Genomic DNA, 54933 nt, shown 5'->3' on the forward strand with positions numbered 1-54933 from the left:
CGGCGTTGCCGACCAGCTCGGAGATGATCAGCGTCCCGTCGTCGATGAGGTGACCGAGGTCCCAGGTGTGGAGCGCTGCACGGACGAGTCGGCGAGCGCGGCTCGCTGACGTCGGTTCGCACGGCATCGTTTCGCTGTAGCCCGGCGCGCCGATGGCGTTGGGTCTCGTCGTGGTCATGGACGGGATCTTTCTTCCGGGGCGGGGTACCGCCAGCCCGGCGGCTCTGTCGTCTGGCCGGTGGCTGGTGCCTCGCCATCACGACCGCATCTTGTCGTGGCTCACGCCAGTTCTTGATGCTGACAACGTCAAGGAAACCGCTCCGAGCAGGTGCGCTCCACGGCGTCCATGCGGCAGAGGTGACGCAGAAGCGTGCAGGGTGTGCACACGTCGAGTGGCGGTCCGCGGAGCGGGGAAGGGGAGCCCCATGGGGTTAGCTGAGCGGCGCAAAGCACTGGGGTACAGCCAGGAGGGGCTCGCTCACGTCGTCGGTGTGGACCGCACAACGATCAGCCGCTGGGAGAGCGGGAAAACTGAGATCCAGCCCCAGTTGCGTCCACAGTACGCAGCAGCGCTGCAACTCGACCTTGCCGAACTGGACGCCTGGGTCACCAAACCCCAAGCCACGTTCCAGGAGCCCGTAGTGTCGTGTTCAGTCGACCACTACGGCTCGGGGGATACCGACGACATGATTCGACGCGAGTTCCTACGCGTACTTGCCGTTGCCGGGGCACTGGCCGGTCTGCCGGCCGAGGAGTCGGAGGCGCTCGCGGAAGGAGTGCACCGCCGAGCGTCCGGCGACTTCATCCGGATGAACAACCACCTGTGGCAGGTATATCAACTCGCCCGTGCCAAAGGGGCTGTGCATCCCATCGTCTCCGCACAGCTCGCTGCCCTCACCCAAGCCCTGGACGGACGCTCCGGCAAGGACGGGCAAGCTCTGTGCGGCGCCGCGGCGGACCTCTTCCAGCTTGCCGGTGAGCTGGCTTTCGACGGCAACCGGTATACCGACGCGGCGGCTTCGTACACGCTTGCCGCGTCGGCCGGTAAGGAAGCAGGGTCGTTCGATCTATGGGCTTGTGCTCTCATTCGGCATGCGTACGTCGACGTGTACGAGCGTCGCTACCGGGAGGCCGCGGACATCTTGTCGGTCGCTGAGCGCATTGCTCGCCGAGGGGACAGTTGCCTGTCGACACGACACTGGGTCGCTGCGGTACGGGCTGAGGCGTTCGCGGGACTGGGAGTTCTGACCGCGTGCGAAAGTGCACTCGAGCAGGCCGAGAAGGTCGCGGACATGAACGGATCGGCACAGAACGGCGGGTGGCTCCGCTTCGATGGCTCCCGGCTCGCGGAGGAGCGCGGCGCTCGGTACGTCCAGTTGGGTCGGCTCGACCTCGCTGAGCAGGTGCTTCAGAGCGCCCTTCAGCAAGGTGCCCTGGCAGAGGGCCAGTCCTTTCGGCGCCGAGGTGCCGTGCTCGCGAATCTGGCCGCCATCGGCGTCAAGCGCAAGGACCCGGAGCAGGTTGTCGTCTACGCCCGCAAGGCGATTCATCTGGCGCGAGAATCATCCTCCGGTTACGTCGCTCGTAGACTCCAGGCCCTGCGTACGGACTTCGGGTCCCTCGCTCGCGATGTGCGGGTTGCCGAGTTGGATGCCGAGATCAAGGCATTGAGTGTGAACTGACGAAAGGGGCAGGGATGTCACGGACCGAGGGTGCCCGGCTGTTCCGGGAGGCGTGGATCGCGGGGGTGCGGCGGCACTTTCCCGGGGAGCCCAAGCCGGGTTATGTGACCCCCTGGGAGGAGACCCCGGAGTGGGAGCGGGCGGCTGCCGGGGCGGTGTACGAGCAGGTGAGGCAGTTCCTGGAGGTGAGCGAGGGGCACGCCGGGCGGCTTACGCGGGAGCAGAAGGGGCGCTTCGTCGCTACGTGCTGGACCGCGCAGATGTACCGGCACTTCGAGGACCCGAAGCCCGGGTACGTCGCCGACTGGCCGGATCTTCCCGGCTGGCAGCAGGAGACGGACGCGGACATCTTCGAGGCGATCGAGAAGGACGTCAGCTGACGCGTCTTCTCGCTTCGGCTTGTTCTTGTCGTACAGCCAGCCTGTGAAGACTTGCTCAGGTCCTGGCCGGACAGGGCTGTGAACTGCGTTGGGTCACGGCCGGGTGGCCGCCAATGATGCGGAGGGGCGGGTCACAGGCCCCGGGCCTCACCCTTTCGCGATCAGGACCGCCGACGCGACCCCCGCGTCATGGTTCAGCGAGACGTGCAGGCCCCGCACGGCGCGCCCATCGCCGCGTACGACTGTCAACGGCACTGACGGACACGTGGCGGGACGTACTTGGCTGAGGCTTCCGCGGGGTCCGCTGGGTGTGGGTGCGAGGTGGTTGCTGTGGTGCGCCCGCTGTTCGTGGTGGGTGCCGGGGGCGGGGCCTCCGGGGCGGCGCCCTGGACCGCACATTTACGGCGCCGATGAACGATGACCGTTGGGTGGGCCGGGGATTGGCGCCACAAATATGCGTGAGCGTCCAGGACACCACCCCTCCGACCCCACCCCCTCCCGCCGTCCTGCGGCTACCCGCCTGCTCCCCACAGGTCGAGCACCATCAGGTCGTGCAGGACCGCCGCCGACAACCGACCGGCCCGACGAGCGGACGCGGTACTTCCTATGCCTGGCCCGGCGAGTCGTCGGGCCAGGCGGATGCTGCCTCCGCGTACCGCCGGATGACAAGTTCGAGGTAGTCGGCGTGGGGGCCGGGGATGGTGTCCAGGTCGGCGGGTGAGTGGAGGAGAGCCGTCTCGGCGAACTCGGGTTCACGGCCGAGCGCGGTCTCCGCGGCCACCGTGGCCATGAACCGTTCGGCCAGCACCGACGCGGGCCGGGCCGGGGCGCGGAAGAAGACGCCGATGGTCCCGCGCCCGCCGCGTGTGACGGCCCACAGTTGAAGATCGTGCGGCGCGGCGTCGATGCCGGTCTCCTCGACCAGTTCCCGAGCGGCGTGGCGGCGCAGGGCCGCCTCATCCAGCGGTTCGTGGTCGGCGGGCGGCTCGGCCGATCCGCCCGGCAGCTGCCAGCGGCCGGGAGCCGCCGTCCACGACGACGTGCGGCCCACCAGCAGCCGTCCGTCGTCCGTGGGCTGCAAGACGGCGACGAACAGGGACGGCAGGGCGGACGCCCCCGGCACACGGCGCAGAGCGTAGTGCCGGTACGTCACCGGCGCCCAGGACAGGACGATGTGGTGAGGCTCGTCCCAGTCCAGTGAGGTGCAGGCGACGACAGGCCCGTCAAAAAGACCGGTCGGGTTGGCGCGGGCCATCTCGCCCCAGATACGGTCCGCGGCCCGCTGATGCTCGGGCGAAACCCGCGGCGGGTCGGTCCGGACCATGCGGAGTCGGCGGGGCACCCAGAACGCGACGGGAGCGGATTGCGGTTGCGGGTCGGTCACCGGCTGATCGTAGGCACGAATGAACCGGCCGGGTGAGGCGTCGCCGGTCCTGCGACGTCAGCGCCCGGAGCGGCCTGCCACGTCCAGTTCGAGCACCATCACGTCATGCAGGGCGGCGCCATCCCAGGGGTGGGCCTCCCCCACCTTGCGGTACCCCCACGACCGGTACGCGGCCTGCGCCGCCTCGACGTCCGGCCTTGCGTTGAGCAGCACGCGCTCCGCCGTGGTGTCGGTGAGCACCGCTTCGTGCATCCGGCGTGCCACCCCCAGACGGCGCCACGGGGCCCGTACGGCCAGCTCCATGAGCCCGAACGTCCGTCGTCCGTCCTCACGACGCAGCTCATCGCTGACCGGTGTGGTGAGCCGGTCCCACCAGCCGGTGCTCGGGCTCAGCGGATAGCCATAGGCAATGCCGACCGGCTCACCGTCGCCCGTGCGGGCGAGTGCGGCCGAGAAGGTCTTCTTACGGACCTGTGAACGGAACCGCCGGAAGTTCGCGTCGACCGAGTCCGAAGTCTTGTCGTACGGCGGTTCGGCGAACGCCTCGGCATAGACCAGAGTGAATGCGTCCTCGGCCCGCGCCGCAGCCGCACCGTCCATGCGCTCAATCGAGATCGTCGCTGGTCTCGTCATCAGTCGCCCCCTCTCGTTGTCTCGCGGATACGCTCCACGGCGTCCTGCACAGCGGGGACAGTGATCCACTCGAAGGCATGCAGGCGGCGACGCAGCTTCTCCGAGGCCACCCCGCCACAGCGTCGAGTATGCCCATCATCTCGTGGCATGCCTCCTCCACCTCATTCGTGTCGAACAGCGTCTGCGCGAGTCGGGCCCGGTACCAGGCGGTGTTACGGGTGTAGTCACCGCCGAGCGTAGGAACGGGACGGCCCGCGCGAGCTGTCCTTTGCCGGGCGACCGCAAGGCAGAGCAGACGACTACCTGTCCACGACGAGGACGGCGGCGAATCGTGACCGGGGCCACCGGCGGATGGCCGCGAACGAGGCGGGAGGGGGTGGGGTCGGAGGGGTGGTGTCCTGGACGCTCACGCATATTTGTGGCGCCAATCTCCGGCCCGCCCAACGGTCATCGTTCATCGGCGCCGTAAATGTGCGGTCCAGGGCGCCGCCCCGGAGGCCTCGCCCCCGGCACCCACCACGAACAGCGGGCGCACCACAGCAACCACCCACGCACCCGCACCGAAGACCCCGCACCCGCACCCATCAGACCAGCGCATCCGCACCCCGCACCCATCAGGCCAGCGCACCCGCACCCAGCGGAACCCGCGCCGCAGGGCCGGAGAGGTCACCCCTCGGTGGGCCCAAAACGCCCGCTACCCAACTGGGTGCGTGCAGGAGGACCGCCTGGTGTCACCCACCCCGGCGAGCACGGCACGGGTGACGAGTTCGGCGAAGTCCGGTCCCAGCTCGGCATGGCGAAACAACGCCCGGAAGACGATGGGCGCAGCGAACAGGTCCAGCAGGAGGTCAATGTCGAGCTGGGCTATCTCGCCCCGTTCCTGCGCTCTGCGCAGAGAGACCACGCAGGCATCCCTGCGGGGTTCCCAGAAGATGGCGAGGAATTCCTCGTGCAGCTGGCGATCGTTGGCGAGGTCGGCCAGCAGTGCGGGGATCACGCGGCTGAGGGCGGGATCGGCCATGCCGACGCGCAGCGCCTCCAGATGCCCGACGATGTCGCAGTGCAGGCAGCCGGTGTCGATCTCCACGACGCCGACTCGTTCGTGCGCCATGGCCGCGACGACCAGGTGCTGCTGGCTCTTCCAGCGGCGGCGGATGGCCGGTTTGGTGGTGCCCGCGCGGGCGGCGACGGCCTCCATGGTCAGCGCCGAGTAGCCGACCTCCCGCAGCAGTTCGGACACCGCGGCCAGCACGGCGTGGTCGATGCGCTCGTCGCGTCGGCGTGCCATCGCACCTCCCTGCTGCCGCCGTGATCCGCCCACCTTACCGAGGAAGCAGCACCACCTTGCCGAACGGTGTTCCGCGTTCCAGCAGCTCCAGGGCGTGCTCGGCGTCGGTGAGCGCAAGACGCTGGTGGAGCACGGGTGAGAGCGGGCCCTCGGCCCACAGCGCCGTGATCTCCCGCCAGGAGCGGCGCAACTCCTGTGGTGTCACCGAGTTCAGGCTGAACGCCAGCAGCGTCGGCGACTTGTGGAATTCGCTCAGCAGCGTGGCGAGAAGGTCTTCGTCCGGAGCGCCACCGGCGCCGCCACACATCACATAGCGTCCGTTGTCGCGCAGCAGCTTCAGGTACCGGCCCATGTCCGGGCCCGCGACCGTGTCCACGATCACGTCGTAGGTCTGGTCGGGGACGGCGGAGGCGGTCCGGTTCACGATCCGCGCGGCGCCCAACTCCAGCAGACGCTCGCCACGGGCCGCTGAGGAAGTGACCGCAGTGACCTCGGCCCCACGAGCGGATGCGATCTGTGTTGCCAGCGAACCGATTCCGCCGCCCGCACCGCGGACGAGAACGCGTTCGCCTGCCGCCATCCCCGCTCGGTGCAGCGCGATCTCGGCGACGAGTGCGTTCACACCCAGCGCGACCGCTTCGGCGGCGTCGGCCTCCTGCGGCACCGGCAGGACCCGGTCCGCGTCGACGACGACTCTCTCGGCGTAACCGCCGAGGCCGGGCAGGGCCAGTACCCGCCGGCCGACCAGCTCGCCGGGCGCACCCGGTCCGGCCTCCTGCACTCGGCCGACGACCTCCACCCCTGGCACGGAGCCCGGACCGGGAATGCCCCGGTACTCGCCTCGGCTGAGCATGACGTCGACATAGCCCGCGCCGATCACGTCTGCCTCGACGAGTACCTGGCCGGGCCCGGGTGCCGGCTGTGGCACATCGATCAGGCCAAGCACCCCGGACGGCTGCACAACCGCTGCTCGCATAGTGATCACCCTCAATACGTTCCGATCCGCATCGGAACGATACGACGGTATGGGCACCCTGTTCAAGGTCCTCGTCACGAGAAGCACCGCGCGGGTGGTCGCTGTCACCGGCGGATAGCCGCCAGACGGCGGGAGGGGGTGGGGTCGGAGGGGTGGGGTCCTGGACGCTCACGCATATTTGTGGCGCCAATCCCCGGCCCACGCAAGCCCCCGGCCAACGGCGCCGTAAATGTGCGGTCCAGGGCGCCGCCCCGGAGGCCCCGCCCCCGGCACCCACCACGAACAACGGGCGCACCACAGCAACCACCACGCACCCGCACCGAAGACCCCGCACCCGCACCCCGCACCCATCAGACCAGCGCACCCGCACCCAGCGGAACCCGCGGAAGCCTCACCCCTCCGCGATCACCACCGCCGACGCGACCCCCGCGTCATGGCTCAGGGAGACGTGCAGGCCCCGCACCCCCAGCCGTTCCGCGCACACGGCGACCGTGCCGCGGACCGAGAGGCGGGGGCGGCCGCTCGGCTCGGTGAGCACCTCGGCGTCGGTCCAGCGCAGGCCGCCGGGGGCGCCCAGGGACTTGGCCAACGCCTCCTTGGCCGCGAAGCGGGCGGCCAAGGAGGCCATGCCGCGGCGCTCCCCGCTCGGCAGCCACAGCTCGCGCTCGACGAACAGGCGGTCCGCCATGCCGGGGGTGCGCCGCAGCGCGTCGTCGAAGCGGTCGATCTCGGCGACGTCGATACCGACGCCGATGATCACGGCGTCATCCGAGGGACCACTCGACGGCTCACTCGACCGTCACCGACTTCGCCAGGTTCCTCGGCTGGTCGACCTCGTTGCCCCGCGCCGTCGCCAGCTCGCACGCGAAGACCTGCAGCGGCACGGTCGCGACCAGGGGCTGCAGCAGCGTGGGCGTGGCGGGGATCTCGATGAGGTGGTCGGCGTACGGGGCGACCGTCTCGTCGCCGCGCTCGGCGATCACGATGGTGCGGGCGCCCCGGGCCCGGATCTCCTGGATATTGGAGACGATCTTGTCGTGGAGCACCGACCGCCCACGCGGCGACGGGACGACCACGACCACCGGCACATCCTGCTCGATCAGCGCGATCGGCCCGTGCTTGAGCTCGCCCGCCGCGAACCCCTCCGCGTGCATGTACGCGAGTTCCTTGAGCTTGAGCGCGCCCTCCAGGGCTACGGGGAAGCCGACGTGGCGCCCGAGGAACAGCACGGTGTTCTTCTCGGCCAGGGTGCGGGCCAGCTCCCGGACCGGCTCCATGGTCTCCAGGACCTCTTCCACCTGCGTCGCGATCTCCGACAGCTCGCGGATCACGGAGAGGATCTCGTCGCCCCACTTGGTGCCGCGCACCTGGCCCAGGTAGAGAGCCACCAGGTAGCAGGCCACCAGCTGGGTGAGGAACGCCTTGGTGGAGGCGACGGCCACCTCGGGACCGGCGTGGGTGTAGAGCACCGCGTCCGACTCGCGCGGAATCGTGGAGCCGTTCGTATTGCAGATGGCCAGCACCTTCGCGCCCTGCTCACGGGCGTGCCGCAGCGCCATCAGGGTGTCCATGGTCTCGCCGGACTGCGAGATGGCGATCACCAGCGTCCGCTGGTCCAGGATCGGGTCGCGGTAGCGGAACTCGCTGGCCAGCTCCGTCTCGCAGGGGATCCGGGTCCAGTGCTCGATGGCGTACTTGGCGATCATGCCCGCGTGGTACGCGGTGCCGCACGCCACGATCACGACCTTGCTGACCTCGCGCAGCACCGAGGCCGGGATGCGCACCTCGTCCAGGCAGAGGTTCCCGGCCAGGTCGATCCGGCCGAGCAGGGTGTCCGCGACGGCCTTCGGCTGCTCGGCGATCTCCTTGAGCATGAAGTAGTCGTAGCCGCCCTTCTCGGCGGCGGAGGCGTCCCAGTCCACGTGGTACGGCCGGACCTCGGCCGGCGCCCCGTGGAAGTCGGTGACGGTCACACCGTCCCGGCGGGCCTCCACGACCTGGTCCTGGCCCAGCTCGATGGCCTCGCGGGTGTGGGCGATGAAGGCGGCCACATCGGAGGCGAGGAACGCCTCCTCCTCGCCGACGCCGACGACCAGCGGCGAGTTGCGGCGTGCCCCGACCACCACATCGGGCGCGTCCGCGTGCACCGCGACCAGCGTGAAGGCGCCCTCCAGCCGGCGGCACACCTGCCGCATCGCCTCGGCGAGGTCGCCGCAGGACGAGAACGACTCGGCGAGCAGATGCGCCACGACCTCGGTGTCGGTCTCGGAGGCCAGCTCATGGCCGCGCTCGGCCAGCTCGGCGCGGAGCGCGGCGAAGTTCTCGATGATGCCGTTGTGGACGACGGAGACCCGGCCCGCGTTGTCCAGGTGCGGATGGGCGTTGGCGTCGGTCGGGCCACCGTGGGTGGCCCAACGGGTGTGGCCGATGCCGGTGCCCCCGGTGGGCAGCGGCCGGTCGGCCAGCTCCTTCTCCAGGTTGCCCAGCTTGCCCGCCTTCTTGGCCGCCGCCAGCCCCCCGTCGGCCAGCACGGCGACGCCCGCCGAGTCATAGCCGCGGTACTCCAGCCGCTTGAGCCCGGCGAGGACGACATCGAGGGCCGACTGCCCTCCCACATAACCAACGATTCCGCACATGGACGCAGCGTACGACCCCCGGGGCGACAGGCCGACCACCGGCCACGCGCAGGCCCCTCTCATGCCATGCATAATGCGCACGAGCGGCCGGGGGGCCGCCCTTTCACTTTCACATTCCCGGGGGGGGGATCGTGCGTCGTATCGCCATGTCGTCCGCCGCCGTGCTGCTTCTCGCGCTCGGCACCGGCTGTTCATCGGGTTCGAACGAGGAGGCTCGCGTCACCGAGAAGCCGGGCGGGAGGGCCGGAGCGAAAGCGTCCGCAACAAAAGGCACGGATGGCACGGATGGCAGACCCGTCGACATCGTCCGCGCCGCCGTGAAGAAGGCCCGCGCCACCAGCGCCCGGATCGACGAGACCATCGTGACCCGCGGCCGGGGTGAGGAATTCACCCTTTCCCTGGCGGGCCCGTTCGACCTGGCCGCCGGCAAGGGCGAACTGTCGGTCGACTTCCCGGGCGGCGCGGTCGATCACATGGACGAGGTCTTCAGCGGGGGCAAGGTCTATCTCACCCAGACCGTTCCCAAGGGCCACTGGGCGGTCATCGACCGCGACCAGGCCAGGGCCCACTCCCTGCTGCGAGCCCCGCTGAACGACCCCGAACACGTGCTGCGCCAGGTATCGGCCATCCGCGACGTGTCGGACCGGGGCACGACCACGATCGACGGCCGTCCGGTGCACCTCTACGGCGGCACGCTCGACTACCGGGCGCTCACCCTCGGCCTGGTGGACGAGCGCCGTAAGCAGCTCGACACGGTCCGGAAGGCGTTGGGCGGTGGGCTGCCGGCGTCCGTGCTGGTCTGGGTGGACGAGGAGGGGCGACCGGCCCGGGTCGAACTGACGGCCATGCTGCAGACGGCGAACGTCACCACCACCATGAACCTGACCGACTTCGGCAAGCCCGTGAAGGTGAGGGTCCCGGAGGCGTCCAGGACCACCCCGACCGACTCCGTCTCGGGCGTGCTCCCCGGGTGACATCCCCCGGCCCGGGGTGACATCCCCCGGCCCCGGGCCCGGGGTGACCGACCCCACGCCTCAACACCGCTCACTCGGCGGGTCCCTGCCACGACAATGAGAGGGTGATCACGTCAACCGCGCGCGAGGCGCGCACCGTGCGCGGCCCGCAGCGGCGGGGCGGCGAGGCGACTCCGTATGTGGACCTGTCCCGCGCCGAGTGGAGTGCGCTGCGGGACAAGACGCCGCTGCCACTGACCGCCGACGAGGTCGAGAAGCTGCGGGGACTCGGCGATGTCATCGACCTCGACGAGGTGCGGGATGTCTATCTGCCGCTGTCCCGGCTGCTCAACCTCTATGTGGCCGCCACCGGCAATCTGCGCGGCGCGCTCAACACCTTCCTGGGCGACACCAAGCGGGGCAACGGGGCCCAGCCCGGTACGCCGTTCGTGATCGGCGTGGCGGGGAGCGTCGCGGTCGGCAAGTCGACCACCGCGCGGCTGCTCCAGGCGCTGCTGGCCCGCTGGCCCGAGCATCCGCGGGTGGAGCTGGTCACCACGGACGGCTTTCTGTACCCCAACGACGAGCTGCGGCGCCGCGGGCTGATGTCCCGCAAGGGGTTCCCCGAGAGCTACGACCGCAGGGCGCTGACCCGCTTCGTCGCCGATGTGAAGGCGGGCCGGGCGGAGGTGTCGGCGCCGGTCTACTCCCATCTGATCTACGACATCGTGCCGGACGAGCGGCTGACCGTGCACCGCCCCGACATCCTGATCGTCGAGGGGCTCAATGTGCTGCAGCCCGCGCTGCCGGGCAAGGACGGGCTGACCCGGGTGGGGCTCGCGGACTTCTTCGACTTCAGCGTGTACGTGGACGCCCGGACCGAGGACATCGAGCGCTGGTACCTGGGCCGCTTCAAGAAGCTGCGGGAGACGGCCTTCCAGGACCCGTCCTCGTACTTCCGCAAGTACACCCAGGTCTCGGAGGAGGAGGCGCTGGACTACGGGCGGATGATCTGGCGGACCATCAACAAGCCGAATCTGCAGCAGAATGTGCAGCCTACGCGGGGGCGGGCCACGTTGGTGCTGCGCAAGGGGCCGGATCACAAGGTGCAGCGGCTGTCCCTGCGCAAGCTGTGAGGAGCGTCGGGCCATGCTGCACTTGAGGTTGATCGTCCCCGCCGAGCGCACCGAGGACGTGGTGCGCACGATCGAGAAGACGGTCGGCACCACCCATCTGGTGGTGCTGCCGGGCGCCGCCCGCGACCCCGCGGGGGACGTCGTCATGTGCGACGTGGCACGCGAGGCCGGGGACGCCCTGCTGGGCGAGCTGCGTGAGCTGGGCCTCGACGAGGCCGGTTCGATCGCGGTGGAGAACATCGATCTGTCGCTGTCCAAGCGCGCCGACAAGGCGGAGGAGGAGGCGCCGGGCGAGGGCGCGGACGCGGTCCTGTGGGAGCACCTGGCGGACGCCACCCACGAGGAGTCCACGCTCTCGGTCACCTATCTCGCCTTCCTCGTCCTCGCGACGATGATCGCGGCCTGCGGTGTGGTGCTGGACAATGCGATCCTGATCGTCGGCGCGATGGCGGTCGGCCCCGAGTTCGGGCCGCTGGCGGGGCTGTGCACCGCGCTGGTGCGGCGTGCGCCGCGGCTGGCCGCCCGCTCGGCGATCGCGCTGCTGGTCGGGTTCGCGGCGGCGATGGCGCTGACCACCGGCTTCAGCGTCGCGATGGACGCGGTGGGTCTCTTCGGCAAGGACATGCTGGAGCGCGCCCGGCCGAACACGGACTTCATCTGGAAGCCGGACATGTTCTCGTTCGTGGTCGCCGTGCTCGCGGGGATCGCCGGGACGCTCTCGCTGACCTCGGCGAAGTCCGGCGCGCTGGTGGGCGTGGCGATCTCGGTGACCACGGTGCCGGCGGCGGCCAACGCGGCGGTGGCGCTCGGGTACGGCGAGATCGACCAGATGTGGGGCTCGACGGAGCAGCTGCTGCTGAATCTGGTGGGGATCGTGGTGGCGGGGACGCTGACGCTGATGACGCAGAAGGTGTTGTGGGGGCGGCGGGGGTAGCCCCCACCCCGCCCCTTCCCGCAGCGTCGATATGCGGCTCCGCCGCGTGGCGGGGCTCCGCCCCGGACCCCGCTCCTCAAGCTCCCCCGGCTACCGCTGGGAGGTGCCCCCGGAGGGGCTGGATTCTCCAGCTCCTCCGGCGCGAGAAGTCCGGTGCGGTTCGGTCGCGCCCCGAAGGGCCGCGGGGCTGTGTCGTTGTGCGGCTCCGCCACAGCTGTGTCGTTGTGCGGCTCCGCCACGTGGGCGACCAGCCACGACGCGGCCGCGGATGAACGACCGCACCTCGCGCCGCTTCCCGCGGAGCGCTCAGCCCAAGGCCGACTTGACCGCGTCCGCCAGGCGCCCGGCCACCGAACGGGCCTGCTCGATGTCGGCGGCCTCGACCATGACCCGCACCAGCGGCTCCGTGCCCGAGGGGCGGAGCAGCACCCGGCCGGTCTCGCCCAGCTCGCGCTCGGCCTCGGCGACGGCCGCGGCCACATCCCCGCTGGAGGAGACCCGGGACTTGTCCACGTCGGGGACGTTGACCAGCACCTGCGGCAGCCGCTCCATGACGCCCGCGAGGTCGGCCAGGGTGCGGCCGGTCGCGGCGACGCGGGCCGCCAGCAGCAGGCCGGTGAGGGTGCCGTCACCCGTCGTGGCGTGGTCGAGGACGATGACGTGCCCGGACTGCTCGCCGCCCAGGGCGTAGCCGCGGGACTTCATCTCCTCCAGGACGTAGCGGTCCCCGACCGCCGTCTGGACCAGCTCGACGCCCTCCCGCTTCATGGCCAGCTTGAAGCCGAGGTTGGACATCACGGTGCCGACCACCGTGTCCCCGCGCAGCTCGCCCGCCTCGCGCATGGCCAGGGCCAGGACGGCGAGGATCTGGTCGCCGTCGACCTCGCGGCCCACGGCGTCCACCGCGAGACAGCGGTCGGCGTCCCCGTCGTGGGCGATGCCGAGGTCCGCGCGGTGCTCCACGACGGCCGCCTGGAGCCGGGCGAGGTGGGTGGAGCCGTAGCCGTCGTTGATGTTGAGCCCGTCAGGGTCGGTGCCGATCGTCACGACCTCGGCCCCGGCCCGCGCGAACGCCTCCGGGGAGACCCGGGCGGCGGCGCCGTGCGCCCCGTCGATGACGACCTTGAGGCCGTCGAGCCGGTTGGGGAGGACGCCGACCAGATGGGCCACATAGGCGTCGAAGCCCTCGTCGTAGTCCCGGACCCGGCCCACCCCGCCGCCGGTCGGCCGGTCCCACGGCTCGCCGGAGGCATGGGCGCGGTAGGTGGTCTCGATACGGTCCTCCAGCTCGTCGGCCAGCTTGTGGCCGCCGCGGGCGAAGAACTTGATGCCGTTGTCGGGCATCGGGTTGTGGCTCGCGGAGAGCATCACCCCGAGGTCCGCGTCCAGCGCCCCGGTCAGATGCGCGACGGCGGGCGTGGGCAGCACGCCGACCCGCAGTACGTCCACCCCGGCGCTGGCCAGCCCCGCCACCATGGCCGCCTCCAGGAACTCCCCGGACGCTCGCGGATCCCGCCCGACCACCGCCACCGGCCGATGGCCCTCGAAGGTTCCCGCCTCGGCGAGCACATGCGCCGCCGCTACCGACAGGCCGAGCGCCATCTCAGCCGTCAGATCGGCGTTCGCGACGCCGCGCACACCATCCGTACCGAAGAGTCGTCCCACTGGTGTCCTCCGAAGTTACGAGCTGGGGGGCAGAAGCTTGCTTGTAGGTATACGCCCCCCGGTGGCGATAGCCGAACGCCCCGGAGGCACAGGTGGTGCCGCCGGGGCGTTCGGGTGAAGCAGCGGTGCCGCGATGGGCGTCAGCGCTTGCTGTACTGCGGCGCCTTACGGGCCTTCTTCAGACCGGCCTTCTTACGCTCGGTGGCGCGGTCGTCACGGGTCAGGAAGCCGGCCTTCTTGAGGGGGCCGCGGTTGTTGTCCACGTCCGCCTCGTTCAGCGCACGGGCGATGCCCAGGCGCAGCGCCCCGGCCTGGCCGGAGACGCCGCCGCCCGAGATGCGGGCGATGACGTCGTAGCGGTCGTCCAGCTCGAGCACCTTGAAGGGCTCGTTGACTTCCTGCTGGTGCACCTTGTTGGGGAAGTACTCCTCGAGAGTACGACCGTTGATCTTCCACTGCCCGCTGCCCGGCACGATGCGGACACGCGCCACGGCGTTCTTGCGGCGCCCGGTGCCGGCGGCAGGCTGCGGGTCACCGAAGCGGGAAGCGAGCGACTCGGAGGTGTACTCCGACTCGACCGTCTCGACGCTCTCGGTGGTGTACTCCTCGACATCGAGGGGGGTCTCGGCGGTGGTCTCGGCCACGATGCTCCTCAGATTCTCTTCGTCGTAAGGGGTGGCCGGGACTACTGCGCGACCTGGGTGATCTCGAACGGAACCGGCTGCTGAGCGGCGTGCGGGTGCTGGTCGCCCGAGTACACCTTCAGCTTCGAGAGCATCTGACGGCCCAGGGTGTTCTTGGGGAGCATGCCCTTGATGGCCTTCTCGACGGCCTTCTCCGGGTTCTTCTCCAGCAGCTCGTCATAGCGGATGGAGCGCAGACCACCCGGGTAGCCGGAGTGGCGGTACGCCATCTTCTGGGTCCGCTTGTTGCCGGAGAGGTGCACCTTGTCGGCGTTGATGATGATGACGAAGTCACCAGCGTCGACATGCGGCGCGTACACCGGCTTGTGCTTGCCCCGCAGGAGGGTGGCGGCCTGGGTGGCCAGGCGGCCCAGAACCACGTCGGTGGCGTCGATGACATGCCACTGACGCTGAACGTCGCCGGGCTTGGGGCTGTACGTACGCACGGTCGTAGCCTTCGCTTCTTCAGTGAGTGGAGTCTCCCCGGGCCCGCGAGGGCCGGGAGGACAGGTCCGGACAAGGCCACCCGGACGATCACGACAGCCGTGGCCGCACCTCGGTGACGCATGCCGAGTGCTTGCCGCTGGTCATCGGCCCGGTGGACCGGCGTAACGGCCTCTCACGTGAGAACGAGCAAGCCAATACGCATAACGAACTGGCAGAATACCGGCCCGCCCCCACCCGGGTCAAAACGCCCCCGCGCCACCGCGAACCCGGCCACGCGCCGCATTGAGGCCCGGGACCCCGGCCCGGTCCGGACGCCCCGACGGACGCCCCGACGGGCCCCGGCCGGGCCCGGACGCCCCCCACGGGTCCCGGCCACCGACCGAAGATGCCTGCCCACGGGGCACCGAGGGCCTCCCCCGCGCCGACGGCGGCATCAGGGCTTCCCGCCCTCGTACGCGAGGGCCGGGGGGCGGGAAGCCCACGTTGACCAAAACGCCCTCACGCCGGTCAAAACGCCCCCGCGCCACTCCGCGAACCTGCCCGCGGCCCGCCGTTCGGGGCCGGGGGCCCGGCCGGGCCCGGACGCCTCCCACGGGCCCCGGCCCGGTCCGGACGCCTCCCACGGGCCCCGGCTGCCGCCGGGAGGGCTTCGTCGGGGGGTGGGCGCGGACCGGGCCGGGCCGGGGGTGGGGTGGAAGAGGGGCCGCCGGTGGGGCCACCTTGTCACCCGGCCGGTCTAAGATGCGCGCCATGAGCTTTGGGCAAGGGGGGCCTTACGGGCCCGGGGGTTCTCAGGCGCCTCAGCCGTCGACGCCGGACTGGGCGGCGCTCGCCGATCAGTCCGCCGCGCGCAACCGCCGCCGCAAGTTGCTCTTCATCGGGGGCGGGGCGCTGGCGACCGCCGCCGTCGCCGCGATCGTCGCCACCGCCGTGGTCAGCAGCGGCCACAAGGACAGCGGCGGCGGCGATTCGGCCGGTGGGCTGCCGACCCCGCAGGACCTGCCCAGCGAGTCGGCGACGCCCGAGCCGACCTTCTCCGATGTGGCCCCGCCCGCGCCGCCGAAGCCGCTGGACATCATCTCCAGCGCCCGGCGGGACAGGGCGCCGCTGAGCGCGGGCAGCCTCTTCCCCGACAAGAGCGCCGCGAAGGACGACCGCTCGTACACCAAGGCGGCGTCCGCCTCCACCACCAGCTGCTCGGCCGCGACCCAGGGGGCGCTCGGCCCGGTGCTGGCGAACAACGGCTGCCGCAAGCTGCTGCGGGCCACCTTCACCCGGGACGGCGTCGCGGTGACGGTCGGTGTCGCCGTGTTCGACGGCAAGGCGGCGGCCGAGAAGGCCAAGGACGGGTACCAGCCGAACGTCGCCTCGCTCTCCGGCGGGGGCGTCCCGGCCTTCTGCCGCCGGACGGCCTGCCAGAGCTCGGCGAACGCGATCGGGCGGTACGCCTACTTCACGATCTCCGGCTATACGTCGGGCAAGGCGGTCACCTCGTCGGACACCGCCGCCCTCCAGGCGGGCCGCGACGTGGCCGACTACACCTTCCGCCAGATCCTGGCCCGGGGCAGCGCCCAGGCGTCGGCGGAGGCCGCCTCGGCCGCCTCCGCCGCCAACTGAGACCGGACCGCCGACGGAAGACCGGCCGCCGGGCGGCGCTACGACGCGGCGCCCTTCGTGGCCTTCGCCACCTTCGCCACCTGCGCGTCCACCAGCGCGGTCGGGATCTCGGACTTCGCCGGGTCCGCGATGTTCACCCCGAAGAACACCGTCACCTGCGGCCCGGTCCGCACGACCGTGAACTTGATGACGGCGTTCTCCTTGCCCGCGTCGTGCAGGCTGAAGGCCACCGCCTCGTCCCCGGCCTCCGGCGCGTCCAGCGGTGTCACCTTCGTGACGTCCGCCTTCACGCCCGTGCCGTCCTCGGCCGGGAAGCCACCCCGACAGGCGCTTACGGCGTCGCGCAGGTCCTTCACCGTGCGCTCGGCGTCACCCGGTGCGTAGGAGGAGATCCGGATCAGGCCGGTGGAGCCGATCTGCGCCTTGGTGAGGTCGGTGGCGTAGGCGCGGTGGACGCTGGCCTTGGGCGCCGGGTCGTACCGGGTCCCGATCAGCGCGGCCAGCGGCTGGCACGCGGCCTTGCCGGTCTTGGCCGAGCCGCCCTCGCTGACCTCCTTGTCCGTCATCTTCTGCACCTCGAGCCCCTTGACCTCGCCATTGGTCAGGGCGGCCCGCTCCAGGGCGGACGCGGACAGCGGCTTCGCGGCCGGGTCGGAACTCGCGGCCTCGTCCCCCTGCGAGGCGCCGCCGTTCCGCCCGGCGCTGCCCGCCTGCTTCGCGCCGTCCGCCTTGCCGTCGCCGGAGTCGCTGCCGCATCCGGTCATCAGCCCCAGCGCCGCCACCACCGCGATGGCCACGCCCACGGTCCGCTTCGCACCGGAGTCGTTCATTCCTCTGTCCACCCCTGGTCGGTATCGGGCCCGTACGGCCACCGCACGGACACCCCGCAGACTCCCAGACCCCGGGAAAGGTTGTAATCCCTTTCGCCAATGTGGTGGATCCCATATCACCACGCGCATAAGCAACCTTCGCGGCCCCAGCCAGTCTTACGGACCGATCAATCCTTACTGGTTCCATACCGGCATCACACCGGCCCCATATCGGCGCAATGCAGCCTGGCTCGGAACCAGAAACGAAGCACGGCCTCGGAGGGGAGGGCACGTCGCGGCAGTTCAGCCTGCCGCGCGTACATCACCATGAAGATTTCTTTCCTGCTCCACAACGCCTATGGCATCGGCGGAACCATCCGGTCGACCTTCAATGTGGCCGGGGCGCTCGCCGCCCACCACACCGTGGAGATCGTCTCCCTGATCCGCACCATCGACACCCCGAACCTCCCCCTCCACCCCGCCGTGCGGCTCAGCCCCCTGATCGATCTGCGCCCCCAGGAGAACCCACCCCACACCGGGCGCCGCGCCGCCGACCTCGGCCATCCGCTGCTGACCCGGCCCAGCGCCCACATCCCCGCCGCCGAGGCCAAGGGCACCACCAACTTCAACGCGCTCACCGACGAACGCGTCGCCGAGTACCTCGACCGCACCGACGCCGATGTCGTCATCGCCACCCGCCCCGGCCTGGTCATCTATCTCGCCGCGCTCGGCCGCACCGGCCGCTTTCTGCGGATCGGCCAGGAGCACCGCCTCTACGGCACCCACCGCGCCGAGATCCGCGCCGCCTGCGACGCCGCCATCCCCCACCTCGACGCGTACACCTCCGTCTCCGAGGCCGACGCGGCCACCCACCGGGCCCACCTCCCCGGTGTCGGCACCCGGCTGACCGCCCTGCCCAACGGGGTGCCCGCCACCGGGATCGAGCCCTCCGACGGCCGCGCCAAACTCGTCGTGGCCGCGGGCCGGCTGATCCCCGTCAAGCGCTACGACCTGCTGGTGGCCGCCTGGGAGACGGTGGCCGCCAAACACCCCGACTGGCGGTTGCGCATCTACGGCCGCGGCCCCCAACTCCCCGCGCTGCGCCGCCAGATCGACGAGCTCGGACTGGCCGGCCACATCACCCTGATGGGCGCCCACTCCCCCATCGAGACCGAGTGGGCCAAGGGCGCGATCGCCGCCGTCACCTCCCGCGAGGAGTCGTTCGGCATGACGATCGTCGAGGCGATGCACTGCGGGGTGCCCGTGGTCGCCACCGACTGCCCGCACGGTCCTGGTGAGATCATCACCGATGGCCGGGACGGGCTGCTGGTGCCGGTCGGCGACGCCGACGGGATCGCCAAGGGGCTGCTGACCCTGATCGAGGACGACGAACTGCGCCGCTCGATGGGCGCGGCGGCCCGGATCGCGGCGCAGCGATACGCGCCCGAACGCGTGGCGGCCGGCTACGAGCGGCTCATCGAGGAGCTGCACACCGCCCGCTCCACCGCGGCCCCGGCCCACCGGCGCCGTACGGCCGTGCCGTTGCGGGGCCGTACGGCCGGAGCGCCGCTGACCGGCACCCTCAAGGACGCGGTCAAGCAACTGATCCGCAAGCCCCTGCGGCCCGTCGCGTCCTGCCGGGTCACCGCCGAGGGCGATCTGTCGGTGCTGCTGGAGCCCGCCGGTCTGCACGGCGGCGAGTTCGAACTGACCGTCACCCGCCGCAAGAGCGACGAGCCCCCCTTCCGCGTACCGCTGCTGCCCCCGGTCGGCGGCGCGCCGTCCGCACCCTGGACGGCCACGCTCGACCGCGCGACGCTCGACCTCGACGAGGGCCGCTGGGATCTGCATGTGATCCGCCCCTCCGACGGGGTGCGCCGCCGGGTCGGCTGCCGCTTCGCCGAGGGGCGCGGGCTGCTGGACCTGGAGCCGCTGCCCGGCTCCCCGTTCACCTGGTGGATCCCCTACTCCACCGTCGACGGCTATCTCGCGCTGCGCGCCTGGCGGCGCCCGGCCCACGCCGAGGCCCGGGTGATCCGCCTGGACGCCGAGGGGCTCGCCGTCGAAGGCACCCTGCACGGGGCGCGCTTCGGGCCCGACGCCGCCCCGACCGCGGTGGCCACCCCGTCCAAGGGCCCGGCCCGCCCGTTCCTCACCGGGGTCACCGCGCTCGACGGCGGACGGTTCCGCTTCACCGTTCCGTACGAGCGGATCCGGGAGGCCCGCGACGGCGAAGAGGGCGCCGCCGGGTGGACCCTGACGCTCCATAAGTCCGCCCGGGGCGGGACCCCGATCCGGATCGGACGCGTCGTCGGCGACATCGTGGACCGCGACAAAACGGACCTCTTCCCGATCACTCACGGTGTCCGCCCCCACCTCACCCGCACCGGTGACCTCGCCATCATCTCCGTCACCACAGGGAATTGAGGGACTCGGTCCAAAGGTGCCGTGTTTGCCGCCCAGATCACCGGTAACACTCGGTGATAACAGCCTCGAGCGAGGAAAATCTCTGCGGAAGGCACAGCGATGTCAACAGTCACGCTCATCATCCTGCTGGCGGCACTGGCCGCCATGGCCGGCCTTGTGATCGCCCCCTCGGTGCGGCAGGGCCGCAAGGGCGAACTGCCGGTCCGAAGCCTGCCCTCGGAAGCGAGGGAGCAGTACGCGGCGCGGTGGGCGGGCCTACAGGAGCGGTTCGTGGACTCCCCCGGATGGGCGCTGCGCGAAGCCGACCGGCTGCTGGGCGCGTTGGCCGTGGACCGCGGCTATCCGGCCGAGTCCGAGGAGAAGCGGATGGACGCGCTGTCCGTCCGTCACCCCGAGGAGATCGAGGGCTACCGCCGGCTGCACGCCATGGCGGCACGGGTGCACGAGAACGAGACGGCCACGGAGCGGATGCGGGAGGCGCTGGTCGCGGCGCGTCCCCTGTTCGAGCAACTGGTCCGTGCCCAGCCGCACGACGAGCGCCCGCTCCCGCCTCCGGTCCCCCGTCAGCGGGACCTCCGGCGGGGCCGTGTCCCGGGGCAGCGCCTGGGGTCCTTCTGACGGATCTCCGTGGGAAGGACCCTGGGCCCGGCCGCCGATCACTGACCGGTGAGCCGCACCGCCAGCGCGAGGGTGTCATCCGGATGCAGGATCACCGTGTGCATATCCTCCGCGATGGCGCCGGGGACCTCCTCCGTCGGGCTCTGCAGATGCTTGTGCGCGGCCTCGATCAGGCGCTCCTCGCCCTCGATCGGGTCCCGGCGGCTCTCGGTGAGACCGTCGGTGTAGAGCAGGAGGAGGTCCCCGGGGGCCAGCCGCTCGGTCAGCGGGGTCTCGCTGCCGGGCAGCGGAAAGCCGATGCCGCGCCCCCGGGCCTCCAGATACCGGGCCGCCCCGTCACGGCGCAGCAGCAGCGCCGGCGGATGGCTCCCATTGGCCAGCCACAGCTCACCGGTGGCCGGATCGATCCGGGCGAGCTGCACGGTGGCCATCACCGACCGGTCGAAGGGGCGCAGGATCTCGTCGGTGCGGGCCACGATCGACTCGAGCCGATGGCCCTCCAGGGCCAGGGTGCGCACCGCGTGGGTGACGTTGAGCGCGCTGCGCGTACTGGTCACCCCGTGGCCCAGGGCGTCCACGATGGTGATGTGGACGGTGCCGTCGGGCAGCACGAACCAGTCGTACAGGTCCCCGCCGGTCGGCGCGTCGGTGCCGGCCGGTTCGTAGTGCACGGCGAGTTCCAGACCGTCGGCCTTGATGGGCGCCGGGCGCAGCGCGTCCTCCAGCTCCCGCAGGGTCTGGCCGTGCGCGGTGCGCAACTGCTTGTCCCGCTCGTCGAGCTGGACGTAGAGGGCGAGCACCCCGCTGTTGGTCTCCGCGAGTTCGTCCTTGAGACGGCGGTGCTCGGAGGTGAGCGCGTCGGCGGCGGCCACCACCACGCGCAGCTCCTCCGCGGCGAGGGCGTCCTCGTCGGGCGCCTCCTGCGCGGCGTCGGACGGGGGTGCCGCCGGGAGGCGCCAGACCACCTCGCCCTCGGCCGCCTCGTCGGGGGCCATCGGGAGATCCGCCGTCACCGGACCCGTATCGCCCGGGGTTCGCAGCACCACCGTGAGCAACCCCTCGGCCGGGTCGTACGCCCACTCGAGGCCGGTCTCCCGTCCGGCCCGCAGCGCCGCCCCGGCGGCCTCGGCGGCGGACAGCACGAGGCGCGCCCGGACCGCGGGGTCCAGGGCATGCTCCCGGGCCAGCGCCCGAACGGCCCGGCTGAGCGCCGCCGTCGTGGCGCAGGTGAGGTTCCTCGTCGTCATGGAAGCCTTAAGGGGGACCTGGCCGCGAGCACCGTGGCGTCGTCGCGGACGCGGCGATGGCCATGGGCGAGTGCGGCGGACAGCAGGGGCGGCGGGAGGCGAAGCACGGACGGGGGCGGGTCGAGCGACCAGCGGGCGTCTATACCGTCGCTGTGCAGCACCGCCGTACCGCCCTGGGGCAGCGGGAAGTCGTGGACGCGGGGGGTGGGCATTCCCCAGCCGACGATACCGGGCTGCCCGGTCAGCCGGTGCCGAACCCTGTCGTGGGTCAGCGCGAGGGCGCGGATGTTGCCGACGCCGCAGTAGTCGGCGCGCTCGGGGTACAGCCGCAGCACGCCCACGGCGGCCCCTCGGGTGTGCCGCAGCGCCCGGTTCATCCGGGTGAGCACCTCCGGCAGCGGCCGGTCGGGGTCGGCGTGGAAGGTCCGCAGCGCCGCCTGGGCCGCCTCGGCGGCGGGCCGGCCGTGGCCGAGACCGTCCAGGACGACCGCGGTGCGGGCGGAGTCCGTGTCGACGATCGCGCGGGCGTCGCCGCAGCTCTCCTCCCCCTCGGCGGGCAGACAGACCGCGCCCACCCCCTGCCACTCCGCCCGCGGCTCGCCCGGCGCGGTGAGTCGGGCGCAGGCCCAGGTGCCCGCGTGGGTGCCGTCGGCGCTGCGCATGCTGAAGTGGGTCGCCATCCGCTTGACGGCGCCGAGCCCGACCCCCAGCGTTCCGGAGGTGGTGTAGCCGTCCGCGAGGCAGCGCTCGGGGTCGTACATCCCCGGGCCGCGGTCGGCGGCGAGGATCTCCACCCCGTGGCCCAGCGGCAGCGGCTGGACATAGAGCGTGCCGTCGCTGGCGTACTTGTCCAGGTTGGTCGCCAGCTCCGAGGCGATCACCGCCGCCTGGTCGGGCAGCGCCCCCGGCAGCTCGCGCTCCCGGGCCACTCCACGCGCCGCCTCGGCGGCCAGATGCACGGCGCTGTGGTGGTCTACGCGCACCTGGACGGTGGGCGCCGTGAAGGTGTCGGTCACCGGACCGTCCAGCGGGTGACGACCACCGCCGTGCCCTCACCCGGGCCGGTGCGCACCGAGAACTCGTCCATCAGCCGCCGGGCGCCGCCCAGCCCGTGGCCCAGGCCCGAGCCGGTGGTGAAGCCGTCGGTGAGCGCCGCGTCGAGGTCGGCGATCCCCGGCCCCTCGTCCGTGACGATCAGCCGCAGTCCCCGCCGTCCGCGGGGGTCGCGCGGATACTCCAGGGTCACCGTGCCGCCGCCCCCGTGGACATAGGCGTTACGGGCGAGCTCGCTGGCGGCCGTGACCACACGGGTCTGGTCCACCAGGCCGAAGCCCACCTCGACGGTGGCCGCGCGCACGGCGTGGCGGACCGTCAGCAGGTCCTCCTCCGTGCGCACCGGGTACGAGGCCGGCGCGGGCGGGCGCCGGCCATCCGGCCGCGAGGGCCTCTTGGGTCCGCGGGAGGCGAGGGTGAATTCACCGGGCGGTGCCACGTCGGGCCCCTTCCAGGGGCTGCGGTGCCTGTCGCCACCCCAGCGCGGCCAAGCCCTGCTCCGGATTGAGTGCGGTCTCCACGCCGACGAGCTCGATCCCCAGCTCCACCAGGGTGATCGCCACCGGCGGTCGCATCCCGGCCACGATCACCCGGGCCCCCAGCAGCCGGGCCACCGTGGTCAGTTCCATCAGCGTCCGGGCCACGAAGGAGTCGATGACCTCCAGCCGGGAGATGTCGATGAGCACTCCACGGGCGCCCTCTGCCGAGATCCGCTCGGTGAGCTCCTCGGTGAAGGCGATGGCGGTCCGGTCGTCGAGCTCATTGAGCAGGCCGGTGACCAGGACGTCTCCCAGTCGCAGAATCGGAACGCCGGGCTGGGGCTGACCGGTCACCGGCCGTCTCCTTCGTCACCGTCGGGACCGGGCCCGTCGATCAGCTTGATCGCGGCGGCCAGCGCGTCGGCCAGCGTCCCCCGCGTGAGGATGGTGGACAGATCGATACCGAGCTGGGCGATGGTCTGGGCGATCGAGGGGCGCACCCCGCTGATCACACAGTCCGCGCCCATCAGCCGCACCGCGTTGACGGTCTGCATCAGATGCTGGGCGACGGCGGTGTCCACCGTCGGCACACCCGTGATGTCGACGATCGCGACCAGCGCCTCATGGTCCTGGATGGCCTGGAGCAGATTTTCCATCACCACCTGGGTCCTGGCGGTGTCCAGCGTGCCGATCAGCGGCACGGCCAGCACCTGCCGCCACAGCCGCACCACCGGTGTCGACTGCTCCATCAGCTGCTGGCTCTGCCGGCGGATGATCTCCTCCCGGCCCTCGACATACGTCTCGAAGGACAGCGCCCCGGCCACATCGAGCAGCCGGTTCATGAAGACGGCCGAGGCGAAGAGCTCCTCGGCGTCCCGGGTGTCCCGCTGCACCGCCTTCAGCAGCGCCTCCTTGAGCGCCAGCACCGCGAGCGAGGTCGCCGTCGGGGTGGCCCCGGCCCGCGCCCGGCGCAGCGACAGGCCGACCACGGCCTCGTGCAGCCCCGGGCTGGAGGTCACCACGCGGTCCACCGGCGTCCCGCTCTGCAGCCCCGGGACCAGCGCCTCGATCAAGGCGTCGGCCTCCTCGCGGAGTTCGGCCTCCCCGATGTCGGTGTCGAGCAGGGCCTGCTCCATCTGCAGCTCGACCCAGCGATCGGCGATCTCCTCGCCGCGTTCTTGAAGCGCCCTGGTCAGACGCTCTCGTACAGCGGCCTCGCTGGTACTCACGCGGTTCCCTTCGCGGTCGGCGACCGTTGTCGGTTGGCAAATTTTATCGATCTTCCGGGGGCCCCGGAAGCCGCATCATGCCGATCGCCGCCCCGCCGTGACCTGTTCCCGTCCCGCCGTTCGCACACGATGCGCGTAGCGAGTACCCCGTGATCGTCCGCCGACACCCACCGCTTCAGCAGCAGCCGGAACCGATCGCCGTCGCGCCCGGCAGGGAGCGCTTGTTGCGGGACTCGCGGTTACGGGCCGCGAGTTGGTCGTCGGCCGGGTAGCCGACCTCCTCCAGCGTCAGGCCATGGGGACGTACGACATGGACGGCGGAGTCGCGCAGCCCGGCGGAGAGCACCTTGGCGGGCCAGTCCGGGGGGCGGTGACCGTCGCCGACGAAGAGCAGCGCCCCCACCAGCGAGCGCACCATGTTGTGGCAGAAGGCGTCCGCCCGCACCGTGGCCGTGATCACGCCGTCCGCCCCGCGCACCCAGTCCAGCCGCTGCAGGGTACGGATGGTGGTGGCACCGTCGCGCTTCTTGCAGTACGCGGCGAAGTCGTGCTCGCCCAGGAGCCGTATCGAGGCCGCGTTCATGGCGTCCACGTCCAGCGGCCAGTCGTGCCACAGCACATGGCCGCGCAGCAGCGGGTCGACCCCGCCGGGGTGGTCGGTGACCCGGTAGGCGTAGCGCCGCCAGATCGCGGAGAAGCGGGCGTTGAATCCGGCCGGGGCCTCGGCCACCCGCCACACCCGTACGTCATGGGGCAGCCGGCCGGCCAGCCGCCGCAGCAGCTTGTCCCGGTGCGCGGCCCACAGCTCCCCGGGCAGATCCACGTGCGCCACCTGGCCGCGGGCGTGGACCCCCGCGTCGGTGCGGCCCGCGACGGTCAGCTCGAAGGTCTCCGCGGAGCGCGTCACCGTCCGCAGCGCGCTCTCCAGCTCGCCCTGCACGGTGCGCCGCTCGCGCTGCTTGGCCCAGCCCGAGAAGTCCTTGCCGTCGTAACTCAGATCCAGCCGGACCCGCACCAATCCGGGCGCCGCCTCGTCACTCACCCAACCGTTCCTCTCCATGCGGAACGGGCCCGCTCCCAGGATCTGGGGGCGGGCCCGTCCGTACGACGAAAGCCGATCAGACGCCTCTCAGGCGTCCTTCGACTCCTCGGCCTCGGCCTCGGCCGGAGCCTCGGTGGCCTCGGCGGCCGGGGTCTCCTTCTTGAGGTCCGCGACGGCCTGGTCACCGGCAGCGTCCTTGGCGGTCCGCTTGGTGGCGGCCTCGGCCTCGCCGACGGCCTCCTGCTGCACGGTCAGCGCCTCGACCAGCTCGATGACCGCCATCGGGGCGTTGTCGCCACGGCGGTTACCGATCTTGGTGATGCGGGTGTAGCCACCCGGCCGGTTCTCGTAGCGCGGCCCGATCTCGGTGAAGAGGGTGTGCACGACGCTCTTGTCACGGATGGTCTGGAGCACCAGACGGCGGTTGTGAAGGTCGCCCTTCTTCGCCTTGGTGACCAGCTTCTCCGCGACCGGGCGCAGGCGGCGGGCCTTTGCCTCGGTGGTGGTGATCCGGCCGTGCTCGAACAGCGCGGTGGCGAGGTTCGCCAGCAGGAGCCGCTCGTGCGCGGCGCTGCCGCCCAGACGGGCGCCCTTGGTGGGCTTCGGCATTGGTCAATCTCCTCGATGTCTGCACCGGCCGTATGAGGTACCGGTGTCAGTTACCGGCGAGCGGCCGCCCGCCGGAAATTTTCGTCGCCCGCCGCACGGACTCGATCAAGCTCAGCAAGATCAAGCCCGTCCGGCGATTGAGGACAGCGCCTCAGCCCCGGCGGCGGGGCAGCGATCAGTACTGCTCGGTCTCGACGAAACCGGCGTCCGCGTCGTCATCGGCACCGAAGGCGTCGGCGGCGGCGGTCGGGTCGAATCCGGGCGGGCTGTCCTTGAGCGCGAGGCCCATACCGGCCAGCTTCGCCTTGACCTCGTCGATCGACTTGGCGCCGAAGTTCCGGATGTCGAGCAGGTCCGCCTCGGACCGCGCCACGAGCTCACCCACGGAGTGGATGCCCTCGCGCTTGAGGCAGTTGTACGAACGGACGGTGAGCTCGAGCTCCTCGATCGGCAGCGCCAGGTCGGCGGCGAGGGCGGCGTCCGTCGGGGACGGGCCCATGTCGATGCCCTCGGCGTCCACGTTCAGCTCGCGGGCCAGGCCGAACAGCTCGACCAGGGTCTTACCGGCCGACGCCATGGCGTCACGCGGCCGCATGGCCTGCTTGGTCTCGACGTCGACGATCAGCTTGTCGAAGTCGGTGCGCTGCTCGACACGGGTCGCCTCGACCTTGTAGGTGACCTTGAGCACCGGCGAGTAGATCGAGTCGACCGGGATCCGGCCGATCTCCTGGCCGACCTGCTTGTTCTGCACGGCGGAGACATAGCCGCGACCGCGCTCGACGGTCAGCTCCATCTCCAGCTTGCCCTTGCCGTTCAGCGTGGCCAGGACCAGGTCGGGGTTGTGCACCTCGACACCGGCCGGCGGCGCGATGTCGGCGGCGGTGACCAGACCCGGGCCCTGCTTGCGCAGGTACATCACGACCGGCTCGTCGTGCTCCGAGGAGACGACCAGCTGCTTGATGTTGAGGATCAGGTCGGTGACGTCCTCCTTGACGCCCGGCACGGTGGTGAACTCGTGCAGGACCCCGTCGATCCGGATGCTGGTGACAGCCGCACCGGGGATCGAGGAGAGGAGCGTACGACGCAGGGAGTTTCCGAGGGTGTAGCCGAAGCCCGGCTCCAGCGGCTCGATCACGAACCGGGAGCGGAACTCGTCGACGACCTCTTCGGTCAACGAGGGACGCTGAGCGATCAGCATGGGTATTGCCTCCAGTCTTCGGCGCCCGCTATTTGACGCCGAACCCTTCAATGGTACGGGCGGTACGTGCCAAACGGCTCCGTACCGCCCGTATCGCCGCTCTTCCTCCTACTTGGAGTAGAGCTCGACGATCAGCTGCTCCTGCACCTGGGTGTCGATCACCTGGCGCTCGGGCATGGAGTGCACGAGGATCCGCAGCTGCGACGGAATGGCCTCCAGCCACGCCGGCACGGTCCGCTCGCCCGCCTCGGCCTGAGCCACCTGGAAGGGGGTCATGGTCCGGGACTTCGGACGAACCTCGATGATGTCGTTCACGGTGACCCGAGCCGACGGAATGTCGGTCTTGACGCCGTTCACGGTGAAGTGGCCGTGGCGGACCAGCTGACGGGCGTGGTCGCGGGACTTGGCGAAGCCGGCCCGGTAGACCACGTTGTCGAGCCGGGTCTCGAGGATGCGAAGAAGGTTCTCACCGGTCTTGCCGGTCTTCTTGTTCGCCTCCGCGTAGTAACCACGGAACTGCTTCTCAAGGACACCGTAGATGCGGGTCGCCTTCTGCTTCTCACGGAGCTGCAGCAGGTACTCGCTGTCCTTGGTGCGCCCGCGACCGTGCTCACCCGGGGGGTAAGGACGGATCTCGATCGGGCACTTCGCGCTCTCGCACTTGCTCCCCTTGAGGAAGAGCTTCTGCTTCTCCCGACGGCAACGCTTGCAGTCGGCCCCGGTGTAACGCGCCATTGTTTCTGTTGTCTCCTACTTCAGCCGGTCAGACACGCCGACGCTTGGGCGGGCGGCATCCGTTGTGCGGAGTCGGGGTGACGTCCTGGATCGAGCCCACCTCCAGGCCGGTGGCCTGGAGCGAGCGGATCGCGGTCTCACGGCCGGAGCCCGGACCCTTGACGAACACGTCGACCTTGCGCATGCCGTGCTCCTGCGCGCGGCGGGCGGCCGACTCGGCGGCCATCTGCGCGGCGAACGGAGTGGACTTGCGCGAGCCCTTGAAGCCGACGTGGCCGGCCGAGGCCCAAGAGATCACGTTCCCGGTCGGGTCGGTGATCGAGACGATGGTGTTGTTGAACGTGCTCTTGATGTGAGCGTGCCCGTGGGCGACGTTCTTCTTCTCCTTGCGGCGCACCTTCTTGGCGCCGGCCGTCCTGCTCTTCGGAGGCATTCTCGAAATCTCCCGTGGAGGTGGTCGGTCCTACAGCTCGGACCGCTTGTCAGCGTCCGGTGCGGACTACTTCTTGCCCGGCTTCTTCTTGCCGGCGATCGCGCGACGCGGGCCCTTGCGGGTGCGGGCGTTGGTCGACGTGCGCTGGCCGTGGACCGGAAGGCCGCGACGGTGGCGCAGACCCTGGTAGCAGCCGATCTCGACCTTGCGGCGGATGTCGGCCTGGATCTCGCGACGGAGGTCACCCTCGGTCTTGATGTTGTTGTCCACGTACTCGCGGATCTTGACCAGGTCCTCTTCGCCCAGGTCACGAACGCGGGTGTCCGGGTTCACACCGGTGTTGGCGAGCGTCTGCTGGGCAAGGGTGCGACCGATGCCGAAGACGTAGGTGAGGGCGACCTCCACGCGCTTTTCGCGCGGGAGATCAACGCCTGCGAGGCGTGCCATGAATCTGGCTCCAGATGGTTGTCGGAGGTCTTCCGCAGCACCACTCCCGGCCGCCGTACCGGACGGCTCCCGGGTCCCCGGCCTCCGACCGGGGGTGTCGTCCCCGCCAGGCGGGAACGGGTGACTGCGTATGTACGCAAAGTTATGACGTCGCGCGAAGATACTGCGAGTGGTGCAGGATTCCGGCCGGTGTGCGTCAGCCCTGGCGCTGCTTGTGGCGCAGGTTGTCGCAGATGACCATGACCCGGCCGTGGCGGCGGATCACCTTGCACTTGTCGCAGATCTTCTTGACGCTCGGCTTGACCTTCATGGGTGTGAGGTTCTCCGGGTCGTGAGATCTACTTGTAGCGGTAGACGATCCGTCCGCGCGTGAGGTCGTACGGAGACAGCTCCACGACCACCCGGTCATCGGGCAGGATGCGGATGTAGTGCATACGCATCTTGCCGCTGATGTGCGCGAGGACCTTGTGACCGTTCTGAAGCTCCACCTTGAACATCGCGTTCGGCAGAGACTCGATCACGGTGCCCTCGATTTCGATGGCGCCTTGCTTCTTGGCCATGTCCTGCTTTCGGGATCGGCTACCTTGATCGGCTCGCGACATGCGGGAGGGCATGCGAGAGCCGACGTGTCAGTCTACGTCAGGGCATCCCGAAACACGAATCCGGGGCATCATGCCCCGATTTTGAGATCTTTATGCCCTCGGAGATCGTCAGGCGGCGATCATCAGGCCAGCGGGTCGGGCGCGGTCTCCACGCCCAGCTCGGCCAGCTTGGCCTTGCCGCCGTCCACGGCGGTGAGCACGAGCGGGCCCTCCTCGGTCAGCGCGACCGAGTGCTCCCAGTGGCTGGACCAGGTGCCGTCGTCCGTCTTGACCGTCCAGTCGTCGGCCAGTACGTGCGTCTTCGCGGTGCCCAGGCTCACCATGGGCTCGATCGCGATGCAGAAGCCGGAGACCAGCCGGGGGCCCTTGCCGCGCTTCTTGGAGACGTAGTTCAGCAGATGCGGGTCCATGTGCATCTGGGTGCCGATGCCATGGCCGCCGTAGTCCTCGATGATCCCGTACTTGCCGGAGGCCGGGCGGGGCTGGCGGCGGATATAGCCCTCGATCGCCTTGGAGATGTCGACCAGCCGGTGGCCCTTGCGGACCGCCGCGATCCCGGCCCACATCGACTCCTCGGTGACCCGGCTCAGCTCGTACAGCTCCGGGGCGTGACCGGTGCCCACGAAGGCGGTGAAGGCTGCGTCGCCGTGCCAGCCGTCCACGATCGCGCCCGCGTCGATGGAGATGATGTCGCCGTCCTTGAGGACGGTCTCCCGGTCCGGGATGCCGTGCACCACGATGTCGTTCACCGAGGTGCAGATGGTGGCGGGGAAGCCGCCGTACCCCAGGAAGTTCGACTTGGCGCCGTGGTCCGCGATGACCTTACGGGCGACGTCGTCCAGGTCCTTGGTGCTGGCGCCGGGGACGGCCGCCGCCCGCGTCGCCTCGTGAATGGCGGCGACGACCAGTCCCGCCTCACGCATCTTCGCGATCTGCTCGGGAGTCTTGATCTCCACCATCACTCAGCCTTCCGCGGTCCTTCGTATCTGCTCAACAGTTCTGCTCAACACTACGGCCGCGATGCCCCGGACGGGGCATCGCGGCCGGTGACAGCTCCGGTGCGCTAGGCCGCCTTGGCGGCCAGTGCGTCCATCGCCCGCTGGGTGACCTCGGACACCTTGCCCAGCGCCGAGATCGTCACCACCAGGCCCTGGGCCTTGTAGTAGTCGATGATCGGCTCGGTCTGGCTGTGGTAGACCTCCAGCCGGTCGCGGACCGTTTCCTCACTGTCGTCCTCGCGCTGGTACAGCTCACCGCCGCACACGTCGCACACGCCCTCGACCTTGGGCTTCTTGTACTCCACATGAAAGGTGTGCGCGCTGTCGTTGCGGCAGGTGCGGCGGCCGGCGATCCGCTTGACCACCTCTGCCTCGGGGACCTCCAGGTCCAGCACCGCGTCCAGTGTGAGCTCGTTGTCCCGGAGGTAGCCGTCCAGGGCCTCGGCCTGCGCCAGATTGCGCGGGAAGCCGTCGAGCAGGAAGCCGCTCGCCGCGTCCGCGTGGCCCATCCGGTCCTCCGCCATACCGATGGTGACCTCGTCCGGTACCAGCTGTCCGGCCCGCATGTACTCCTGCGCCTGCTTGCCGAGGGGGGTGCCCTGGCTGATGTTCGCGCGGAACAGGTCGCCGGTGGAGATATGCGGGATCGACAGCTTCTCGGCGAGGTACGCGGCCTGCGTACCCTTGCCGGCTCCCGGAGGCCCGACGAGGACGATTCGCATCAGCGGAGGAACCCTTCGTAGTGTCGCTGCTGAAGCTGGCTCTCGATCTGCTTCACAGTCTCCAGGCCGACACCCACGATGATCAGGATGCTCGTGCCACCGAACGGGAAGTTCTGATTGGCATTGAGCGTCACCAGCGCCACCGTGGGCACCAGGGCGATCAAGCCCAGATAGAGCGCACCGGGCCACGTGATGCGGTTCAGCACGTAGCTCAGATACTCCGCGGTGGGACGACCAGCCCGGATACCCGGGATGAACCCACCATACTTCTTCATGTTGTCGGCAACTTCTTCGGGGTTGAAGCTGATGGCGACATAGAAGAATGCGAAGAAGACGATCAGCAGGAAGTACGTGGCGATGTAGATCGGGTGGTCGCCCTTGACGAAGTTCTGCGAGATCCAGGTCGCCCAGCCGGCCTTCGAATTGGAGAACTGGACGATCAGCGCCGGGATGTACAGCAGCGATGAGGCGAAGATCACGGGGATCACACCCGCCTGGTTCACCTTCATCGGGATGTAGGTGGACGTACCGCCGTACGAGCGACGGCCGATCATGCGTTTGGCGTATTGCACGGGAATCCGGCGCTGGGCCTGCTCGACGAAGACCACCAGGCCGACCATGGCCAGACCACAGAGGATCACCAGGCCGAACTCCAGCCAGCCGTCCATGATCTTGCCCTGCTGCTTGATGCTCCACATGGCGCTCGGGAAACCGGCGGCGATGGAGACGAACATCAGGATCGACATGCCGTTGCCGATGCCGCGGTCGGTGACCAGCTCACCGAGCCACATGATCAGCGCGGTGCCCGCGGTCATCGTGATGACCATCACGGCGGTGGTGAAGATCGAGTCGTCCCGTACGATCTGACCGCCGACCGGGCAGCTCTGGAAGAGCGAGCCGCTACGGGCGGTGGCCACCAGGCCGGTGCCCTGGAGGATCGCCAGCGCGATGGTCAGATAGCGGGTGTACTGCGTGATCTTTCCTTGACCGGCCTGGCCCTCCTTCTTGAGGGCCTCGAGGCGCGGGATCACCACGGTCAGCAGCTGAAGGATGATGCTCGCCGTGATGTACGGCATGATCCCCAGCGCGAAGATGGTGATCTGGAGCAGTGCGCCACCACTGAACATGTTGACCAAGCCGAACAGCCCCTGCTGGCCCTTGGCGAGGTCCATGCACGTCTGGACGTTCTTGTAGTCGATGCCCGGGATCGGGATATGTTGCCCGAGCCGGAAGAGCACGATGATGCCCAGCGTGAACAGCAGCTTCTTGCGCAGGTCGGGCGTCTTGAACGCCCGGGCGAACGCGGTGAGCACGGTGCCTCCTGCGCCCCCCGCGTCGCTTCGCGAGAGGTGACGGTCTTGAGGATCGACGAATACTTATCAGCCAGACCCGCGCGGAGACGTACCGCGCGGAAGGTAACAACGCCAGCCACCTTACCGGCGACCCGGCCCCGCTTGGAACGACCAACCGGGGATGCCCCATATCTGGGGCACCCCCGGTCAGAAACGCACCGTGCTCAGACGAGCTCGGTGACGGTGCCACCGGCGGCGGTGATCTTCTCCTTGGCGGAGCCGGAGACGGCGTCGACCGTCACCTGGAGCGCCACGGAGACCTCACCGGAGCCCAGCACCTTGACGAGCTGGTTCTTGCGAACCGCACCCTTGGCGACCAGGTCGGCCACCGTGACCTCGCCACCCTCGGGGTAGAGCGCGGCCAGCCTGTCCAGGTTCACGACCTGGTACTCGGTGCGGAAGGGGTTCTTGAAGCCCTTGAGCTTCGGGAGCCGCATGTGGAGGGGCATCTGCCCACCCTCGAAGCGCTCCGGAACCTGGTAGCGGGCCTTGGTGCCCTTGGTGCCACGACCAGCGGTCTTACCCTTGGACGCCTCACCACGACCGACACGGGTCTTGGCGGTCTTGGCGCCCGGGGCGGGCCGGAGGTTGTGGACCTTCAGCGGGTTGTTCTCCGCCATGTCAGTCGACCTCCTCGACCGTCACGAGGTGCCGCACGGTCTGCGCCATGCCGCGGAACTCGGGGCGGTCCTCCTTGACGACCACGTCGCCGAGCTTCTTCAGCCCGAGCGAACGCAGAGTGTCGCGGTGGTTCTGCTTGCTGCCGATGTACGACTTCGTCTGCGTGATCTTGAGGCGGGCCATGCTCACACACCCACCCCGGCACGCGCCCGCAGCAGAGCGGCGGGGGCGACGTCCTCCAGCGGCAGACCACGGCGGGCGGCGATCTCCTCGGGGCGCTGCAGGCCCCGCAGAGCGGCCACCGTGGCGTGCACGATGTTGATCGGGTTCGACGAGCCGAGCGACTTGCTCAGCACGTCGTGGATGCCCGCGCACTCCAGCACGGCACGCACCGGGCCACCGGCGATCACACCGGTACCGGGCGACGCCGGCTTCAGCAGCACGACACCCGCGGCCTCCTCACCCTGGATCGGGTGCGGGATGGTGCCGGCGATCCGGGGGACCTTGAAGAAGTGCTTCTTGGCCTCCTCCACGCCCTTGGCGATCGCGGCCGGCACCTCCTTGGCCTTGCCGTAACCGACACCCACGGTGCCGTCACCGTCGCCCACCACGACCAGCGCGGTGAAGCTGAAGCGACGACCACCCTTCACAACCTTGGCGACGCGGTTGATCGCGACAACACGCTCGACGTAAGCGGTCTTCTCGGCGGCAGCGCCACCGTCCCGCCGGTCCTTCCGGTCCCGCCGCTCGCCGCCACCGGCGCCGCCACCGCGGCGCTGGGGTCCAGCCATTGGATTTACCTCTCTCGTTTCCGCTTTGCGTTGGAACCGGGGCTCAGAACTTCAGCCCGGCCTCGCGGGCGGCGTCCGCCAGAGCGGCGATGCGCCCGGCGTACTTGTTGCCACCACGGTCGAACACGACGGCCTCGATGCCCGCGGCCTTCGCCCGCTCGGCCACCAGGGCGCCGACCTGCTGCGCCTGGGCGCTCTTGTCGCCCTCCGCCGTCCGGATGGAGCTGTCCAGCGTCGACGCCGAGGCCAGGGTGTGGCCCGCGATGTCGTCGATGACCTGCGCCACCATGTGACGGTTGGACCGCGTCACCACGAGGCGGGGGCGGACCGGCGTACCGGAGACCCGCTTGCGGACGCGGATGTGACGGCGCTTGACGGCAGCGGCCTTGCGAGCGTTGCCCTTGGCGATCTTCACACCGTATGTCATGGCTTACTTACCAGCCTTTCCGACCTTGCGGCGGATGACCTCGCCCGCGTACTTCACGCCCTTGGCCTTGTACGGGTCGGGCTTGCGCAGCTTGCGGATGTTCGCGGCGACCTCGCCGACCTTCTGCTTGTCGATGCCCTCGACGCTCAGCTTGGTCGGGGACTCGACCTTGAAGGAGATGCCCTCGGGGGCCTCGACCAGGATCGGGTGGCTGTAGCCCAGGGAGAACTCCAGATTGGAGCCCTTGGCCTGGACGCGGTAACCGACACCGCTGATCTCGAGCGCCTTGCTGTAGCCCTGGGTCACGCCGGTGATCATGTTCGCCACCAGCGTGCGCGACAGGCCGTGCAGGGCCTTGTTCTGACGCTCGTCGTTCGGGCGGGTGACAACGAGGTTGTTGTCCTCACCCTTGGCGACCTCGATCGGCGCGGCGACGGTGTGCGAGAGAGATCCCTTGGGACCCTTCACGGCGACCGTGCGGCCATCGATGGTGACGTCCACACCAGCGGGAACCTGGATGGGCAGCTTGCCAATGCGCGACATGTGCTTCCTCCGTTCCCTGGTTACCAGACGTAGGCGAGGACTTCCCCACCCACGCCCTTCTTGCCGGCCTGCTTGTCGGTGAGGAGCCCGTGCGACGTGGAGATGATCGCCACGCCCAGGCCGCCGAGCACCTTCGGCAGGTTGGTGGACTTTGCGTAGACCCGCAGACCCGGCTTCGAAATCCGCTTGATGCCGGCGATCGAGCGCTCGCGGTTGGGGCCGAACTTCAGCTCGAGGATGAGGCTCTTGCCGACCTCGGCGTCCTCGACCTTCCAGCCGGTGATGTAACCCTCCTGCTGGAGGATCTCCGCGATATGCGACTTGATCTTGCTGTGGGGCATCACGACGGAGTCGTGGTACGCCGAGTTCGCGTTTCGCAGACGCGTCAGCATGTCTGCGATCGGATCGGTCATGGTCATGATGGCCTTCGGCCTCTCTCGCCGGGGTTTCCTGTATGCGCCATCCCTCTCACCCGCTCACTGGCGGGCACGGGTGCGGCGCGGGGACCTACGGCGTAGTAAGGATTCTGGGCGGCGAGCGCCCAACCGTTCCACTCTACGCGAGCGGACGGGTGGGCCTCGCCATCCATTTACTTACCGAGAGCCCGGTATCAACCCAAAATTCCATCTTTCGCCCGCCAGGGCGTCCGTTGAGGGCGGTGGCGGGAGACGGGTGGGCCGATTACCAGGAGCTCTTGGTCACGCCCGGCAGCTCGCCACGGTGAGCCATCTCACGGAGGCACACGCGGCACAGGCCGAACTTGCGGTACACGGAGTGCGGACGTCCACAGCGCTGGCAGCGCGTGTAGCCACGCACCCCGAACTTGGGCTTGCGGGCGGCCTTGGCAATGAGAGCCTTCTTCGCCACGGCTCACGCCTCCTTGAACGGGAAGCCGAGGTGACGCAGCAGGGCGCGGCCCTCTTCGTCGTTGGTCGCCGTGGTCACCACGGTGATGTCCATACCCCGGACGCGGTCGATCTTGTCCTGGTCGATCTCGTGGAACATGACCTGCTCCGTGAGACCGAAGGTGTAGTTGCCCCGGCCGTCGAACTGCTTCGGCGACAGACCGCGGAAGTCGCGGATGCGCGGCAGCGCGAGCGACACCAGGCGGTCCAGGAACTCCCACATGCGGTCACCGCGGAGGGTGACGTGGGCGCCGATCGGCTGGCCCTCACGCAGCTTGAACTGCGCGATGGACTTACGGGCCTTGGTGACGGCGGGCTTCTGACCGGTGATCGTGGCGAGGTCGCGGATGGCGCCCTCGATCAGCTTGGAGTCGCGGGCGGCGTCGCCCACACCCATGTTGACCACGACCTTGGTCAGACCCGGGATCTGCATGACGTTCTCGTACGAGAACTGCTCCTGCAGCTTGCCCTGGATCTCTTCGCGGTAGCGCGTCTTGAGACGCGGTGCAGTGGTGGTGGCAGTCATCAGATGTCCTCACCGGTCCGCTTGGCAACGCGGATCTTGTTGCCCTCGTCGTCGAAGCGGTATCCGACGCGGGTGACGACCTTGTTGCCGTCCTTCTCCACCACGAGCTGCACATTGCTCACGTGGATCGGGGCCTCGGTCGTCACGATGCCGCCGGTCTTCGAACCACGAGCGGTCTGTCCGGCCTTGGTGTGCTTCTTGACCCGGTTGACACCCTCGACCAGGACCCGGTCCTCGCGCGGGAAGGCCGCGATGACCTTGCCCTGCTTGCCCTTGTCCTTACCGGTGATGACCTGGACCAGGTCGCCCTTCTTGATCTTCATCGGTTACAGCACCTCCGGCGCGAGCGAGATGATCTTCATGAACTTCTTCTCGCGCAGCTCACGGCCCACCGGGCCGAAGATACGGGTGCCGCGGGGGTCGCCATCGTTCTTGAGGATGACGGCCGCGTTCTCGTCGAAGCGGATGTACGAACCGTCCGGGCGGCGGCGCTCCTTCACGGTGCGCACGATGACCGCCTTGACGACGTCACCCTTCTTCACGTTGCCACCGGGGATCGCGTCCTTGACGGTGGCGACGATGACGTCACCAATGCCCGCGTAGCGGCGACCGGAGCCACCGAGAACACGGATGCAAAGGATCTCCTTCGCGCCCGTGTTGTCGGCGACACGCAGTCGCGACTCCTGCTGGATCACGTCTATCTCCTGATCGTCTGCCGGTTCCCGGCAGGGGCTGGATATGTCCAGCCCCTGCCGAGCCTGGCGGAACTGTCCTGCGGACTATTGCCCGCAGGAAGAATTACTTGGCCTTCTCGAGGATCTCGACGACGCGCCAGCGCTTGGTCGCGGACAGCGGCCGGGTCTCCATCAGGAGGACGCGGTCGCCGACACCCGCGGCGTTCTGCTCGTCGTGCGCCTTGAGCTTGTTGGTACGGCGGATGACCTTGCCGTACAGCGCGTGCTTGACGCGGTCCTCGACTGCGACGACGACGGTCTTGTCCATCTTGTCGCTGACGACCAGACCCTCACGGGTCTTGCGGAAGCCGCGGTTCTGCGTTGCGTTCTCAGTCACATTCGTCTCGCTCATCAGGCGCTCTCCACCGTCTCGATGCCGAGCTCGCGCTCCCGCATCAGGGTGTAGATCCGGGCGATGTCCTTCCGGACGGCCTTCAGCCGGCCGTGGTTCTCGAGCTGTCCGGTCGCCGCCTGGAAGCGGAGGTTGAACAGCTCTTCCTTGGCCTCACGCAGCTTGCCAACGAGGTCCTCGTTGTTCAGCTCACGCAGCTCGGACGCCTTGGTACCGGCCGCCATCACGACTCACCTGCCTCGCGCCGAACGATCCGGCACTTCATCGGGAGCTTGTGAGCAGCGCGGGTGAGCGCCTCACGCGCAGTCTTCTCGTTCGGGTAGGACAGCTCGAACATCACCCGACCGGGCTTGACGTTCGCGATCCACCACTCCGGCGAACCCTTACCGGAACCCATGCGGGTCTCGGCAGGCTTCTTCGTCAGCGGACGGTCCGGGTAGATGTTGATCCAGACCTTGCCGCCACGCTTGATGTGGCGGGTCATCGCGATACGAGCGGCCTCGATCTGACGGTTGGTGACGTACGCCGGGGTGACGGCCTGGATGCCGTACTCGCCGAACGCCAGCTCCGTACCGCCCTTGGCCATGCCGGACCGCTTGGGGTGGTGCTGCTTGCGGTGCTTGACCCTGCGAGGGATCAGCATGGGGTCAGCTCTCCTTTCCGGCTGCGCTGGGCTCGGCCGCCGGAGCGGCGGGTGCCTCGCCCTTGTTGGCCTCGGCGGCCGCGGCGGACTGCTGCGGCTTACGGCCGCGGCCACCGCGCTCGCCACCACGGCGCTGCGGGCGGTCGCTGCCACCGCCGCGCGACGGGCGGTTGCCCGCGCGTGCGGCGGCGTTCTCGGCGCGGACCTCGGCGATGTTCTTCACGTCGCCCTTGTAGATCCACACCTTGACGCCGATGCGGCCGAAGGTCGTACGGGCCTCGAAGAAGCCGTAGTCGACGTTGGCGCGGAGCGTGTGCAGGGGCACCCGGCCCTCGCGGTAGAACTCCGAGCGGGACATCTCGGCGCCGCCGAGACGGCCACCACACTGGATCTTGATGCCCTTGGCACCGGCCTTCATCGAGCTCTGCATCGACTTGCGCATCGCACGGCGGAAGGAGACGCGGGAGGAGAGCTGCTCGGCGACGGCCTGGGCCACCAGCTGAGCGTCCACCTCGGGGTTCTTCACCTCGAGGATGTTCAGCTGCACCTGCTTGCCGGTCAGCTTCTCCAGTTCGCCGCGGATACGGTCGGCCTCCGCGCCGCGGCGGCCGATGACGATGCCCGGCCGGGCGGTGTGGATGTCGACGCGGACCCGGTCACGGGTGCGCTCGATCTCCACCTTGGAGATACCGGCACGCTCCATGCCCTTCGTCATCATCCGGCGGATGGCGACGTCTTCCTTGACGTAGTCCTTGTACAGCTTGTCGGCGTACCAGCGCGACTTGAAGTCGGTGGTGATGCCGAGCCGGAACCCGTGCGGGTTTACCTTCTGGCCCATTACCGGGTTCCTTCCTTGCTGCTGACGACCACGGTGATGTGGCTGGTCCGCTTGCGGATCCGGTAGGCGCGGCCCTGGGCACGCGGACGGAACCGCTTCAGGGTCGGGCCCTCGTCGACGTACGCCTCGGAGATGAAGAGGCTGTCGGCGTCGGTGTGGTCGTAGTTGTGCGCGGCGTTGGCGATGGCGCTGTCCAGCACCTTGCCGACCGGCACGCTCGCGGCCTGCGGGGCGAAACGCAGGACCGCCTGGGCCTCCGTGGCACTCATGCCACGGATGAGGTCCACCACGCGGCGGGCCTTCATGGGCGTGACGCGGATGTACCGCGCCTGGGCCCTGGCTTCCATGGTTGTCCCTTCAGTGTCTGTCATGAGTCTTTTCCGCTGATCAGCGACGACGCGACTTGCGGTCGTCCTTCTCATGGCCGCGGAAGGTGCGGGTCGGCGCGAACTCGCCGAGCTTGTGGCCGACCATCGACTCGGTGACGAACACCGGGACGTGCTTGCGGCCGTCGTGCACCGCGATCGTGTGGCCGAGCATGGCCGGGACGATCATCGAGCGGCGGGACCAGGTCTTGATGACGTTCTTGGTGCCGGCTTCGTTCTGCGTGTCCACCTTCTTGATCAGGTGGTCGTCGACGAAGGGCCCCTTCTTGAGACTGCGCGGCATCTAAACCCGCTCCTAGCGCTTCTTGTTCGTCTTGCGGCGGCGGACGATGTACTTGTTGCTGGCCTTCTTCGGCGAGCGCGTACGGCCCTCCTTCTGACCCCACGGCGAGACCGGGTGGCGACCACCGGAGGTCTTGCCCTCACCACCACCGTGCGGGTGGTCGACGGGGTTCATGACCACACCACGAACGGTCGGGCGGACGCCCTTCCAGCGCATGCGGCCGGCCTTGCCCCAGTTGATGTTCGACTGCTCGGCGTTGCCGACCTCGCCGACGGTGGCGCGGCAGCGGACGTCGACCAGGCGGATCTCACCGGACGGCATACGAAGGTGGGCCATGGAGCCCTCCTTCGCCAGCAGCTGCACGGAGGCACCCGCGGAGCGGGCGAACTTCGCGCCGCCGCCGGGCCGCAGCTCGATGGCGTGCAGCGTGGTACCAACCGGGATGTTGCGCAGCGAGAGGTTGTTACCGGGCTTGATGTCGGCGCCGGGGCCGTTCTCGATCCGGTCGCCCTGCGTCAGGCCGCGCGGCGCGAGGATGTAGCGCTTCTCGCCGTCGGCGTAGTGCAGCAGCGCGATGCGCGCGGTGCGGTTGGGGTCGTATTCGATGTGCGCGACCTTCGCCGGGACGCCGTCCTTGTCGTGACGGCGGAAGTCGATCACGCGGTACGCACGCTTGTGACCGCCACCCTGGTGGCGGACCGTGATGCGGCCGGCGTTGTTACGACCACCCTTGCTGTGCAGCGGGCGGACCAGCGACTTCTCCGGCGTGGACCGCGTGATCTCGACGAAGTCGGCGACGCTGGAGCCACGACGGCCCGGGGTCGTCGGCTTGTACTTGCGGATACCCATTTCTCAGTCCTCGGAAGATTCCGGACTTCTGGACGTTCCGATCTCCGTTAGGAGACCGGGCCGCCGAAGATGTCGATGCGGTCGCCCTCGGCGAGGGTCACGATGGCGCGCTTGGTGTCCTTGCGCTTGCCGAAACCGGTGCGGGTGCGCTTGCGCTTGCCCTGGCGGTTGATCGTGTTGACCCCGGTGACCTTGACCGAGAAGACCGCCTCGACGGCCTGCTTGATCTGGGTCTTGTTCGCGCGCGGGTCGACGATGAACGTGTACTTGTTCTCGTCCAGCAGCGCGTAGCTCTTCTCCGAGACCACCGGCTTGACGAGAACGTCGCGGGGGTCGGTGAAGGTCTTGCTGGTGACAGCGGTCGCCTCACTCATCAGGCGGCGCTCCCTTCGGTCTTCTCAGCGGCCTTGGGACCAGCCACGAAGGACTCGAAGGCGGCCTTGGTGAAGACCACGTCGTCGGAGACGAGCACGTCGTACGTGTTCAGCTGGCCCGGCTCCAGGATGTGCACCTGGGGCAGGTTGCGGGCGGACAGCCACGCGGCCTCGTCGCTCCGCTCGGCGACCAGGAGCACGTTCTTGCGCTCGCTGATCTTGCCCAGCAGGGCCTTCGCGGCCTTGGTGGAGATCTCACCGTCGACCACGCCGGTCACGACGTGGATGCGCTCGTGCCGCGCCCGGTCGGAGAGGGCACCGCGGAGCGCGGCGGCCTTCATCTTCTTCGGGGTGCGCTGGCTGTAGTCGCGCGGCACGGGGCCGTGCACGACGCCACCGCCGGCGAACTGCGGCGCACGGGTCGAGCCCTGGCGCGCCCGGCCGGTGCCCTTCTGGCGGTACGGCTTCTTGCCACCGCCGCGGACCTCGCCACGGGTCTTCGTCTTGTGCGTGCCCTGGCGGGCAGCGGCCAGCTGGGCGACGACGACCTGGTGGATCAGCGGAATGCTGACCTGCGCGTCGAAGATCTCCGTGGGGAGCTCGACGGTCCCGGCCTTGTCGCCTGCCGGCGAAAGGATGTCAATGGTGCTCATCGGTTACCTCAGGCCCCCTTGGCCGCGGTACGGACCAGGACGAGGCCGCCGTTCGGACCAGGAACCGCTCCCTTGATCAGGAGCAGACCCTTCTCCGCGTCAACGGCGTGGACGGTCAGGTTCTGGGTGGTGACCCGCTCATTGCCCATGCGGCCGGCCATGCGCAGGCCCTTGAACACGCGGCCCGGGGTGGCGCAGCCACCGATGGAGCCCGGCGAGCGGTGCTTGCGCTGGGTGCCGTGGCCGGCGCCGAGGCCGCCGAAGCCGTGGCGCTTCATGACACCGGCGGTGCCCTTGCCCTTGCTGGTGCCGGTCACGTCGACCTTGACACCGGACTCGAACACCTCGGCCGTGACCTCCTGGCCGAGCGTGTACTCACCGGCGTCGGTGGTACGCAGCTCCACCAGGTGGCGGCGCGGGGTCACATCCGCCTTGGCGAAGTGGCCCTTGAGCGGCTTGTTCACCTTGCGCGGGTCGATCTCGCCGAAGGCGATCTGGACGGCGCTGTAGCCGTCCGCGTCATCGGTGCGGACCTGGGTCACGACACAGGGACCGGCCTTGACGACGGTGACCGGGACGACGCGGTTGTTCTCGTCCCACACCTGCGTCATGCCGAGCTTCTCGCCCAGGACGCCCTTGATCTGCTTAGCCATCTCGCGCGTCACCTCAGAGCTTGATCTCGATGTCGACGCCGGCCGGGAGGTCGAGACGCATCAGCGAGTCAACCGTCTTCGGCGTGGGGTCGAGGATGTCGATGAGGCGCTTGTGCGTACGCATCTCGAAGTGCTCGCGCGAGTCCTTGTACTTGTGCGGCGACTTGATGACGCAGTACACGTTCTTCTCTGTGGGCAGCGGCACCGGGCCCGCGACCGACGCACCAGTCCGGGTCACCGTCTCGACGATCTTCTTCGCCGAGGAGTCGATGACCTCGTGGTCGTAAGCCTTGAGCCGGATGCGGATCTTCTGTCCCGCCATGGCTACTTCGTAGTCCTGTCTCTCGTAACGCTCTGGGACCCGATGGCGTTCGTGCCCTCCTCCACCTCACTTCCGACCCACGCGGTCGGGCGTGTCGCAGTCCTTCTCATAAATCTCCGCACGGAGATCCCTGGTGAAGGGGGTTGCTGGGGGAGAAAGTCACCCACCGGGCGCCTGGCTGGGGCCCCGCTGACGCTTCCCGGAAGATTCCCGTACTTCCGCCCCTGATCAGGGGCGACGAGTACTGTGGGACTCGCTTCCGGTCCTCCCGGCGGGAGGCGCGCAGCATCGGCACTCAACCGAGCAACCCGGACAGTCTGCCACACGGGCCGTACCGGATGCCAATCAGGAAGCGGGGAAGCGTACCCCTGGCGAGGGGTTCTTCAAACTCTGCGCGCACCGGAGGCCGGGGCACAGCCTCACCTGCGACCGTGGTCACCCAATGTGACCCCGCGCACAACAGGGCACACGCCCCAACCGGTCACCCTCCCCACACGTCTCTCTCCAGGGGAACACACGACACACTCGCACTCCGGGGCACCGACATGCTCACGCGGCATGCGCACGCGGCCGATTCACCCGCCCCGCCGACACCCCCTGGAAGCGCCTCCCCCATGACCTCCACCGCGCAGGCCCCCGGCCCGTCCACCTCACCACCGAGACGACGGGGGCGCACCACCCGGAGCGCCCGCCCCCGGAACGCGGCGGTGGCACTGACCGCCGGTGCGGTCCTGATCGCCGGGGTCCTGTTCGCGTTACGCGACAACGGCGGCGACGGCGGCAAGGGCGCGGCCCGCGCCACGGCCCCGGCAGCCGCGCCGCCCGACGCCATCTCGGCCACCTCCAGACCTCGCCCGGACTCCCCCGCCACCGCGACCGGCGAGTTCATCACCGCGAGGTCCTCCGGCGCGGTGATCGGCGAGGGAAGCGATCCGCGGCGGTTCAAGGTCATGGTGGAGAAGGGCACCGGCGTCAACGCGAAACGGGCCGCGGCCGAGATCTCGGCGATCCTCGCCGACAAGCGCGGCTGGACCAACGACGGCGAGCACTCCTTCCAGCTGGTCGCCGACGGCCCCTCCGACTTCGAGGTGAAGATCGCCACCCCGGACACGGTCGACGAGATCTGCGGCGCGGTCGGCCTGGACACGCATGGCGAGGTCAACTGCGACGCCGGCACCCAGATCATGGTCAACCTCGAACGCTGGAACACCGGCTCACCGGAGTTCTCCGGCCCCATCGGCGGCTACCGGGCGCTGATCATCAACCACGAGGTCGGCCACCGCATCGGCCACGGCCACGAGACCTGCCCCGGGAAGGGCAAACGGGCGCCGGTGATGATGCAGCAGATATACGGGCTCAAGGGCTGTGTCGCGAACGAGTGGCCCTACAGCGCGAAAGGCAGGTACATCGCGGGCCCGGCGGTGCCGTGACGACAAGCCCGGCTTCCAGGAGCCGACCCGGCTGCCCCCGCCGGCCCCGTGGCGGCGATGTGTCCGATCTGTGACCGATACCTCCCGGCCACCGGACAACCAGTCAAGATCACCGACCGTCCCTTCACTTGGAGCAGCCGGAGACTACGCGCTGCCGAAGTGACAGGGTCACCAAATTGAACAGTCGATGGACATCGCGGGGGGCGCGGACCACCCGCAGGCAGACGCTCGCCGCGCTGGCGGCGCTCACCGCCGGGGGAGCCATGGGGATCGCCGGGGTCACCGGGATCGCCGGATTCGGGGCCGGACGTTCGGGCGGCTCGACGGCAGAGCCCGCGCGGGCCACCGAGCCCGGCGCGGCGGAGCCGTTCACCTCGACGGTGGGCGACAAGCGGGCGCTGCTGCTGCAGATCATGGCGCACCCCGACGACGATCTGTACTTCATGAACCCGGACGCCGAGCATGTGCTGCGCTCCGGCGTCCCGGTGGTGTGCGTCTACGTCACGGCCGGTGAGGCCCGGGGGATCAACCATCAGGCGGGGACGCCGATCCCGCCCGCCGACAAGGCCGCGTACTCCGCCTCCCGCCACCAGGGGCTGCGGCAGGCGTACGCGCAGATGATGGGGCTTAACCAGTTCGCGCCCTGGCAGCGGTCGGTGCTGCGGCTGCCCGGCGGGGTCACCGCGGAGACCAACACCCTCGCCAACGGCACCCGCAGCGCCCGGCTGATCTTCCTCAACATCGCGATGCTGTCGGACGGCGGGGTACGGATCCCCGCGCTGTGGAACACCCCGGGCACCGTGATGCGCACCCTCCTGGCCACCGGCTCCCCCGTGGCGCACCCTAGCTCGTACGGTCATCAGACGCTGGTCGACGTGCTCGCCGGGATCATGGACCGCTATCGGCCCACGCTGATCCACACGCTGGACCCGGACCCCGACTTCCAGGTGCACGACATGCTGCACCCCAAGGACAACGATCAGCCGGGCTGCTCGGACCACCGCGACCACACCCCGGTCGCGCAGTTCGCCTGGAAGGCGATCGCCCAGTGGGTCGCCGCGTCCGCGCGGCGCGACAAGCACGCCCCGCGCTTCACCACCACCGCGTTCCGCGGCTACTACAACCAGCGCTGGCCGCACAATCTGCCGCCCGCGCTGCTCGCCCAGAAGGCGCGGGCGATCAAGTCCTACGGCGGCGCGCCGGACTGGGACTGCGGCAACGCGGCCGGCTGCGGCGACTACAGCCAGGGCGGGGTGCGCCCGCTGCGGAACCGCAAGGGCTGGATCCGCTCCACCCACTACCGCTACCCCACCTCGCTGCCCGCCCCCACCACCGACACCCAGGGGCGCCTCGTGGCGTACGGCGTGCTCGGCACCCAGGCCGTGCGGTGGCGCGAGACGGCGCCCGGCAGCGCGCGGTTCGGGGCGCCCCAGGGGCTCGGCGGCGGACCGCTCGCCCCGGCGCTCGCCGCGGTGCGGGACAGCGCGGGGCGGCAGGTGCTGTTCGCCCTGCGGTTCGCGGCGCTGGCCGGGCAGGGCGCGGGCGATCTGCGCGAGATCGTGGTGCTGGAGCAGCGCCGCCCGGACGGCCCGTTCCGCGCCTGGACCGGCCTCGGCACCCCCGAGAGCGACCCCGAGCACGGCCGCCGGGTCGGCTGCCCGGCGGCGGTGGCCACCCCGGACGGCCGGGTGCACCTCTTCGTACGGACCGCGGACAAGAGCCTGGCCACCCGGATACGGGACGCGAGCGGGCACTGGGGTCCCTGGCAGCGGCTCGGCGGCGCAGAGATCCAGGACGGGCTGACCGCGCTGCTGGACGCCGAGGAGCGGATCCATGTCCTCGCCCCCGGTCGCGACACCGTCCACCACTGGGCCCAGGAGTGGGCCGGCGGCCCGGTCGCCCTGCGCCCGTCGTCCGGTCTGCCGCGTCCGGGCGGGGATCCGCTGGGCGCCGCCGTGGCGCCCGACGGCACGCTCGCGCTGGTCTACCGCACCCCGACCGCCACCGTGCCCGCCGTCCACGGCGAAACCTCACTCACGGTGCGGCACTTCGAGGGCTACGGGGCGATCGCCGCCCACACCGTGGCCGAGCCGTCCGGCCGCCGCGAGACGAAGACGCTGCTGCTGGCCGGCCGCGGCCTGGGCGGGGAGGTCCAGGTCCAGTACGGCACCGGCCCGGACGCCAAACCGCTGCGCTCCCCCGGCCATCTGACCCCGGTCGGCGCCCCGGCCCTCCTGGCGGACGACGGCCACCAGGGCGTCTGCGTGGTGGGCCTGTCCCCCGACGCCACCCCCTGGATCTGGCGCCCCCGCCCGACCTCACGGGCGTAGGCGGCCGGTCGCCGCCCAGGCGGGGGCGTGGGCGGGGCCCGGCGCCCGGCCACCGCCCAGGCTCCGCCGCCGCGCCCGGTGGGCGACCCCGAGGGCCGTCCTCGGGGCGCCGTCCTCGGGGCGAGGGTCCGGGCCGCATCCGGCACGGCCCGCTCGGCGGCATCCCCGGTCCGCGCCCGGTGGGCGCCCGCGGTGGGCGCCCCGGGGCATCACCGGCGCACATCGTCCGGGCCCCATCCCGGCGCGGCGCCTCGGCGGCATCCCCGGTCCGCGTACGGCCCCGGATCCCTGAGTCGGCCGCCCACCCGACTTCCCGTGCGCCTTCGCGATGCTCGTGCGGCTACCGCCTCAGCCGTGGGGCATGGCCGGGGCCCCACCCGGCGTCTCGCGTCCGAGTGGGGCCCCGTGGTGTCCGGCGGTCGCCGGGGATGCTCAGCGGCGGGCCGCGGCGGTGCGGCGGCCGGGTTCCTCCTCCAGCTCCTCTTCGGGCTCCTCGGACTCCTCGGGCTCCTCATACGCCTCGGCGTCCTCGGGCTCTTCCGGCTCTTCCGGCTCTTCGGCCTCGTCCGGCTCTCCGGCGGCCTCCGGCTCCTCCTCGTACTCCCCGTCGTACTCCTCGGCCTCCTCGGGCTCCTCGGGCTCCTCGCCTTCGGACTCCTCCTCGTACTCAGCCTCAGCGGCCTCGTCCGGCTCATCGGCGTCTCCCCCGGTCTCCTCACCCTCGCCGGCCTCGTCGGCCTGCTCGCGCTCTTCCTCCTCCACGGCCGTCTCGTGGTCCTGGACGACCTCGCCGTCCCGGATCTCGCCGCGCCAGCCGTCCGTGGCCTCGCCGCGCATCATGATGAACTTCCGGTAGAGCTTCAGATCGAGCCGGGCCCGTCGGCCCTGGGCCCGCCAGATGTTGCCGGTCTTCTCGAAGAGACCCTTGGGGAAGTACTCAAGAACCAGCAGCACCCGGGTGAGGTTGTCGCCGAGCGGGTGAAAGGTGACGACGCCCTTGACGGTGCCCTTCGCGCCCTCCGTGGTCCAGCTGATCCGCTCGTCGGCCACCTGCTCGGTGACGTTCGCCCGCCAGCTCCGGGTGGACTTGGCGACCTTCACCTTCCAGTTGCTGCTGGTGTCGTCGGCCTTCTCGACGCTGACGACGCCCTTGGCGAAGGTGCTGAACTCCTGGAACTGGGTCCACTGGTCGTACGCCTCGCGGACCGGCACCCCGACGTCGATGTCCTCGACGACCGTCACGCTCTTGGACTTGCCGCCCCCGCTCTTGCCCCTGCCGCCCTTGCCGCCCTTGCCGAAGACCCCTTTGACCTTCTCCTTCAGCGACTCCTTGAGCGAGTCCTTCAGCTGGGACGTACCGGCCTTCATCAGGGCCTGTCCCGGGGACTTGCCCTCGGAGAGGGACTGCGCGCCCTTGGCGAGGCCCGAGCCGAGGCCGGAGATCGCATGGGTCGCCCGTGCCTGGACATAGTCGCGCAGCTCGTCCTTCAGACGGTCGGTGGCCGGATCCTTGACGATGTCGTCCTTGAGCTTGCCGAGCGTGTCAGCCATTGCGGCCCCCCGCGGTCCTGGCGGTCTTCTTCGCCGCGGCCTTCTTCGCCGTGGTCTTCTTGGCCGCGGCCTTCTTCGCCGTACCGGAACCGGACGCCGCGGTCTTCTTCGCCGGGCGGGCCGGAGCCTTGGCAGCCGCCTTGCGCGGCGGCCTCGGCGGCTTCGGTTTCCGCTTCGGCTCGGGTTCCGCCTCGCCCTCCGGCCGCCCCTCGGCGGGCTCCTCGCCCTCGCCCCGGTCCCGCTCGTCCTCGGCGTCGGCCTCCTCGCGCTCGCCATCGCCTTCGTCCCCGCCTTCGCCGCGCAGCAGCGCCGTGCGCTCGTGCAGCGAGTCGGCGAGGCCGGTCACCCGGTCGGAGACGGCCTTGGTCGCGGCCTGCCGGGTGGCGTCGGCGAGCTCCTTGCGCACCTCCGAGTTGAGGCCGCTCAGCAGCGGCGCCTCGGCGAGGGACTTCTTCAGCTGCTGCGGATCCAGCGAGATCTTCTTACCGGCCAGCAACATGCCCAGCCCGACGGCGAGCTTCGCCTTCTTCGTACGCCCGAGGAGATAGCCCCCCACGACCGCGACCGCGATCTTGCCATTTGTCATCATCTGTTCGCTCCCGAAGTCGAACGCGGCTTCGATGTGGACGGCCGGGTACCCACATACGAAAGAGCCCCACCCGCCAAAGGCGAATGGGGCTCTTTGCTCCGGGGAGCGTCAGGTCACTTGTTGATCTTGGTGACCTGGCCGGCGCCGACGGTCCGGCCACCCTCACGGATGGCGAACTTCAGGCCCTCCTCCATGGCGACCGGCTGGATCAGCTGGACGGACATCTCGGTGTTGTCGCCCGGCATGACCATCTCGGTGCCCTCGGGGAGGGTCACAACGCCCGTCACGTCCGTGGTACGGAAGTAGAACTGCGGACGGTAGTTGTTGAAGAACGGCGTGTGGCGGCCACCCTCGTCCTTGGACAGGATGTACGCCTGGGCCTCGAACTCGGTGTGCGGAGTGACCGAGCCCGGCTTGATGATGACCTGGCCGCGCTCGACGTCCTCGCGCTTGATGCCGCGGAGCAGCAGACCGACGTTCTCACCGGCCTGGCCCTCGTCGAGCAGCTTGCGGAACATCTCGATACCGGTGACGGTGGTCGAGGTCTTCTCCTGCTTGATGCCGATGATGTCGACGTTCTCGTTGACCTTCAGCACACCGCGCTCGATACGGCCGGTGACGACCGTACCGCGGCCGGTGATGGTGAAGACGTCCTCGATCGGCATCAGGAACGGCTTGTCGACGTCGCGCTCCGGCTGCGGGATCGACTCGTCGACGGCCTTCATCAGGTCGAGGACGGACTTGCCCCACTCGGCGTCGCCCTCGAGCGCCTTGAGCGCCGAGACCTTGACGACCGGGACGTCGTCGCCCGGGAACTCGTACTCGGAGAGCAGCTCGCGGACCTCGAGCTCGACGAGCTCCAGGATCTCCTCGTCGTCCACCATGTCGGCCTTGTTCAGGGCGACAACGATGTACGGCACGCCGACCTGGCGGGCCAGGAGCACGTGCTCCTTGGTCTGCGGCATCGGGCCGTCGGTGGCGGCGACCACGAGGATGGCGCCGTCCATCTGCGCCGCACCGGTGATCATGTTCTTGATGTAGTCCGCGTGACCGGGGCAGTCAACGTGCGCGTAGTGACGCGACTCGGTCTGGTACTCGACGTGCGCGATGGAGATGGTAATACCGCGCTGGCGCTCCTCAGGAGCCTTGTCGATCTGGTCGAAGGCCGAGGCCTCGTTCAGGTCCGGGTACGCGTCATGCAGCACCTTGGTGATCGCAGCGGTAAGCGTGGTCTTACCGTGGTCGATGTGACCGATGGTGCCGATGTTGACGTGCGGCTTAGTCCGCTCGAACTTCGCCTTCGCCACTGGGGTCCTCCTGTGGAGTGGTTCTGTACGCATCCACACTTTGCGGATGGGTTCAGGTGGTCTTACCGAACCGGCCAGGACCCCGAGGGGGATGCCCTTCGCCGTATTCGTATGGGGGCCGGCGGCCGGGGCCCGTCATGGAACGCGGTGAACGCGCTCCACGACGGAATGCCCCGATGCCTTGTGCTTCCAGCCTAAACGGTGAGAAATGCGGATGAACCCGCCTTACTCGCCCTTGGCCTTCGCGATGATCTCCTCGGCGACGTTCCGCGGAACCTCGGCGTAGGAGTCGAACTGCATGGAGTAGCTGGCGCGGCCGGACGTCTTGCTGCGCAGGTCGCCCACGTAGCCGAACATCTCCGACAGCGGAACCAGGCCGGTGACCAGCTTGGCGCCGCTCCGGTCCTCCATGGACTGGATCTGCCCGCGACGGGAGTTGATGTCGCCGATCACGTCACCCATGTAGTCCTCGGGCGTGGTGACCTCGACCTTCATCATCGGCTCGAGCAGGGCCGGGCTGGCCTTGCGGGCGGCCTCCTTGAAGGCCATCGAACCGGCGATCTTGAACGCCATCTCGGACGAGTCGACCTCGTGGTAGCCACCGTCGAGCAGGGTGACCTTCACACCGGTCAGCGGGTAGCCCGCGAGCACGCCGAACTCCATGGCCTCCTGGCAGCCCGCGTCCACCGACGGGATGTACTCCCGCGGGATGCGGCCACCGGTGACCTTGTTCTCGAACTCGTAGCCGTCGCCCTCGAGCGGCTCCAGCGCGATCTGCACCTTCGCGAACTGGCCGGAACCACCAGTCTGCTTCTTGTGGGTGTAGTCGTACCGCTCGACCGGCTTGCGCAGCGTCTCGCGGTAGGCCACCTGCGGCTTGCCGACGTTGGCCTCGACCTTGAACTCCCGGCGCATGCGGTCGACCAGCACATCGAGGTGCAGCTCGCCCATGCCGGAGATGATCGTCTGGCCGGTCTCCTCGTCGGTCTTGACGCGGAAGGACGGGTCCTCCTCGGCAAGCCGCTGGATCGCGACGGCCAGCTTCTCCTGGTCGCCCTTGGACTTCGGCTCGATGGCCACCTCGATGACCGGGGCCGGGAAGTCCATCGACTCCAGGATCACCGGGTTCGCCGCGTCGGAGAGGGTCTCACCGGTGGTGGTCTGCTTCAGACCCATGACGGCGACGATGTCGCCGGCACCCACCGAGTCGATCTCCTCACGCTTGTTCGCGTGCATCCGGTAGATCTTGCCGATGCGCTCCTTCTTGCCCTTCACGGAGTTCAGCACCTGGGTGCCGGCGTCCATGCGGCCGGAGTACACACGGATGAAGGTGAGCTTGCCGAGGTGCGGGTCGCTCGCGATCTTGAACGCCAGGGCCGACAGCGGCTCTTCCTCGGAAGGACGGCGCTTGATGACCTCGTCGGGGTCCTTGACCGAGTGGCCCTCGATCGCCTCGATGTCGATCGGCGACGGCAGGTACCGGACGACCGCGTCGAGCAGGGGCTGCACGCCCTTGTTCTTGAACGCGGTGCCACAGAACACGGGGGTGACGGTGGTGCCGCCGCCCTTGCCGGAGGCGATGGTGATACGGCGGATCGCCGCGTACAGCTGCTCCTCGGTGGGCTCCTCGCCCTCGAGGTACAGCTCCATCATCTCTTCGTCGTTCTCGGCGACGCCCTCGAGCAGCTTGCCGCGCCACTCGTCGGCGGCCTCGGTGTGGGTGTCCGGGATGTCGACGGTGTCGTACATCTCGCCCTTGGTGGCCTCGGCGGACCAGACCAGCGCCTTCATCTGGACGAGGTCGACCACGCCCTTGAAGTCGGCCTCGGTGCCGATCGGCAGCTGCATGACCAGCGGCACCGCGCCGAGGCGGTCCGTGATCATGTCGACGCAGCGGTGGAACTCCGCACCGGTGCGGTCGAGCTTGTTGACGAAGCAGATACGCGGAACGCCGTAGCGGTCCGCCTGACGCCACACCGTCTCGGACTGCGGCTCGACGCCGGCCACGCCGTCGAACACCGTCACGGCACCGTCGAGCACGCGCAGGCTGCGCTCCACCTCAACGGTGAAGTCGACGTGACCCGGGGTGTCGATGATGTTGATCGTGTGGTCGACGTTCTCGAGCGGCCAGTGACAGGTCGTCGCGGCGGACGTGATGGTGATGCCGCGCTCCTGCTCCTGCTCCATCCAGTCCATGGTGGCGGCGCCATCGTGGACTTCACCGATCTTGTAGCTCACGCCGGTGTAGAAGAGGATCCGCTCGGTGGTGGTCGTCTTGCCCGCGTCGATGTGGGCCATGATCCCAATGTTGCGGACCTTGGCCAGGTCAAGTGAAGTGGTGGCCATATGGCTCAGTCTTCTCTCGGTTCTCGATGGGGTAGCGACTACCAGCGGTAGTGCGCGAAGGCCTTGTTGGACTCGGCCATCTTGTGGGTGTCCTCACGACGCTTGACGGAGGCGCCCAGACCATTGCTGGCGTCCAGCAGCTCGTTCATCAGGCGCTCGGTCATGGTCTTCTCACGGCGGGCGCGGGAGTAGCCCACCAGCCAGCGCAGCGCGAGGGTGGAGGAGCGGCCGGGACGGACCTCGACCGGCACCTGGTAGGTGGCGCCACCGACACGGCGGGAGCGGACCTCGAGGGTCGGCTTCACGTTCTCCAGCGCACGCTTGAGGGTGATGACCGGGTCGTTGCCGGACTTCTCGCGCAGGCCCTCCATGGCGCCGTAGACAATGCGCTCGGCAGTGGAGCGCTTGCCGTTCAGCAGGACCTTGTTGATGAGGGACGTCACCAGAGGAGAGTTGTAGACCGGGTCGATGATGACCGGGCGCTTCGGGGCGGGACCCTTACGAGGCATTCTTACTTCTCCTTCTTGGCGCCGTAGCGGCTGCGAGCCTGCTTGCGGTTCTTGACGCCCTGCGTGTCGAGGGAGCCGCGGATGATCTTGTAACGAACACCCGGCAGGTCCTTCACACGACCGCCACGCACGAGCACGATGGAGTGCTCCTGCAGGTTGTGCCCCTCACCCGGGACGTAGGCGGTGACCTCGATCCCACTGCTCAGCCGGACACGCGCGACCTTGCGGAGCGCCGAGTTCGGCTTCTTCGGCGTCGTGGTGAACACGCGGGTGCATGTACCACGGCGCTGCGGCGACCCCGCGAGGGCGGGGGTCTTGTTCTTCTCGACCTTGTCCTGGCGGCCCTTGCGGACCAGCTGCTGGATCGTAGGCACCGTTTCTCCGGTTTCTGTGTGCCAGTCTCGGTAAAGCTAACCTGGAGTTTCTCCGACCCACGCGGTCGGGTGTGTCGCGCACCGCAGCCCTCTGCGAAAGTCAGAGAGTGCAGATTGTTGGTGTCGACACCTCGGGCCCCCGAGCGGTCTGAAAGCGCGCACAGGAGCCCAGGGACACCCCAGGCACAAGGTCAGAGCGTACCTATAGCATCGGCTCCGGTCAAAACAAATGCACACGCGCTGGACACACCAACCCGGAGCATAGCCGCAGGGCGGCCACCCCCGCCATGGGGTGACCGCCCTGTGAACGTCGACCAGCCGTTCGCGGACCTACTGGTTGTACGGACCGTAGTCGTAGTCCTCCAGCGGAACCGCCTGGCCGGAGCCCGTACCGAAGGGCGAGTAGTCGATGTCGTCGTAACCGACGGCCGAGTACATCGCGGCCTTCGCCTCCTCGGTCGGCTCGACCCGGATGTTGCGGTAGCGGGACAGGCCCGTACCGGCCGGGATGAGCTTACCGATGATCACGTTCTCCTTGAGGCCGATCAGGGAGTCCGACTTGGCGTTGATCGCCGCGTCGGTGAGCACCCGGGTCGTCTCCTGGAAGGACGCCGCCGACAGCCAGGACTCGGTCGCCAGCGAGGCCTTGGTGATACCCATCAGCTGCGGACGGCCGGAGGCCGGGTGGCCGCCTTCCTGGACCACACGACGGTTCTCACCCTCGAAGCGCGAGCGCTCCACGAGCTCGCCCGGCAGCAGCTCCGCGTCGCCGGACTCGATGATCGTCACACGGCGCAGCATCTGCCGGATGATGATCTCGATGTGCTTGTCGTGGATCGACACACCCTGCGAGTTGTAGACCTTCTGGACCTCGCTGACCAGGTGGATCTGCACCTGGCGCTGGCCGAGGATGCGCAGCACGTCGTGCGGGTTGACGGCACCCACGGTCAGCGGCTGGCCGACCTCGACGTGGTCACCCTCGCCCACCAGCAGACGGGCTCGCTTGGAGACGCCGTAGGACGTCTCGTCGGAGCCGTCGTCGGGGGTGACGACGAGCTTCTTGGTCTTCTCGGTCTCCTCGATCCGGACGCGGCCGGCCGCCTCCGAGATCGGGGCGACACCCTTGGGCGTACGGGCCTCGAAGAGCTCGACGACACGCGGCAGACCCTGGGTGATGTCGTCACCGGCCACACCACCGGTGTGGAAGGTACGCATCGTCAGCTGGGTGCCGGGCTCACCGATGGACTGGGCGGCGATGATGCCGACCGCCTCGCCGATGTCCACCAGCTTGCCTGTCGCCAGCGAGCGGCCGTAGCACATGGCGCAGGTGCCGACGGCGGACTCGCAGGTGAGCACCGAACGGGTCTTGACCGTCTCCACGTTGTGCCGGACCAGCTCGTCGATGAGCACATCGCCCAGGTCGGTGCCGGCCGGGGCCAGGACCTTCCCGTCCACGACGATGTCCTCGGCGAGGCAGCGCGCGTACACGCTGGTCTCGACGTCCTCCGTCTTGCGGAGCACGCCGTCCGCGCCCGTGGTCGCGATCGCCAGCTTGAGGCCGCGGTCGGTGCCGCAGTCCTCCTCGCGAATGATCACGTCCTGCGAGACGTCCACCAGACGACGGGTCAGGTAACCCGAGTCGGCGGTACGCAGGGCGGTGTCGGCGAGACCCTTACGGGCACCGTGGGTGGAGATGAAGTACTCCAGCACGGAGAGACCCTCACGGAACGACGCCTTGATGGGCCGCGGGATGGTCTCGTTCTTCGCGTTGGACACCAGACCACGCATACCGGCGATCTGACGCATCTGCATCATGTTTCCGCGAGCGCCCGAGTTGACCATCATGAAGATCGGGTTGGTCTTCGGGAAGTTCGCGTTCATCGCCTCGGCGACCTCGTTGGTCGCCTTGGTCCAGATCGCGATCAGCTCCTGGGTGCGCTCGTCCTTGGTGATCAGACCGCGCTCGTACTGCTTCTGGACCTTCTCGTCCTGCGCCTCGTAGCCCTCGATGATGGCCTTCTTGGCCTCGGGCACGACCACGTCGGAGATGGCGACGGTGACACCGGAGCGGGTGGCCCAGTGGAAACCGGCCGCCTTCAGGTTGTCCAGCGTCGCCGCGACGATGACCTTGGGGTAGCGCTCGGCGAGGTCGTTGACGATCTCGGAGAGCTGCTTCTTGCCCA

At 69.4% G+C, this 54933-nt stretch carries 64 protein-coding genes (1 of these 64 only partly in view); 10 read left to right on the forward strand and 54 right to left on the reverse strand.

All coding sequences use genetic code 11. The annotated features are described in order from the left end of the window. Positions 1–425: 425 nt before the first annotated feature. On the forward strand, positions 426–1682 hold the full coding sequence (locus NP777_RS27715; protein ID WP_256652920.1) for a helix-turn-helix transcriptional regulator: 1257 nt from the start codon (positions 426–428) through the stop codon (positions 1680–1682). Between the two features lie 14 nt (positions 1683–1696). Further along, a complete protein-coding gene (locus NP777_RS27720) occupies positions 1697–2062 on the forward strand; it encodes a hypothetical protein (protein WP_256652921.1) in 366 nt (121 codons plus the stop codon). A gap of 604 nt (positions 2063–2666) precedes the next feature. Here the strand turns inward: NP777_RS27720 and NP777_RS27725 are convergent. The 6 genes from NP777_RS27725 to glmS form a co-directional block, all read right to left on the reverse strand. Next, entirely contained in the window at positions 2667–3446 is a 780-nt protein-coding gene (locus NP777_RS27725) for an NUDIX hydrolase (RefSeq protein WP_256652922.1), read from the reverse strand. Positions 3447–3503: 57 nt separating this feature from the next. Continuing rightward, a complete protein-coding gene (locus NP777_RS27730; RefSeq protein WP_256652923.1) occupies positions 3504–4079 on the reverse strand; it encodes a GNAT family N-acetyltransferase in 576 nt (191 codons plus the stop codon). Between the two features lie 694 nt (positions 4080–4773). Further along, positions 4774–5367: a TetR/AcrR family transcriptional regulator gene (locus tag NP777_RS27735; protein ID WP_256652924.1), complete on the reverse strand. Its 594-nt coding sequence runs from the start codon at positions 5365–5367 to the stop codon at positions 4774–4776. Positions 5368–5401: 34 nt separating this feature from the next. Next, positions 5402–6343, reverse strand: coding sequence for a quinone oxidoreductase family protein (locus NP777_RS27740; protein WP_256652925.1), 942 nt, complete (start codon positions 6341–6343; stop codon positions 5402–5404). Positions 6344–6734: 391 nt separating this feature from the next. Beyond that, positions 6735–7103, reverse strand: a complete 369-nt coding sequence (locus tag NP777_RS27745; protein ID WP_256652926.1) for a holo-ACP synthase — start codon at positions 7101–7103, stop codon at positions 6735–6737. Between the two features lie 28 nt (positions 7104–7131). Continuing rightward, positions 7132–8979, reverse strand: coding sequence for a glutamine--fructose-6-phosphate transaminase (isomerizing) (gene glmS / locus NP777_RS27750; RefSeq protein WP_256652927.1), 1848 nt, complete (start codon positions 8977–8979; stop codon positions 7132–7134). A 131-nt stretch (positions 8980–9110) separates the two neighbouring features. Here glmS and NP777_RS27755 point away from each other — a divergent pair, with 131 nt between their 5' ends. The 3 genes from NP777_RS27755 (at position 9111) to NP777_RS27765 (ending at position 12002) form a co-directional block, all read left to right on the forward strand. Beyond that, a complete protein-coding gene (locus tag NP777_RS27755) occupies positions 9111–9953 on the forward strand; it encodes a hypothetical protein (RefSeq protein WP_256652928.1) in 843 nt (280 codons plus the stop codon). A gap of 104 nt (positions 9954–10057) precedes the next feature. Continuing rightward, the gene (gene coaA, locus NP777_RS27760; protein ID WP_256652929.1) at positions 10058–11068 is read left to right on the forward strand and encodes a type I pantothenate kinase; all 1011 of its coding nucleotides are present in this window, start codon (positions 10058–10060) and stop codon (positions 11066–11068) included. Positions 11069–11081: 13 nt separating this feature from the next. Continuing rightward, positions 11082–12002 (forward strand): DUF389 domain-containing protein, encoded by a 921-nt coding sequence (locus NP777_RS27765; RefSeq protein ID WP_256652930.1) that lies wholly within the window; start codon positions 11082–11084, stop codon positions 12000–12002. A 306-nt stretch (positions 12003–12308) separates the two neighbouring features. Here the strand turns inward: NP777_RS27765 and glmM are convergent, their stop codons facing one another. The 3 genes from glmM to rplM all read right to left on the reverse strand — a co-directional run bounded on the left by glmM (position 12309) and on the right by rplM (position 14796). Continuing rightward, positions 12309–13667: a phosphoglucosamine mutase gene (glmM, locus tag NP777_RS27770; RefSeq protein ID WP_256652931.1), complete on the reverse strand. Its 1359-nt coding sequence runs from the start codon at positions 13665–13667 to the stop codon at positions 12309–12311. Positions 13668–13807: 140 nt separating this feature from the next. Further along, positions 13808–14311, reverse strand: coding sequence for a 30S ribosomal protein S9 (gene rpsI / locus NP777_RS27775; RefSeq protein WP_037952927.1), 504 nt, complete (start codon positions 14309–14311; stop codon positions 13808–13810). 41 nt (positions 14312–14352) lie between these two features. Next, positions 14353–14796 carry a 50S ribosomal protein L13 gene (gene rplM / locus NP777_RS27780; protein WP_020869230.1) on the reverse strand — a complete coding sequence of 148 codons (444 nt, stop codon included), beginning with the start codon at positions 14794–14796 and terminating at the stop codon, positions 14353–14355. A gap of 751 nt (positions 14797–15547) precedes the next feature. Here rplM and NP777_RS27785 point away from each other — a divergent pair. Beyond that, positions 15548–16414: a hypothetical protein gene (locus NP777_RS27785; RefSeq protein ID WP_256652932.1), complete on the forward strand. Its 867-nt coding sequence runs from the start codon at positions 15548–15550 to the stop codon at positions 16412–16414. 38 nt (positions 16415–16452) lie between these two features. On the opposite strand, the gene NP777_RS27790 is transcribed toward NP777_RS27785, so the two are convergent. Beyond that, positions 16453–17244, reverse strand: coding sequence for a hypothetical protein (locus NP777_RS27790; protein ID WP_256652933.1), 792 nt, complete (start codon positions 17242–17244; stop codon positions 16453–16455). Between the two features lie 306 nt (positions 17245–17550). Between NP777_RS27790 and NP777_RS27795 the strand changes: the two genes are divergently transcribed. Beyond that, positions 17551–19650: a glycosyltransferase family 4 protein gene (locus tag NP777_RS27795; RefSeq protein ID WP_256652934.1), complete on the forward strand. Its 2100-nt coding sequence runs from the start codon at positions 17551–17553 to the stop codon at positions 19648–19650. A 99-nt stretch (positions 19651–19749) separates the two neighbouring features. Further along, the gene (locus NP777_RS27800) at positions 19750–20268 is read left to right on the forward strand and encodes a hypothetical protein (RefSeq protein WP_256652935.1); all 519 of its coding nucleotides are present in this window, start codon (positions 19750–19752) and stop codon (positions 20266–20268) included. 38 nt (positions 20269–20306) lie between these two features. Here the strand turns inward: NP777_RS27800 and NP777_RS27805 are convergent, their stop codons facing one another. The 37 genes from NP777_RS27805 to rpsJ all read right to left on the reverse strand — a co-directional run bounded on the left by NP777_RS27805 (position 20307) and on the right by rpsJ (position 42314). After that, positions 20307–21515, reverse strand: coding sequence for a PP2C family protein-serine/threonine phosphatase (locus NP777_RS27805; RefSeq protein ID WP_256652936.1), 1209 nt, complete (start codon positions 21513–21515; stop codon positions 20307–20309). After that, complete coding sequence (locus tag NP777_RS27810) at positions 21512–22531, reverse strand: SpoIIE family protein phosphatase (RefSeq protein ID WP_256652937.1); 1020 nt, start codon at positions 22529–22531, stop codon at positions 21512–21514. The genes NP777_RS27805 and NP777_RS27810 overlap by 4 nt, the downstream gene beginning before the upstream one ends. Then, positions 22528–23007, reverse strand: a complete 480-nt coding sequence (locus NP777_RS27815; RefSeq protein ID WP_391858589.1) for an anti-sigma regulatory factor — start codon at positions 23005–23007, stop codon at positions 22528–22530. The genes NP777_RS27810 and NP777_RS27815 overlap by 4 nt, the downstream gene beginning before the upstream one ends. After that, positions 22991–23401 (reverse strand): STAS domain-containing protein, encoded by a 411-nt coding sequence (locus NP777_RS27820; RefSeq protein WP_119990736.1) that lies wholly within the window; start codon positions 23399–23401, stop codon positions 22991–22993. The genes NP777_RS27815 and NP777_RS27820 overlap by 17 nt, the downstream gene beginning before the upstream one ends. Beyond that, complete coding sequence (locus NP777_RS27825; protein ID WP_256652939.1) at positions 23398–24276, reverse strand: STAS domain-containing protein; 879 nt, start codon at positions 24274–24276, stop codon at positions 23398–23400. The genes NP777_RS27820 and NP777_RS27825 overlap by 4 nt, the downstream gene beginning before the upstream one ends. Before the next feature lie 175 nt (positions 24277–24451). Further along, entirely contained in the window at positions 24452–25318 is an 867-nt protein-coding gene (truA, locus tag NP777_RS27830; RefSeq protein WP_256652940.1) for a tRNA pseudouridine(38-40) synthase TruA, read from the reverse strand. An 87-nt stretch (positions 25319–25405) separates the two neighbouring features. Further along, positions 25406–25927, reverse strand: a complete 522-nt coding sequence (rplQ, locus tag NP777_RS27835) for a 50S ribosomal protein L17 (protein ID WP_191068611.1) — start codon at positions 25925–25927, stop codon at positions 25406–25408. Between the two features lie 175 nt (positions 25928–26102). Continuing rightward, positions 26103–27125: a DNA-directed RNA polymerase subunit alpha gene (locus NP777_RS27840; RefSeq protein ID WP_009715858.1), complete on the reverse strand. Its 1023-nt coding sequence runs from the start codon at positions 27123–27125 to the stop codon at positions 26103–26105. A 108-nt stretch (positions 27126–27233) separates the two neighbouring features. Further along, positions 27234–27860: a 30S ribosomal protein S4 gene (rpsD, locus tag NP777_RS27845; RefSeq protein ID WP_256652941.1), complete on the reverse strand. Its 627-nt coding sequence runs from the start codon at positions 27858–27860 to the stop codon at positions 27234–27236. Positions 27861–27888: 28 nt separating this feature from the next. After that, entirely contained in the window at positions 27889–28293 is a 405-nt protein-coding gene (gene rpsK / locus NP777_RS27850; RefSeq protein ID WP_009715860.1) for a 30S ribosomal protein S11, read from the reverse strand. A 66-nt stretch (positions 28294–28359) separates the two neighbouring features. Then, positions 28360–28740 (reverse strand): 30S ribosomal protein S13, encoded by a 381-nt coding sequence (rpsM, locus tag NP777_RS27855; RefSeq protein ID WP_014054183.1) that lies wholly within the window; start codon positions 28738–28740, stop codon positions 28360–28362. Between the two features lie 196 nt (positions 28741–28936). Beyond that, positions 28937–29050 carry a 50S ribosomal protein L36 gene (rpmJ, locus tag NP777_RS27860; RefSeq protein WP_003956441.1) on the reverse strand — a complete coding sequence of 38 codons (114 nt, stop codon included), beginning with the start codon at positions 29048–29050 and terminating at the stop codon, positions 28937–28939. 28 nt (positions 29051–29078) lie between these two features. Then, entirely contained in the window at positions 29079–29300 is a 222-nt protein-coding gene (infA, locus tag NP777_RS27865; protein WP_003956442.1) for a translation initiation factor IF-1, read from the reverse strand. A gap of 164 nt (positions 29301–29464) precedes the next feature. Continuing rightward, a complete protein-coding gene (gene map / locus NP777_RS27870) occupies positions 29465–30301 on the reverse strand; it encodes a type I methionyl aminopeptidase (protein WP_256652942.1) in 837 nt (278 codons plus the stop codon). A gap of 104 nt (positions 30302–30405) precedes the next feature. Next, on the reverse strand, positions 30406–31062 hold the full coding sequence (locus NP777_RS27875) for an adenylate kinase (protein WP_256652943.1): 657 nt from the start codon (positions 31060–31062) through the stop codon (positions 30406–30408). After that, a complete protein-coding gene (gene secY, locus NP777_RS27880; RefSeq protein WP_020869246.1) occupies positions 31062–32375 on the reverse strand; it encodes a preprotein translocase subunit SecY in 1314 nt (437 codons plus the stop codon). The genes NP777_RS27875 and secY overlap by 1 nt, the downstream gene beginning before the upstream one ends. A 203-nt stretch (positions 32376–32578) precedes the next feature. Then, complete coding sequence (gene rplO / locus NP777_RS27885; protein ID WP_020869248.1) at positions 32579–33034, reverse strand: 50S ribosomal protein L15; 456 nt, start codon at positions 33032–33034, stop codon at positions 32579–32581. A gap of 1 nt (position 33035) precedes the next feature. Continuing rightward, positions 33036–33218, reverse strand: a complete 183-nt coding sequence (rpmD, locus tag NP777_RS27890) for a 50S ribosomal protein L30 (RefSeq protein ID WP_037952898.1) — start codon at positions 33216–33218, stop codon at positions 33036–33038. A gap of 2 nt (positions 33219–33220) precedes the next feature. Further along, on the reverse strand, positions 33221–33826 hold the full coding sequence (rpsE, locus tag NP777_RS27895) for a 30S ribosomal protein S5 (RefSeq protein WP_020869250.1): 606 nt from the start codon (positions 33824–33826) through the stop codon (positions 33221–33223). A 43-nt stretch (positions 33827–33869) separates the two neighbouring features. Next, positions 33870–34253, reverse strand: coding sequence for a 50S ribosomal protein L18 (gene rplR / locus NP777_RS27900; RefSeq protein WP_256652944.1), 384 nt, complete (start codon positions 34251–34253; stop codon positions 33870–33872). Between the two features lie 3 nt (positions 34254–34256). Next, positions 34257–34796, reverse strand: a complete 540-nt coding sequence (gene rplF / locus NP777_RS27905) for a 50S ribosomal protein L6 (protein WP_256652945.1) — start codon at positions 34794–34796, stop codon at positions 34257–34259. A gap of 20 nt (positions 34797–34816) precedes the next feature. Continuing rightward, positions 34817–35215 (reverse strand): 30S ribosomal protein S8, encoded by a 399-nt coding sequence (gene rpsH / locus NP777_RS27910; protein WP_037952895.1) that lies wholly within the window; start codon positions 35213–35215, stop codon positions 34817–34819. A 262-nt stretch (positions 35216–35477) separates the two neighbouring features. After that, complete coding sequence (locus tag NP777_RS27915) at positions 35478–35663, reverse strand: type Z 30S ribosomal protein S14 (RefSeq protein WP_003948630.1); 186 nt, start codon at positions 35661–35663, stop codon at positions 35478–35480. A 3-nt stretch (positions 35664–35666) separates the two neighbouring features. Further along, complete coding sequence (rplE, locus tag NP777_RS27920) at positions 35667–36227, reverse strand: 50S ribosomal protein L5 (RefSeq protein ID WP_256652946.1); 561 nt, start codon at positions 36225–36227, stop codon at positions 35667–35669. Further along, entirely contained in the window at positions 36227–36550 is a 324-nt protein-coding gene (gene rplX / locus NP777_RS27925) for a 50S ribosomal protein L24 (RefSeq protein ID WP_014054173.1), read from the reverse strand. Before rplX ends, rplE begins: the two co-directional genes overlap by 1 nt. A 3-nt stretch (positions 36551–36553) precedes the next feature. After that, positions 36554–36922, reverse strand: coding sequence for a 50S ribosomal protein L14 (gene rplN / locus NP777_RS27930; RefSeq protein ID WP_003998823.1), 369 nt, complete (start codon positions 36920–36922; stop codon positions 36554–36556). Between the two features lie 103 nt (positions 36923–37025). Then, a complete protein-coding gene (gene rpsQ / locus NP777_RS27935) occupies positions 37026–37313 on the reverse strand; it encodes a 30S ribosomal protein S17 (RefSeq protein ID WP_014054172.1) in 288 nt (95 codons plus the stop codon). Then, the gene (gene rpmC, locus NP777_RS27940; protein WP_009715874.1) at positions 37313–37537 is read right to left on the reverse strand and encodes a 50S ribosomal protein L29; all 225 of its coding nucleotides are present in this window, start codon (positions 37535–37537) and stop codon (positions 37313–37315) included. Before rpmC ends, rpsQ begins: the two co-directional genes overlap by 1 nt. Then, complete coding sequence (gene rplP / locus NP777_RS27945) at positions 37537–37956, reverse strand: 50S ribosomal protein L16 (RefSeq protein WP_014178774.1); 420 nt, start codon at positions 37954–37956, stop codon at positions 37537–37539. The genes rpmC and rplP overlap by 1 nt, the downstream gene beginning before the upstream one ends. 4 nt (positions 37957–37960) lie before the next feature. Beyond that, positions 37961–38794, reverse strand: coding sequence for a 30S ribosomal protein S3 (gene rpsC, locus NP777_RS27950; protein WP_256652947.1), 834 nt, complete (start codon positions 38792–38794; stop codon positions 37961–37963). Beyond that, positions 38794–39141, reverse strand: a complete 348-nt coding sequence (gene rplV / locus NP777_RS27955; RefSeq protein WP_059148970.1) for a 50S ribosomal protein L22 — start codon at positions 39139–39141, stop codon at positions 38794–38796. Before rplV ends, rpsC begins: the two co-directional genes overlap by 1 nt. 40 nt (positions 39142–39181) lie before the next feature. Beyond that, the gene (gene rpsS / locus NP777_RS27960; protein WP_020869258.1) at positions 39182–39463 is read right to left on the reverse strand and encodes a 30S ribosomal protein S19; all 282 of its coding nucleotides are present in this window, start codon (positions 39461–39463) and stop codon (positions 39182–39184) included. A 12-nt stretch (positions 39464–39475) separates the two neighbouring features. Continuing rightward, the gene (gene rplB / locus NP777_RS27965) at positions 39476–40312 is read right to left on the reverse strand and encodes a 50S ribosomal protein L2 (protein WP_059148971.1); all 837 of its coding nucleotides are present in this window, start codon (positions 40310–40312) and stop codon (positions 39476–39478) included. A 47-nt stretch (positions 40313–40359) separates the two neighbouring features. After that, entirely contained in the window at positions 40360–40686 is a 327-nt protein-coding gene (gene rplW, locus NP777_RS27970; RefSeq protein WP_030835099.1) for a 50S ribosomal protein L23, read from the reverse strand. Further along, positions 40686–41339 (reverse strand): 50S ribosomal protein L4, encoded by a 654-nt coding sequence (rplD, locus tag NP777_RS27975; protein ID WP_256652948.1) that lies wholly within the window; start codon positions 41337–41339, stop codon positions 40686–40688. The genes rplW and rplD overlap by 1 nt, the downstream gene beginning before the upstream one ends. Before the next feature lie 8 nt (positions 41340–41347). Continuing rightward, positions 41348–41992 carry a 50S ribosomal protein L3 gene (rplC, locus tag NP777_RS27980; RefSeq protein ID WP_093470442.1) on the reverse strand — a complete coding sequence of 215 codons (645 nt, stop codon included), beginning with the start codon at positions 41990–41992 and terminating at the stop codon, positions 41348–41350. A 13-nt stretch (positions 41993–42005) separates the two neighbouring features. Further along, on the reverse strand, positions 42006–42314 hold the full coding sequence (gene rpsJ, locus NP777_RS27985; RefSeq protein WP_003948644.1) for a 30S ribosomal protein S10: 309 nt from the start codon (positions 42312–42314) through the stop codon (positions 42006–42008). A 614-nt stretch (positions 42315–42928) separates the two neighbouring features. Here rpsJ and NP777_RS27990 point away from each other — a divergent pair. Continuing rightward, entirely contained in the window at positions 42929–43744 is an 816-nt protein-coding gene (locus NP777_RS27990) for a DUF3152 domain-containing protein (protein WP_256652949.1), read from the forward strand. Positions 43745–44007: 263 nt separating this feature from the next. After that, a complete protein-coding gene (locus tag NP777_RS27995; protein WP_391858594.1) occupies positions 44008–46074 on the forward strand; it encodes a PIG-L family deacetylase in 2067 nt (688 codons plus the stop codon). A gap of 432 nt (positions 46075–46506) precedes the next feature. Here NP777_RS27995 and NP777_RS28000 read toward each other — a convergent pair whose 3' ends face one another. From NP777_RS28000 to NP777_RS28030, 7 genes are all read right to left on the reverse strand, one after another. After that, the gene (locus NP777_RS28000; RefSeq protein ID WP_256652951.1) at positions 46507–47625 is read right to left on the reverse strand and encodes an SRPBCC family protein; all 1119 of its coding nucleotides are present in this window, start codon (positions 47623–47625) and stop codon (positions 46507–46509) included. Then, on the reverse strand, positions 47618–48214 hold the full coding sequence (locus NP777_RS28005) for a hypothetical protein (protein WP_256652952.1): 597 nt from the start codon (positions 48212–48214) through the stop codon (positions 47618–47620). Before NP777_RS28005 ends, NP777_RS28000 begins: the two co-directional genes overlap by 8 nt. Before the next feature lie 113 nt (positions 48215–48327). Further along, positions 48328–49521 carry an elongation factor Tu gene (gene tuf / locus NP777_RS28010; protein ID WP_037952879.1) on the reverse strand — a complete coding sequence of 398 codons (1194 nt, stop codon included), beginning with the start codon at positions 49519–49521 and terminating at the stop codon, positions 48328–48330. 225 nt (positions 49522–49746) lie between these two features. Beyond that, on the reverse strand, positions 49747–51867 hold the full coding sequence (gene fusA / locus NP777_RS28015) for an elongation factor G (protein WP_037952877.1): 2121 nt from the start codon (positions 51865–51867) through the stop codon (positions 49747–49749). 38 nt (positions 51868–51905) lie between these two features. Next, positions 51906–52376: a 30S ribosomal protein S7 gene (gene rpsG, locus NP777_RS28020; RefSeq protein WP_014178748.1), complete on the reverse strand. Its 471-nt coding sequence runs from the start codon at positions 52374–52376 to the stop codon at positions 51906–51908. A 2-nt stretch (positions 52377–52378) separates the two neighbouring features. Beyond that, the gene (gene rpsL, locus NP777_RS28025; protein ID WP_014054153.1) at positions 52379–52750 is read right to left on the reverse strand and encodes a 30S ribosomal protein S12; all 372 of its coding nucleotides are present in this window, start codon (positions 52748–52750) and stop codon (positions 52379–52381) included. A 330-nt stretch (positions 52751–53080) separates the two neighbouring features. Then, positions 53081–54933: the final stretch of a DNA-directed RNA polymerase subunit beta' gene (locus tag NP777_RS28030; RefSeq protein WP_256652953.1), read on the reverse strand. It continues 2071 nt past the right edge of the window; only the last 1853 of its 3924 coding nucleotides appear in the window; its start codon lies beyond the right edge, outside the window — the gene reads right to left on this strand; it ends in the stop codon at positions 53081–53083.

Origin of the sequence: Streptomyces rugosispiralis, from assembly GCF_024505145.1 — a bacterium.
In the GTDB taxonomy this organism is placed as follows: Bacteria; Actinomycetota; Actinomycetes; order Streptomycetales; family Streptomycetaceae; genus Streptomyces; species Streptomyces rugosispiralis.

Excerpts from the sequence above, each read along its gene's own strand:
- NP777_RS27715 (WP_256652920.1), top strand. The coding sequence starts at position 426 with ATGGGGTTAGCTGAGCGGCGCAAAGCACTGGGGTACAGCCAGGAGGGG.
- NP777_RS27720 (WP_256652921.1), top strand. The coding sequence starts at position 1,697 with ATGTCACGGACCGAGGGTGCCCGGCTGTTCCGGGAGGCGTGGATCGCG.
- NP777_RS27730 (WP_256652923.1), bottom strand. The coding sequence starts at position 4,079 with ATGACGAGACCAGCGACGATCTCGATTGAGCGCATGGACGGTGCGGCT.
- NP777_RS27735 (WP_256652924.1), bottom strand. The coding sequence starts at position 5,367 with ATGGCACGCCGACGCGACGAGCGCATCGACCACGCCGTGCTGGCCGCG.
- NP777_RS27740 (WP_256652925.1), bottom strand. The coding sequence starts at position 6,343 with ATGCGAGCAGCGGTTGTGCAGCCGTCCGGGGTGCTTGGCCTGATCGAT.
- glmS (WP_256652927.1), bottom strand. The coding sequence starts at position 8,979 with ATGTGCGGAATCGTTGGTTATGTGGGAGGGCAGTCGGCCCTCGATGTC.
- NP777_RS27765 (WP_256652930.1), top strand. The coding sequence starts at position 11,082 with ATGCTGCACTTGAGGTTGATCGTCCCCGCCGAGCGCACCGAGGACGTG.
- NP777_RS27785 (WP_256652932.1), top strand. The coding sequence starts at position 15,548 with ATGAGCTTTGGGCAAGGGGGGCCTTACGGGCCCGGGGGTTCTCAGGCG.
- NP777_RS27790 (WP_256652933.1), bottom strand. The coding sequence starts at position 17,244 with ATGAACGACTCCGGTGCGAAGCGGACCGTGGGCGTGGCCATCGCGGTG.
- NP777_RS27795 (WP_256652934.1), top strand. The coding sequence starts at position 17,551 with ATGAAGATTTCTTTCCTGCTCCACAACGCCTATGGCATCGGCGGAACC.
- NP777_RS27800 (WP_256652935.1), top strand. The coding sequence starts at position 19,750 with ATGTCAACAGTCACGCTCATCATCCTGCTGGCGGCACTGGCCGCCATG.
- NP777_RS27805 (WP_256652936.1), bottom strand. The coding sequence starts at position 21,515 with ATGACGACGAGGAACCTCACCTGCGCCACGACGGCGGCGCTCAGCCGG.
- rplQ (WP_191068611.1), bottom strand. The coding sequence starts at position 25,927 with ATGCCGAAGCCCACCAAGGGCGCCCGTCTGGGCGGCAGCGCCGCGCAC.
- NP777_RS27840 (WP_009715858.1), bottom strand. The coding sequence starts at position 27,125 with ATGCTGATCGCTCAGCGTCCCTCGTTGACCGAAGAGGTCGTCGACGAG.
- rpsD (WP_256652941.1), bottom strand. The coding sequence starts at position 27,860 with ATGGCGCGTTACACCGGGGCCGACTGCAAGCGTTGCCGTCGGGAGAAG.
- rpsK (WP_009715860.1), bottom strand. The coding sequence starts at position 28,293 with ATGCCTCCGAAGAGCAGGACGGCCGGCGCCAAGAAGGTGCGCCGCAAG.
- rpsM (WP_014054183.1), bottom strand. The coding sequence starts at position 28,740 with ATGGCACGCCTCGCAGGCGTTGATCTCCCGCGCGAAAAGCGCGTGGAG.
- rpmJ (WP_003956441.1), bottom strand. The coding sequence starts at position 29,050 with ATGAAGGTCAAGCCGAGCGTCAAGAAGATCTGCGACAAGTGCAAGGTG.
- infA (WP_003956442.1), bottom strand. The coding sequence starts at position 29,300 with ATGGCCAAGAAGCAAGGCGCCATCGAAATCGAGGGCACCGTGATCGAG.
- map (WP_256652942.1), bottom strand. The coding sequence starts at position 30,301 with ATGGTGGAGATCAAGACTCCCGAGCAGATCGCGAAGATGCGTGAGGCG.
- NP777_RS27875 (WP_256652943.1), bottom strand. The coding sequence starts at position 31,062 with ATGCGAATCGTCCTCGTCGGGCCTCCGGGAGCCGGCAAGGGTACGCAG.
- rplO (WP_020869248.1), bottom strand. The coding sequence starts at position 33,034 with ATGGCGGAGAACAACCCGCTGAAGGTCCACAACCTCCGGCCCGCCCCG.
- rpmD (WP_037952898.1), bottom strand. The coding sequence starts at position 33,218 with ATGGCCCGCCTCAAGATCACGCAGACGAAGTCGTACATCGGCAGCAAG.
- rpsE (WP_020869250.1), bottom strand. The coding sequence starts at position 33,826 with ATGGCTGGACCCCAGCGCCGCGGTGGCGGCGCCGGTGGCGGCGAGCGG.
- rplR (WP_256652944.1), bottom strand. The coding sequence starts at position 34,253 with ATGACATACGGTGTGAAGATCGCCAAGGGCAACGCTCGCAAGGCCGCT.
- rplF (WP_256652945.1), bottom strand. The coding sequence starts at position 34,796 with ATGTCGCGCATTGGCAAGCTGCCCATCCAGGTTCCCGCTGGTGTGGAC.
- rpsH (WP_037952895.1), bottom strand. The coding sequence starts at position 35,215 with ATGACCATGACCGATCCGATCGCAGACATGCTGACGCGTCTGCGAAAC.
- rplE (WP_256652946.1), bottom strand. The coding sequence starts at position 36,227 with ATGACTGCCACCACCACTGCACCGCGTCTCAAGACGCGCTACCGCGAA.
- rplX (WP_014054173.1), bottom strand. The coding sequence starts at position 36,550 with ATGAAGATCAAGAAGGGCGACCTGGTCCAGGTCATCACCGGTAAGGAC.
- rpsQ (WP_014054172.1), bottom strand. The coding sequence starts at position 37,313 with ATGAGCGAGACGAATGTGACTGAGAACGCAACGCAGAACCGCGGCTTC.
- rpmC (WP_009715874.1), bottom strand. The coding sequence starts at position 37,537 with ATGGCGGCCGGTACCAAGGCGTCCGAGCTGCGTGAGCTGAACAACGAG.
- rplP (WP_014178774.1), bottom strand. The coding sequence starts at position 37,956 with ATGCTGATCCCTCGCAGGGTCAAGCACCGCAAGCAGCACCACCCCAAG.
- rpsC (WP_256652947.1), bottom strand. The coding sequence starts at position 38,794 with ATGGGCCAGAAGGTAAACCCGCACGGGTTCCGGCTCGGCATCACCACC.
- rplV (WP_059148970.1), bottom strand. The coding sequence starts at position 39,141 with ATGGAAGCCAGGGCCCAGGCGCGGTACATCCGCGTCACGCCCATGAAG.
- rpsS (WP_020869258.1), bottom strand. The coding sequence starts at position 39,463 with ATGCCGCGCAGTCTCAAGAAGGGGCCCTTCGTCGACGACCACCTGATC.
- rplB (WP_059148971.1), bottom strand. The coding sequence starts at position 40,312 with ATGGGTATCCGCAAGTACAAGCCGACGACCCCGGGCCGTCGTGGCTCC.
- rplW (WP_030835099.1), bottom strand. The coding sequence starts at position 40,686 with ATGAGTGAGGCGACCGCTGTCACCAGCAAGACCTTCACCGACCCCCGC.
- rplD (WP_256652948.1), bottom strand. The coding sequence starts at position 41,339 with ATGAGCACCATTGACATCCTTTCGCCGGCAGGCGACAAGGCCGGGACC.
- rplC (WP_093470442.1), bottom strand. The coding sequence starts at position 41,992 with ATGGCTAAGCAGATCAAGGGCGTCCTGGGCGAGAAGCTCGGCATGACG.
- rpsJ (WP_003948644.1), bottom strand. The coding sequence starts at position 42,314 with ATGGCGGGACAGAAGATCCGCATCCGGCTCAAGGCTTACGACCACGAG.
- NP777_RS27990 (WP_256652949.1), top strand. The coding sequence starts at position 42,929 with ATGACCTCCACCGCGCAGGCCCCCGGCCCGTCCACCTCACCACCGAGA.
- NP777_RS27995 (WP_391858594.1), top strand. The coding sequence starts at position 44,008 with ATGGGGATCGCCGGGGTCACCGGGATCGCCGGATTCGGGGCCGGACGT.
- NP777_RS28000 (WP_256652951.1), bottom strand. The coding sequence starts at position 47,625 with ATGGCTGACACGCTCGGCAAGCTCAAGGACGACATCGTCAAGGATCCG.
- NP777_RS28005 (WP_256652952.1), bottom strand. The coding sequence starts at position 48,214 with ATGATGACAAATGGCAAGATCGCGGTCGCGGTCGTGGGGGGCTATCTC.
- fusA (WP_037952877.1), bottom strand. The coding sequence starts at position 51,867 with ATGGCCACCACTTCACTTGACCTGGCCAAGGTCCGCAACATTGGGATC.
- rpsG (WP_014178748.1), bottom strand. The coding sequence starts at position 52,376 with ATGCCTCGTAAGGGTCCCGCCCCGAAGCGCCCGGTCATCATCGACCCG.